We start from the raw sequence: 56053 nt of genomic DNA on the forward strand, positions 1-56053 counted from the left end.
ACATCAACTTCTACCCGACCGAGCAGGCCGGCCGCTCGAACGCCCGCTGGCGTCCGGTGGGCCTGGGCGCCATGGGTCTGCAGGACGTCTTCTTCCAGTTGAAGCTGCCGTTCGACTCCCCCGCCGCGCGTGCCCTCTCGACGCGCATCGCCGAGCGGATCATGCTCGCCGCGTACGAGGCGTCCGCCGATCTCGCCGAGCGCAACGGCCCCGTGCCCGCCTGGGAGAAGACCCGCACCGCGCGCGGCGTCCTGCACCCGGACCACTACGGCGTCGAGCTGACCTGGCCGGAGCGCTGGGCCACGCTGCGGGAACGTATCGCCACGACCGGTATGCGCAACTCGCTGCTCCTCGCCATCGCGCCGACCGCCACGATCGCGTCCATCGCGGGCGTGTACGAGTGCATCGAGCCGCAGGTCTCCAACCTCTTCAAGCGCGAGACGCTGAGCGGTGAATTCCTCCAGGTCAACGGCTACCTGGTGCAGGAGCTGAAGCGGCTCGGCGTCTGGGACGCGCAGACCCGTGAGGCGCTGCGCGAGGCCAACGGCTCGGTGCAGGGCTTCAGTTGGATCCCCGCCGATGTGCGCGACCTCTACCGCACCGCGTGGGAGATCCCGCAGCGCGGCCTGATCGACATGGCCGCCGCGCGCACGCCGTTCCTCGACCAGGCGCAGTCCCTGAACCTGTTCCTGGAGACGCCGACCATCGGCAAGCTCTCCTCGATGTACGCCTACGCCTGGCAGCAGGGTCTGAAGACCACGTACTACCTGCGTTCGCGCCCGGCGACCCGGATCGCCCGCGCGGCGGCGGGCCAGACCGCCGCCGAGCCCGCGCCCGCCGCCGCCCCCGTACCCGCCCAGGCCACGGCCGACGAAGACGCCGTCGCCTGCTCCCTGGAAAACCCCGAGTCCTGCGAGGCCTGCCAGTAATGAGCTCCACGACCACCGCCGTAAAGAACCTCCTCGACCCGGGCTTCGAGCTGACCCTGCGTCCCATGCGCTACCCCGACTTCTACGAGCGCTACCGGGACGCGATCAAGAACACCTGGACCGTCGAGGAGGTCGACCTCCACTCGGACGTCTCCGACCTCGCCAAGCTCTCGCCCGGCGAGCAGCACATGATCGGCCGCCTGGTCGCGTTCTTCGCAACCGGCGACTCGATCGTCTCCAACAACCTCGTGCTCACGCTCTACAAGCACATCAACTCCCCCGAGGCCCGGCTCTACTTGAGCCGCCAGCTCTTCGAGGAGGCCGTGCACGTCCAGTTCTATCTGACGCTGCTCGACACCTATCTGCCCGACCCTGAGGACCGCGCGGCGGCCTTCGACGCGGTCGAGGAGATCCCCTCCATCCGCGAGAAGGCGGAGTTCTGCTTCCGGTGGATGGACTCCGTCGAGAAGATGGACCAGCTGGAGAGCAAGGCCGACCGGCGCCGCTTCCTGCTGAACCTGATCTGCTTCGCCGCGTGCATCGAGGGGCTCTTCTTCTACGGTGCCTTCGCCTACGTCTACTGGTTCCGCTCGCGGGGTCTGCTGCACGGCCTCGCGACCGGCACAAACTGGGTGTTCCGTGACGAGACGATGCACATGAGCTTCGCCTTCGACGTCGTCGACACCGTCCGCAAGGAGGAGCCCGAGCTCTTCGACGACGCACTCCAGACGCAGGTCACCGACATGCTCAAGGAAGCCGTCGAGGCCGAGCTGCAGTTCGCGCGCGACCTGTGCGGTGAGGGCCTGCCCGGCATGAACACCGACTCGATGCGTGAGTACCTTCAGTGCGTCGCCGACCAGCGGCTCCAGCGGCTCGGGTTCGCGCCGGTCTACGGCTCGTCGAACCCGTTCTCATTTATGGAGCTCCAGGGTGTTCAGGAGCTGACCAACTTCTTCGAGCGACGTCCGTCGGCCTACCAGGTCGCGGTCGAAGGCTCGGTCTCCTTCGACGACGAGTTCTAGCCCCACCCGGCTGCGGGAGACGGCGGACGCCGCCTCCCGCAGCTCGCGGTCGATCCGGCGCTCGTGGACGTACCCGACGAGCGAGGGTGCGGCCAGGAGAAGGAGGACGGTCAGGACGGTCGCGTAATCGAGGATTGCGTTCATGTCCTTACTGTCCTGCGGTCCCGACGGAAGCGTCAGTGGCAGGACTGCCACACACCATCGACTTACTGCCAGTCCTGCGGCACACTCACGAACATGCTGAACAACGTGGCCGTCGTGCTGCTCGACGGCGTGAATCCCTTCGAACTCGGCGTCGTCTGCGAGGTGTTCGGCCTCGACCGGAGTGAAGCGGGCCTTCCCGTGTACGACTTCGCGGTGGTCGCCGGTGAGAGCGGGACCCTGAGCAATCACGCGGGTTTCACGATCACCACCGAGTACGGTCTCGACCGGCTCGAAGAGGCCGACCTCATCGCCGTTCCCGCGGGCCAGTCGTTCGCGCAGCGCGACTTCCCCGAGGATCTGCTCGCCGCCCTGCGCCGCGCGGTGGACCGCGGGGCCCGCATCCTCTCCGTCTGCTCCGGGGTCTTCGTGCTCGGCGCCGCGGGGCTGCTCGACGGCCGCCGCTGCGCCGTCCACTGGCGGCACTCCGCGGAGCTCGCCGTGCGGTATCCGCGCACCCGGGTCGAGCCCGACGTCCTGTACGTGGACGAGGGCCCGGTCATCACATCGGCCGGCACCGCCGCCGGGATCGACGCCTGCCTGCACATCGTGCGCCAGGAGCACGGCATCGAGGTCGGCAACGCCATCGCGCGCCGCATGGTCGTACCGCCCCATCGCGACGGCGGTCAGGCCCAGTTCGTGGAGCGCCCGCTGCCGCGCACGTCGTGCGACACCGTGGGCGGGGTGCTCGCCTGGATGGAGCGCCATCTGGACAGGGACATCACCGTCGAGCTGCTCGCCGAGCGCGCGCACATGTCACCGCGCACCTTCGCCCGCCGCTTCCAGCAGGAGACCGGCACCACGCCCTACCGCTGGCTCCTGCGCCAACGGGTGCTCCTGGCACAGGAGTTGCTTGAGGGCTCGGACGAGACGGTGGACGCCATCGCCGGGCGTGCCGGGTTCGGCAACGCCGCGGCGATGCGCCACCAGTTCCTGCGGGCGCTCGGCACCACACCCAACGCCTACCGCCGCACCTTCCGCGGACCGGCGGCCATCAGCGCCTCTCGGCCTTCAGAACCAGCCTCTTCGGCTGCAGGGTGATACCGATCTTCGTGTCGGCGTCGGTCTCCGCGATCGGCGCCAGGTGCCACTTCGGAGCCACCGTGGCCAGAATGATGGCGAGTTCGGCCAGGCTGAAGTGGTCACCCGGGCACTTGCGGTTGCCCGTTCCGAACGGCATCATCGCGAACTCCGGTACATCCGAAGCACGTTCCGGATTCCAGCGGTCCGGGTCGAACCGGAGATGCTGCTCGAAGGAACGCGGATCGCGTTGCATCGCATACACGCTGTAGACGATGTCGGCGTCGGCCGGAATGCGGTAGCCACCCAGGTTGGTCTCTCCCACCGACCGGCGCGTGAATATCCAGGCAGCCGGCTGTATACGCATGGCCTCGGTGACGACATTCCGGGTGTGCGGAAGGTCCTTGAGGTCGGCGAATGTGATCTCCCGATCCGGTGCGACGGCATTTACCTCTTCAACCAATCGCCTTTCCTGCTCGGGGTGTTCGGCCAGCAGATGGAACGTCCATGCCAAGGTCGACGCGATATTCTCGGCGCCCGCCACGACGAGGGAGATGACATGGTCATGGACCTCCTGATCGCTGAGCGGCTGACCTGATTCATCGTGCGCCCGCAGCATTTCGGCCAACAGGTCGTCCCGGTCGGCTCCCGCCGCCCTTCCTTCGGCGATGATCTCGTCGACCAGGGCGTGCAGATCGGCGAGCGCGCTCTGGAAGCGGCGGTTCCCCTGGGTCGGCACGCGGTACAGCGGACCGACCGAGAGCACCATCCTGCGGTAGAGCCCCTCGAAGACGGTGTGCAGCGAGTCGGCGATGCGGTCCGCCTTCTCGCCGATCGCGTCGACCTCGAGGAGCGAGCGGGACACGATGCGCACGGCCGTGCGGAACATGTCCGCGTTGATGTCGACGGTTTCGCCCGAGCGCCAGCGTGCGGCCGTGGCGCGGGCCTCCTCCTCCATCACCTTGGCGTAGTCGGCGATCCGTTCGCGCCTGAACGCGGGCTGCATCATGCGCCGTTGACGCTTGTGCGTCTTGCCGTTACTGGTCGCCACACCCTTGCCGAGGAGCACTTCCAGGGTGTCCCAGAGGGGCCCTCCGACGATGTAGTCGGGGCTCCGCAGGAGCTGCCCGACCAGCTCCGGGTCGCAGACCGCGTACGCCGTCTTGGGGCCGAGCCTGATGCGTACGAGATCACCGTGGTCCCGCAGCGCGGCGAAGAAGCCGAGCGGGTCGCGCACCAGGTTCCAGGCGTGCCCGATGAGCGGGGCGCCACCGCTGACGAGCGGTGGAGTCGCCGCCGGAGTCGCGGGTATCGCGGATTCGACGCTCATTCCTCACCTACCAATTCGTTTTCGGCCAAGCCGCTCATTGCCGCGTCGCTCACATACGGCGGAATGGACCTGTCGTCCCAGCTGTCCACCCGATAGCGGCCGGATTCGTGGTGGAACCAGTACACGGAAGAGAACCAGTTCCGCATGTTTGCGACGCACGATTCCACCGCGTCCGAGAGTTCCCTGCCGTATGCGCTTCCGTCGGCCAGCTGACCTGCGAGACGCAATACTTCCTGCTCCGCCACGAGGAATTCCGATACACATCGGGTCACCCGTCGGTGGACTTCCGCCACTGCCTCTTCGAGGGAAAGGCCCTCGTGGTGGATCAGGCTGATCCCGAGATTGTGCAGTTCATCTCCCGCGAGTTCCTTGGGAAGTGAGCACAGGTCGTTGTACCAGGCGGAGAAATCCTGCGTGGCGAGCGCAGCCCTCCGATATGCGGGATGCTTCCGCACGTCCTGCGGCAGCTCGCGGCGCGCCGTGGGTTCGAGCAGGTCGATCCACGTCCAGTGCGCGAACGTCAGCCTGCGCAGCTCGATGTAGGCCTCGACGGTCGGTACCGTGCCGGTCCTGCGGTTCCTGAACTCCAGGTCGTACGCCTCGATCACGCTGTGGAAGTGCCGGGCGAACCGGGCGTTCCAGCTGGGTCCGAGCTGCGAGTACAGCCGAAGGACGCAGTCGGCGAACCCCGCGACCAGAGGGTCGCGGTGGTGCACCTGTTGCCGGGGCGCCCGGAGCGTCTCGTGGAGGCCCCGGCACAGGCGGCGCCACTGCGCGGCCCTGCCGTGCACCGAGTCGCGGTCGTGCCGGTCGTCCCACGCGAAGAACCAACTACTGAGATCGGCTATCGCGCTGAGCAACTCATCGGGCGCGCCAATGTAGTAGCCGGCGACCAGGTCGGTGTAGCACAGGCTGTCGGCGTACCGCTCCACCTTGTCCGGGGGCATGAGGCGCATTTCGCGCAGCCATGTCCTGGATTTTTCCTGAAGCTCCGGCCAATACGGATGTAGTCGTCGCGGAAAATCTTCCTCGATCACCGGGAGCGCCAACGCCGGCGGCACGGATACCGCCGGTGTCTGTGACTGTGTCGGTGAAGTGCCAAATGAATATGCAGGCACGAACTGGCCCCTCTCAGCCGCTTGAGGACGTACGCCCCTCCCGCCGTGCCGGGCGCGCGCCGTTGCGTTTCCCCGCGCTTTCCATTCAGCACCACAACTGACCGTTCAGGGAACAGATTTGCGCCATTCACTACCCCCCAGTGCCGAAAAAATCCATGTACGTGACCAATTTTGGATCATCGCAAGCCTGTTTTGCTCGCACAGTTGACCGGTCCATACGAACACGGCATACGAACACGGCATGCGAACGGCCCCTGGACGGGAGGGAGATCCCGACCAGGGGCCGCAGGTGGCTCGCTTGCGCTTGGCTTGCGCCTCGGCTCGCTCAGTCGTTCGGCACGACGGGGTAGCGCGGAGTGCCCTCTTCCATCTGCCGCAGCGCGTCCTTGCGGTCGCGCTTGGAGAGGCGGTCGATGTAGAGGTAGCCGTACAGGTGGTCCGTCTCGTGCTGGAGGCAGCGCGAGAAGTAGCCGGTGCCCCGCACCTTGACGGGGTTGCCCTTCTCGTCCTGCCCGGTCACCTCGGCGTAGTCCGGGCGGGCCAGGTCGGCGTAGGCGGTGGGCACGGAGAGGCAGCCCTCGCCCGCCTCGTCCAGGCGGCGCCGCTCGGCGGGGAGCTCGCGCACCACGGGGTTGCAGACCACGCCGACGTGCCGCACGCCCTCGTCGTCCATGCAGTCGTAGACGAAGACCTTGAGGTCGACGCCGATCTGGTTGGCGGCGAGGCCCACGCCCTGCGCGGTCCGCTGGCTGGCGAACATGTCGTCGACGAGCTGCTGAAGGTCGTCGTCGAAGGCGGTGACGTCCTTGCACTCCTTGTGCAGCACAGGGTTTCCGACGACCGTGATGGGCCGGGATGTGCCGCGCTCGCGGTAGGCCGTCTCCCGCTCCTCGCAGTCCTCCGTGTCGATGACGAAGCCCTCGTCGTCTACGGGGAGGACCCCGCCCGAGGCCTGCTGCTCAGTGTCCTGCGCCATTGTCCGACGTACGCCTTCCTGGGAACCCACAAGAGATAGTGCCGGTACAGCCTACGGCCAGGAGTCAGCAGACCTCTTCCAGATCCCGCCAGTCACGGGAGTCCGGGCTGTCCGCGACCCAGCCGTCCAGGAGCCCGCGCACCAGTGCGGCGGGTGCCGCGATGCCGCACTCGCGCTCGGGCACCCACAGGGCGCCGGGGCTGCGATGGCCGAGCGGTCCTGGATGGCCGGGCTCGCTGTGGTCGTGCGGGTCCAGGTGTTCGCCGTCGCCCTCGTCGCTCGGCATGCGGCTCTCGGAGCACATGCGACAGAGCAGCCGTACGGACGACGACCAGTCCTCTGCGGCGAAGCCCGCGTCCGCCGCGAGCCTCTCCAGGGCGTTCCTGTCGTCCTCGGTGGCGGCCTCCAGGAGGACCACCCAGGTGGGGACCGGTGAGGGCGCCCACAGCTCGATCTCGTCGAAGACGGGATAGGAGTCCCCGGCCCCCGTCGTCCGCTCGCCGTGCGGGACGCCGTCGTGCAGCACGACCTCGCCCCAGCGGCGCCCGGAGGAGGGCAGCGGGATGGAGAGGATCTCGATCCTGGCGGGGTCGAGCCTGCGCCCCCACACGACCTCGGCCTCTCCTTCGGGCGAGAGCCGCACGGCGGCGCTGCCCAGGTCCATGCCGGTGGGCTCCCCGGAGGCGGCCACACCACCCGGAACGCGCAGGCCGTACGCCTGCCAGGCGCGCCGGGCGAGGGGCCAGTCCTGCAAGGCGGTGGCGGCGATCCCCACGTTCCACCAGTCGGGGGCCCCGGCCGACTTGTCGAGCAGCGCGACGGCCCGCAGCCCCGCGGCGCGCGCCTGCTCCCAGTCGTGCCGGAACTTATGGAGCAGGGCGAGGTTGAACCAGGACTCCGAGAGCCACGGTTCGAGATCCGCCGCGCGGGTAAGAAGCGCGCCCGCGTCCTCGTACCGCCCGTCGCCGATCAGCGTGAAGGCGCGGTCGGTGGCCTGCCGCCATGAGGCGGAGGGCCGGTGCCGTCCCTTGCCGAAGATCCTCACGATTCCCGCCTGCCGATTACTGAGTTCCTGTAGTCCCGCCGTGCCCCTGAGGGCCCTCTTCGCATCCAACCACGTACGGTCGGACGGCCGCTCATTACCCATGGGTTACCCAACCGGGGGCAAGCTATGACCGCCCCGTGCAAGGACGCGGGCCAGGGCTTCCACCACTTCGGGCTGGTAGTCGCGCCCTGTGCCCAGACGCAGCCGCTCCAGGGCGTTGAGCGGGCCCCCAGGACCTTCTCCCCTCGCCATCTCGTCGTACGCGTTGGCAGCTCGCACGATACGGGCGGCGAGGGGCTGCTCGCGATAGGGGTCCGCCTGCCGCTCCACGACCACGGCGACGTCGCCGTTCACCCCCGTCTGACGCACGACGGCGCCCCCGAGCAGGGCTATGCGCCGCTGTTCCGCGTCCGGCAGGGCCGCGGTGGCGCCCGCGGGCACGGGGTCGATGAGGGAGAGCTGCCCGATGTCGTGCATCAGGGCCGCGTACTCGAGGACGGCGAGGCCAGGAGCGGAGAGACCCAGCTCACGCCCGACGTCCCTGCTGAGCGCGGCGACGCGGCGGGCATGCCCCTGCGGGGTGTATCCGGCGATCTCGGTGGACCGGGCGAGCGAGGTGATGGTCTGCCGGTAGGTGGTCCGCACGGCGGCGTACCGCCCGAACGACAGCTGGGTCAGGAGCAGCGGCAGGCTGAACACCGGAAGCGCCCAGAGCCCCGCCACGGCGACCGCGAGCGCCATGACGGCCCCCGTCGCGCACACGGCGGACCCGATGCCGAGCATGGCCCGCAGCTCGTCGCGCAGGAGCGGCCCGAAGGGCCAGCGGGTACGGGCGTGCGCCATGGCCGCGGCGAGCACGGCGTCACAGAGGGCGGTCAGGACGAGCAGCGCGACGATGACGACGGCGAAGGCGGGCCCCTGCCCGGCCCACTCCCCCAACTTCCCCGCGTTGTAGAGCGGTTGGAAGCACGCGGCGGCGAACCCGACCGTGAGCACGCGCCGGGCCACGTGGTCGAGGGCGGGCCCCTTGCCGAGCGCCACGTTCGGCACGGCCCCGACGAGCGCGGCGGCCACGACGACGGCGATCACCTGGAACACACCGTGGTGCGTGGGCCGCCCCCCGACCTCCCCGAGCAGCGCGTACGCCAGCGCGCCCGCGGAACCGAGCGGCGCGGGCTCCCGATCGCTTCCACCGGCACCCCACCGGGCAAGCTCCCCCACCACCACAAGCCCCCCGAAGGCCAGCGCGACGCCACCTTCGGAGACTCCACGCCAGAGGGTCCAGCAGAGGGCGAGCAGGGTGAGGACTCCGGCGGATCCGTAAACCAGCGCCGTCACCGTTGTGGGCCGGCTGAACGGCTGGGTACGACCGTCGGCGCCGGGTTCCGACAGAGCGGCGCTCATCGTGCTCCCGCCCCGGGGGAAGTGGGAACGCCGGACTCCCCCTGTCGAGGGGACGGCACACTCCCCGCGACGTCAGCGGTCACCTCGGGGTGCCACCCGTACCGGCCGAGCGCCCGCTGCAACGCGGCGACCATGGCGGGGTCGAACTGCGACCCCGCGCACCGCGCCAACTCGGCCACGGCGGCATCAACAGGCCTCCCCCTCCGGTAGGACCTCGTGGACGTCATGGCGTCGAACGCGTCCGCGACGGCCACCACCCGCGCGAACTCCGGAATCTGCCGCCCCACGAGCCCGTACGGGTATCCGCTGCCGTCGATCCGCTCGTGGTGGTGGAGGATCGCCGCCCGCGCCTCCCCGAGGAAGCCGATCCCCCGCACCATCTCGTGCCCGTACTCGGGATGCAGCTCGATGACCCGCCGCTCCTCCGGGGTCAGCGGCCCGTCCTTGCGCAGCAGCCGGGTCGGTACGCCGAGTTTGCCCACGTCGTGGAGGATTCCGGCGAACCGCAGGCTCTCCACCCTCTCGTCCGCCATCCCCAGCTCCCGCGCGATCATCACGGAGGCCCGTCCCACGCGCTCGCTGTGCCCGCGGGTGTACCGGTCCTTGATGTCGACGGCCTGCACGAGCGCCCGGATCGTGGCCTGGTGGGCGGCCCGCTCGCGGTGGTACTGCGCGAAGACCCAGCAGGAGACCCCCATCGGCAGCAGCACGAGGAGCGCGGCGAGCGGCCCGTACGGACTGCGCCAGAGGACCGCCATCATCAGACCGGCGAGACCGTGCACCGCGACCGGCGCGAACGACCGCAGGAAGAGCCCCCGCCAGGCGGCCCGTACCGGCACCCGTTCCGCGGTGGCCAGGATGCCGCCGTCCAGGGCGGTCAGTACGGCGGAGAAGGCGAGGACGGCCGCTCCGGCGGGCACGAGGGCGTACGGGAAATGGGGCGCGGCCACCGCCTCGTGTCCGCCGAGCGCTCCGTACACCCACGCCGAAGCCCAGGCGGCCAGGACGAGTTGGGCCACGCGCCAGACCCTGCGCACCCACCGGGGGCTCCGCTCGACGCGGGCGAGCAGCGCCCCCGGCACCGCGACGAGCGCGGCGGCGGCGGGCGGCAGCAGGAAGACGGCGGCGAGCAGCACGGGGAAGAAGGTGCCGAGGCCGTTCGGGCCGCGGCGGCCGATGACCCGGCACCGCGATGCCTGCTCGCACCCCGCGTAGAGCGCGGCGAGGAGCCCGAGCGCGGCCCACGGCGTGTGCGAGGTCAGCGCGGGCGCCGCGCAGGCGCCTGCGGCCAGGGCGGCGCACAGGATGTAGGCGCGCGCCGACGGAGCGATGGACCGCATGGCACCGCCTCCTCCCCGTGACCGTCCAACTCCCCGTGACCGTCCAAGGTCCGGAGACTAGAACGGCCGCACCCCGCTCCGAGCCCCGCTCGCGGAAATTGGCACGTACGAGTGATGTGCGAGTGAGGGAGGACAGAAAAAAGCAGGTCGTGACGGACTCCCGTCACGACCTGCTCACTCTCAAACTGCCTCAACTGGCGAAAATTCAGGCTTCCTTGGCCCGCAGGCCCTTGGCCTGCACACTGCCCTCGGAGGCCACCGTCTCCACCGTCACGTCGTGCTCGGGCACGGCCTCGCCCGAGCGGATCAGGTCGATGCGTCCCATGACCTTGGAGCGCAGGTCGACCGGCACGTCGTCCTGGCCGCAGCAGCGCTTCACCAGTTTCTTGACCGCCTGCTCGAGGCCGTACTTCTCCAGGCACGGAGAGCACTCCTCGAAGTGCGTCTCGAACTTGGTGCAGTCGCTGTCCGGCATCTCTCGGTCCAGGAACTCATAGAGATGGTCCAGGACCTCACTGCAATCCGTCTCGTGCGGCTCTCCGCAGCTCATGAGCCTGAGCCTTTCGCTTCGTTCGACGACTCTGACGCAGCGCCGGCGGGGACGAGGCCGCGGTCACGGGCGTAGTCCTCGAGCATGCCGCGCAGTTGGCGACGGCCGCGGTGCAACCGGGACATCACCGTACCGATGGGTGTCCCCATAATGTCCGCGATCTCCTTGTACGCAAAGCCCTCTACATCGGCGAGGTAGACGGCGATACGGAATTCCTCGGGGATCGCCTGCAGCGCGGACTTCACGTCCGAGTCCGGCAGGTGATCGAGCGCCTGCGACTCGGCCGAGCGCAGACCTGTGGACATGTGCGACTCGGCGCGTGCGAGCTGCCAGTCCTCGATCTCCTCGGCGGCGCTGCGCTGGGGCTCGCGCTGCTTCTTGCGGTACGAGTTGATGAACGTGTTGGTGAGGATGCGGTACAGCCACGCCTTGAGGTTGGTGCCCTCACGGAACTGGTGGAACGACGCGTACGCCTTGGCGTAGGTCTCCTGCACCAGGTCCTCCGCGTCCGCCGGATTGCGCGTCATGCGCAGCGCCGCCGAGTACATCTGGTCGAGGAAGCCCAGGGCGTCCCGCTCGAAGCGGGCCGTGCGCTCCGCCGATGTCTCAGCGCTTCCGTCGGGTCGCTCCGCCTGGCCGTGCTCGGCCCCTGCGTCGGTCCCAGTGACCGGACCCACCTCCTCCGAAGACGTGGTGAGACCGAAAGCAGTCCCACTCGAATCGGAGGATAGACGACGATCCGGTCCCGCCGCCGCTCGAATAGGAGCGGTCTTGGGCGCGCTCAGCACCGTCCACTCCAGGTCAGGGGCGCTGGAGCGGGCCGGGCAGATGGTCGAACCCATGCGGTGGACTTCCTCTCGTACCTACAGCGTTTAGCGTCTGTTCGGCACAACAGAGGTCACGCACCCAACATTCCCGTCCACCGCGTGACGCCATCCGTGATGAGGGTCATGGCTTCGGCCTCTTTGATCTCCGCCCGTTTCGGGATCGCGAAGCCGTGGTCGCCGTAGGGGATCTCCAGGAGCTCGTACGTCCCCTCGGGGAACTCCGCGGGCTTCCCGAAGGGGTCGTTGCCGCCCTGTACGACGAGCGTGGGCACCCCGGCGCCGAGCAGCTCGTCCGCGCGGGACTTCTCCGGCTTGCCCGGCGGGTGCAGGGGGAAGCTGAGGGCCAGTACGGCGGCAGCGCCGAGCTCCGTGGCGGTGCGGCAGGCGACGCGGGCACCCGCGCTGCGGCCGCCCGCGATCACCGGGAGGCCGGGCTTCGCCACAGCGGGCCACAGGCCACGCCATCCCACGTCCAGCGTTTTCGGGGCGGGCGCGAGCTTCTTGCCCGCCACCCTCCAGGGCTGCTCCACGAGGGCGACGGTGACGCCGTGCGCGGGCAGGGCTGCGGCGACGGCCTGGAGGTCGCGGGCCTCGATACCGCCGCCGGCGCCGTGGCTGACGGCGAGCACGAACCGCGCTTCGGCCTTCGACGCGGGATGCCAGGTGATGCGCGCCTCACCGGCGTCGGTCTCGACGATCTCGCTCTTGATGCCGCTCTTGATCTCGCTCTTGGTCACGTCAGAAGAGTGTGCCTTCCTCCGGCCCCTCCAGCTCCGTAAGCAGCTCCGGCCCGTTGTTGCGTACGTTGCTGACCGCCGTCGACACCGGGTAGGCCCGCATCAGGCCGTGCGGCGGCGGCTCCAGGAGTGTCCGCAGGTCCTCGGGGTCCGTGCGTGAGGGGTCGAGCCAGGCGTCCCAGCGGTCCGGCGTCAGCATGAGGGGCATGCGCGGGTGGATGTCGGCCAGCGAGCGCGGGCCTTCCGCCGGTGCCTTCGCCAGGGGCGAGTTCTCCGCCTCCGTGGTGATCACCGTGCACGTCACCCACCAGGCGAGGGGGTGCTCGTCGGGGAGCGTCTTGTCGCGCCAGAACTCGTACAGGCCCGCCATCGCGAAGACCGAGCCGTCGGCGGGCGTCACGAAGTACGGCTGCTTGCGGGGGCGCTTCTTCTTGCCCTCGACCTCCAGATCCCGCTCGCCGGAGCCGGTGACCCACTCGTAGTAGCCGTCGGCCGGGATGACGCAGCGGCGCGAGGTGAAGGCCCGGCGGTACGAGGGCTTCTCGTGCACGGTCTCCGCGCGGGCGTTGATCATCCGGGCGCCGCCCTCGGGCGTCTTGGACCAGGACGGTACGAGTCCCCATTTGAGTGTGCGCAGCTGGCGAACCGGACGGGGGTCTTCAGCGTCTTTCACCGGACGGTCCAGGACCGCGTAGACCTCCTTCGTGGGAGCCACGTTGAAATCGGGGGCGAGCGCCTCTTCCGGCTCCCACTTCTCGATCTCAAAGATTCCTGCGAGATCCTCGGGCCTACGACTCGATGCATACCGTCCGCACATACGTGCCAGACTGCCAGACCCCGTACGACCAGAGGAGCCGGTCCCGACAATGGCACGAGCAGTGGAAAACATGGCGAACGCCAGCCTCACCGACCTCTGGGACCGGGTCTTCGGCACACAGGCCGCCCCGGACGAGTGGCTGGTGATCATCACCGGCCTCGTGGCGCTTGCCGTGGTCGTCCCGCACGGCGTCTGGCGGGTCGCCCGCAACGCGATCACCATCGCGCACGAGGGCGGCCACGGCCTGGTCGCCCTGCTCACGGGGCGCCGCCTCGACGGCATCCGGCTGCACTCCGACACCAGTGGCCTCACCGTCTCGCGCGGCAAGCCCACCGGGCTCGGCATGATCCTCACCGCCGCCTCGGGCTACACCGCGCCGCCCCTGCTCGGCCTCGGCGGCGCCGCGCTCCTGGCCGCCGGTCACATCACCGCGTTCCTGTGGCTCGCGACGGCGTTGCTCATCGTGATGCTCGTCATGATCCGGAACGCGTACGGCGCCCTCACCGTGATCATCACCGGCGGCACCTTCCTGCTCGTCTCCTGGCTGACCAGCTCTCAGGTGCAGGCGGCGTTCGCGTACGCGGTGGTGTGGTTCCTGCTCCTGGGAGGCGTGCGGCCCGCCTTCGAGCTGCAGTCCAAGCGCAGGCGCGGCGGCGCGGGCGACTCGGACGCGGACCAGCTGTCCCGGCTCACGCACGTACCCGCGGGGATGTGGCTCTTCCTCTTCCACGCCGTCTCGCTGTGCTCACTGATAGGCGGCGGTCGCTGGCTGCTCGACCTCTGAGCAGCGCCGACTGCGCCATTACCGTGAGCCACTAAAGTGTGGGCATGACCGTAAACCCAGCGCACAGCACCCTCTGGCCAGCCCCGCACGCGAGCGGAGCCGTCGCCGCGACGGTCCATGTGCCCGGGTCCAAATCGGTCACCAACCGCGGCCTCGTCCTCGCCGCACTCGCCGCCGAGCCCGGCTGGCTGCGCCGCCCGCTGCGCTCCCGCGACACCTTGCTGATGGCGGGCGCCCTGCGCGCACTCGGCGTAGGCATCGAGGAAGGCGTGGGCCCGGACGGTTCCGGTGAGGCCTGGCGGATCATCCCCTCCGGTCTGCACGGCCCCGCGACGGTCGACGTCGGCAACGCCGGTACGGTCATGCGCTTCCTGCCCCCGGTCGCCACCCTTGCCGACGGCCCGATCCGCTTCGACGGCGATCCCCGTTCCTACGAGCGTCCGCTGAACGGCGTGATCGACGGCCTGCGCGCGCTCGGCGCCCGCATCGACGACGACAGCCGAGGCGCTCTCCCGCTGACCGTGCACGGCAGCGGCGCCCTCGATGGCGGCCCGGTCGAGATCGACGCCTCCTCGTCCTCCCAGTTCGTGAGCGCCCTGCTGCTCTCGGGCCCCCGCTTCAACCAGGGTGTCGAGGTACGTCACACCGGCTCCGCCCTGCCCTCCATGCCGCACATCCGGATGACCGTCGACATGCTCCGCGCGGTCGGCGTCCAGGTGGACACCCCGGAGTCGGGCGGCGAGCCGAACGTGTGGCGGGTGACCCCCGGCGCCCTGCTCGGCCGCGATCTGACCGTCGAGCCCGACCTCTCCAACGCCCAGCCGTTCCTGGCCGCGGCGCTGGTGACCGGCGGCCGGGTGACCGTCCCTGACTGGCCCGCGCACACCACGCAGCCCGGCGACAAGCTGCGGGAGATCTTCACCGAGATGGGCGGTATCTGCGAACTGACCCCGCAGGGGCTCGTGTTCACCGGCTCCGGCTCGATCCACGGCATCGACGTGGACCTGAGCGAGGTCGGCGAGCTGACCCCCGGCATCGCGGCCGTCGCGGCCCTTGCCGACTCCCCCTCGACCCTGCGCGGCGTCGCCCACCTGCGACTGCACGAGACGGACCGCCTCGCGGCCCTCACCAAGGAGATCAACGCACTCGGCGGCGACGTCACCGAGACCTCCGACGGCCTGCACATCCGTCCGCGCCGCCTGCACGGCGGGATCTTCCACACGTACGACGACCACCGCATGGCCACGGCGGGCGCCGTCATCGGCCTCGCCGTTCAGGACGTACAGATCGAGAATGTCGCGACGACGGCGAAGACGCTGCCCGACTTCCCCGACCTCTGGACCGGAATGCTCGGGAACTGACGGGCGGATCCAGAACATGCGCCGCTACGGAAAGAACCCCGACGAGGACGACATCCGCGTCCGTCCCAACCGCAAGGGCAACCGCCCGCGCACCCACATCAGGCCCAAGCACGAGGACGCGTCCGACGGCATGGTCCTGACCGTCGACCGGGGCCGCCTGACCGTCCTGGTCGACGACCGGATCGTCCTTGCCATGAAGGCCCGCGAACTGGGCCGCAAGGCCGCCGTGGTGGGCGACCAGGTCTCGCTCGTCGGTGATCTCTCCGGCAAGAAGGACACCCTCGCGCGCATCGTGCGCATCGCGCCGCGCACGTCCGTCCTGCGGCGCACGGCCGACGACGACGATCCGTACGAGCGGGTGGTCGTCGCCAACGCCGACCAGCTCGCCATCGTCACCGCCCTCGCCGATCCCGAGCCGCGCCCGCGCCTGATCGACCGCTGCATCGTGGCCGCGTTCGACGGGGGTCTCAAGCCGATCCTCGTCCTGACCAAGTCCGACCTGGCGTCGGCCGACAAGATCCTGGAGACCTACTCCACGCTCGACGTGCCCTACGTGGTCACCAGCCGCGAGGAGTTCACCGACGGCGCGGAGCTCGCCCGGGTGCACGAGCTGCTCGACGGCAAGATCACCGCGTTCGTCGGCCACTCCGGCGTGGGCAAGACGACGCTGGTGAACGCCTTGGTGCCGCAGGATCGCCGACGCAGCACCGGGCACGTCAACGCCGTCACCGGCCGTGGCAGGCACACGACCACGTCGGCGCTCGCGCTCCCCTTGGCGGGGCCCTCAGGTGGTTGGGTGGTCGACACGCCCGGCGTACGGTCCTTCGGCCTGCACCACGTGGACCCGTCCCGCGTCATCCTCGCCTTCCCCGACCTGGTGCCTGGCACGGAGGACTGTCCGCGCGCGTGCAGTCACGACGAGCCGGACTGCGCGCTCGACGCGTGGGTCCAGGAAGGGCACGCGGACCCCGCACGGCTCTACTCGCTGCGCAGGCTGCTCGCGACCCGTGAGCGGCGCGAGGGCGACTGACCTCGCAGTTGTTCGCGCCCGCGTTTGCGCCCGAGTTCGCGCCCGATGCGCCGCGGCAAGGGCATAATCGCACCAAGCCTGATCCAGGCCAGGCCAAGCGGTCACCGGACGTACGGATGCGGGAGGCAGATACATGGCGTGGCTGCTGGTCATCGTCGCGGGGTTCCTGGAGACAGGCTTCGCGGTCTGTCTCAAGCTCTCGCACGGCTTCACCCGGCTCTGGCCGACGATCACCTTCGCCGCCTTCGCGCTCGGCAGTTTCGGTCTGCTCACGCTCGCGCTGCGCAAGCTCGACGTGGGCCCGGCGTACGCCGTCTGGACGGGCATCGGCGCCGCGGGCACCGCGATCTACGGAATGATCTTCCTCGGCGACGTGGTCTCCACGCTCAAGCTCGTGTCGATCTCGCTGGTGATCGTCGGCGTCATCGGCCTGCAGCTCTCGGGCTCCGCCCAGTAGCCGGAAGTCTCGTCAGGCGTTGGTCCAGCGCCCGAGCACCCCGCGCACCAGCTCCACCGGATCCTCGCCCGCGGGCGTGGGCGCGACGACGTACGACAACGCCATCCGCACGGCGCTCTCGCAGGCCATGGCCAGCTCGTCCGTGTCCTTCGGGCGTGCTCTGCCGTTCAGCGCGTTCACCGCCTTGTCCCGGACGAGGACGAGCAGTTCGGCGGGCGAGGGGACGCCCGCGTCCGCGCGCCTCTGCGCCGGTACGGGCGACGCGGAGACCCCGGGCCTGCTCGGCGCGGGCAGGCGTTCGCCCCAGCAGCCGGTGAGCATGGCCCGGGTGAGTTCGTTCCCGCGCGCGGCGGCGATCGTCCAGGCGCTCACGGCCGCGAGCCGGTCCACCGGCCCGCCCTCCACGCCCAACGCCCGCTCCACGCCGTGCAGATAGGCGTCGGTCTCGCGCCGGAGCAGGGCGCGCGCGAGGCCGTCCTTGCTGCCGAACTCGTTGTAGAGGGTCTGCCGGGACACTCCGGCGGCGGCCGCGACATCGACCATGCGGACTGCCGGCCACGGTCGGCGGGCGAGCGCCGTACCGGCCGCGTCAAGTAGGGATTCCCGTGCTGCAGGCATCGTCGCCTCCCGGGGGCCGAAGCGGCTCTGCGGCCAGAGTTGACGTGCTCGGAGGCGGTGTCAATAGCCCCGGCGCGACCTGGCACCGGATACGTCAGGTCCCGGAACGGCCCGGACATACGGCGCTGTGGCTCAGGTACAACGAGATCGATACTGTTCACTCATGCCCGACTACCACGATGATCTGCGTCTTGCCCATGTCCTCGCGGACGCCGCCGACGCCGCGACGATGGACCGGTTCAAGGCTCTCGACCTCAAGGTCGAGACCAAGCCGGACATGACGCCGGTGAGCGAGGCGGACAAAACGGCCGAGGAACTGATCCGGTCGAACCTGAAGCGGGGGCGGCCGCGCGACGCGATCCTCGGCGAGGAGTTCGGCATCGAGGGCACGGGTCCACGCCGCTGGGTGATCGACCCGATCGACGGCACCAAGAACTACGTGCGCGGGGTGCCGGTCTGGGCCACGCTGATCTCCCTGATGGAGGCGGGCGAGGGCGGCTTCCAGCCGGTGGTGGGTGTCGTGTCGGCGCCCGCGCTCGGCCGGCGCTGGTGGGCGGCGAAGGGTGCGGGGGCGTTCACCGGACGCAGCCTGACCTCAGCGACCCGGCTCAAGGCCTCCAAGGTCTCGCGGCTCCAGGACGCGTCCTTCGCGTACTCCTCGCTCTCGGGCTGGGAGGAGCAGGGCCGCCTCGACGGATTCATGGACCTCACGCGCGCCGTCTGGCGTACCCGTGGATACGGCGACTTCTGGCCGTACATGATGGTCGCCGAGGGCTCCATCGACATCTGCGCGGAGCCCGAGCTCTCGCTCTGGGACATGGCGGCGACCGCGATCATCGTGACCGAGGCGGGCGGCACCTTCACCGGCCTCGACGGCGCTCCGGGCCCGCACAGCGGCAACGCGGCGGCGTCGAACGGCCTGCTCCACGGCGAGCTGCTCGGCTATCTCAACCAGCGCTACTGAAGCGAGGCCAGTTTGCGATAGCCCCGTAACAAAGGATCTTGAGCCCTTGAAGCGTCTTCCGAACGTGTGGTGGGGTTCAGACGCGCAGCAGTCGCCGCCGCCGGTGTCCTGGCCTTCTCCGGTCTGGCCATCGGAGCCGCCCAGGCCGCCGACCTCCCCTATGTTGAAACGCCGGGCGACGCCGCGACGGACTGCTTCACCGCGGAGAACCAGCGGGAGATGGACATGGGGGCGGGCCACCACGTCACGATCGTCCACTGCGAACGCGACCCCCGGAACCCGGGCAGCATGTTTGTCTTCTACCGGAACTGAGTCACGAGGCGGGTCACCTCCGGCCCTCTCCACCGAGCAGCACGAAGGCGACGGCCGGATGGTGGGCGGCTGAGGCGCACGCCCCGCACGCCCCTCGCGCGCACACGCCCTGAACCGGCAGCACGCGCCCCCTTGTTGACACACGGCATGGCTGCGACTCTGAGAGTCCCCCCACTTGTGAACTTGTGAATCGCTTCTCTTGCGGTCCACTCAGGAGGTGGCTCAAGCCCATGCTCGTCCGCGACGCCATGAGCACGACGGTCCTCACCATCGGCCCCGCCCACACGCTGCACCAGGCGGCCCGTCTGATGTCGACGCGCCGCGTCGGCGCTGCCGTCGTCCTCGACCCCGACACCTACGGCCTCGGAATCCTCACCGAGCGCGACGTCCTCATCTCGGTCGGCCTCGGCCAGAACCCGGACACCGAGACCGCCGGTACGCACACCACGACCGATGTCGTCTTCGCCGCACCGTCATGGACCCTGGAGGAGGCGGCCGACGCCATGTCGCACGGCGGCTTCCGCCATCTGATCGTGCTGGAGGGGACCGAACCGGCCGGCATCGTCTCGGTCCGCGACATCATCCGCTGCTGGGCCCCGAACAGGCGGCGGGTGCCGACGCTCACCGTGTGAACGAAAGGCGGGCCGGGTCCCGAAGGACCCGGCCCGCCTGCTCTACTCTCAGCTGTCCTCAGCTGTCCTCGCTGCCCTCAGCCGCGAAGGGCCTGGACCGCGGCTTCGAGGCGCTTGCCGAAGTCACCGTCCGCCTGACGGAAGTTGTTGATCGCGCGCTCGGCGATGTCGTCGCGCGAGACACCCGCGATGTTGCCCGCGAGGTTCTCGATCAGACGCGCCTTCTCGTCCTCGGACATGTTGCGGTAGAGGTTGCCCGCCTGCACGAAGTCGTTGTCCTCGGCGTGCGAGGGGGCTTCGTGGTTGCCGGTGCCGCCGGAGACGGAGGTGGTCACCCAGAGCGGGCGGTCCGTCTGGAAGGGGCCACCGAAGGAGTTCGGCTCGTAGTTCTTCGCACCCTTGTGGCGGCCGTCGTACAGGAAGCCGTCACGGGAGTTGGTGCGCGCCTCGGTGGCGTGCGGGCGGTTCACCGGCAGGTGGTCGGCGTTGATGCCGACGCGGTAGCGGTGGGCGTCGCCGTACGCGAAGAGGCGGCCCTGGAGCATCTTGTCCGGGGACGGGCCGATGCCGGGAACGAAGTGCGCGGGCGAGAAGATGCTCTGCTCGACCTCGGCGAAGACGTTCTCCGGGTTGCGGTTGAGCTCCAGCTTGCCGATCTCGATCGGCGGGTAGTCCTCGTGCGGCCACACCTTGGTGAGGTCGAACGGGTTGAAGCGGTAGTCCGCCGCCTCGGCCGCGGGCATGATCTGCACCTGCACGGTCCAGGACGGGAACTCCTCGCGCTCGATGGCCTCGCGCAGGTCACGCTGGTGGGAGTCGGCGTCCTCACCGGCGAGCACGGCCGCGTCGGCGGCGGTGAGGTTCTTGATCCCCTGGTCGGTCTTGAAGTGGTACTTGACCCAGAAGACCTCGCCGGCCTCGTTGTTCCACTGGTACGTGTGCGAGCCGTACCCGTTCATGTGGCGCAGCGTCGCCGGGATGCCGCGGTCACCGAAGAGCCAGGTCACCTGGTGGGTCGACTCGGGGCTCAGGCCCCAGAAGTCCCATACGTTGTCGGCTTCCTGCGAGCCCGTGTACGGGTCGCGCTTCTGCGTGTGGATGAAGTCGGGGAACTTGATGGCGTCCTTGATGAAGAAGACGGGGGTGTTGTTCCCGACCAGGTCGTAGTTCCCCTCCTCCGTGTAGAACTTCAGCGCGAAGCCACGGGGGTCGCGCACGGCGTCGGCGGAGCCGAGGTTGCCGGCGACGGTGGAGAACCGGAGGAAGGTCTCCGTCTGCTTGCCGACCTCGGAGAGGAACTTGGCACGTGTCCACTGCGAGACGTCGCGGGTCAGCGTGAAGGTGCCGTACGCACCGGCGCCGCGTGCGTGGACGATGCGCTCCGGGATGCGCTCGCGGTTGAAGTGCGCGAGTTTCTCCAGCAGCGCCTGATCCTGGACGAGTACCGGACCGCCGACACCGGCGGTCTCACTGTTCTGGTTGTCGGCGACCGGCGCGCCGGCCTCCGTGGTGAGCGGTCCCTGCGTCACGTGCGCCTCCTGCGTCATTACCTGCAAGTCCTGTCCTTCGGCGTCTGCCCTCGGCTTTGGCCCTTGGCTTGTGCCGCTCCCGATCCTACGATGGACTTTGTCTAAGTCAAGTAAACATCCAAAGTCACACATCGTCGGGACTTAGGTCCCTCACCTGTTAGGCTGGTTCTCATGAGCGACCTGTTGGAACGACTGCGCGGACGCGGCTGGCGCATGACCGCGCAACGACGCGTCGTGGCCGAGGTGCTCGACGGGGACCACGTACACCTGACCGCGGACGAGGTGCACGCCCGCGCCGTGGGCAGGCTGCCCGAGATCTCCCGCGCGACCGTCTACAACACCCTGGGCGAACTGGTGACCCTCGGCGAGGTCCTCGAGGTCTCGACGGACCGCAGGGCGAAGCGGTACGACCCGAACGCCCACCGCCCCCACCAGCACCTGGTGTGCGCCCAGTGCGGCACGATCCGCGACGTCCACCCCACGGGCAACCCCTTGTCCAGCCTCCCCGACTCGGAACGCTTCGGCTTCACGATCGAGGGCGCGGACGTGACGTACAGGGGCACGTGCCCCAACTGTGCGGCGGCGTAAGACTTCCCATACGTACGCGAAAGCCCCCGGTGCCGGTCAGGCGCCGGGGGCTTTCGTGGTTTGTGGGCCTTCCAGAATCTGACGACCCGTCATATGGTCGGCGGCGCCCAATATCCGCCTGCCCTCCGCAAGGAGAACCCGTGGGAGATCCGCACCCGCACCCGAAACTAGAAGCCCACGCAGTAACAAGAACCTTCGGCCGCGGCACCAGAGCCGTGGAAGCCCTGGGCCCCGTGGACCTGGAGATAGCCCCAGGCGAGTTCACCTGCATCGTCGGCCCCTCCGGCTGCGGAAAATCAACACTGCTCCGCATAGCCGCAGGCCTCCTGCGCCCCAGCCAGGGGGAGCTGAAGATCCGCACCACGGACCCGCGCCCCGCCGCGATGATCTTCCAGGACTACGGCATCTACGACTGGAAGACCGTCCAGGCCAACGTCCGCTTCGGCCTCGACATCCAAAAGGTCCCCCGCCGGGAGGCGGACGCCCGGGTCGAGGACTGGCTCACCCGCCTCGGCCTCGCCGACTTCGCCGACGCCTACCCCGCCACCCTCTCCGGCGGCATGCGCCAACGCGTGGCCATCGCCCGCGCCCTGGCCGTGGAGCCCGAGATCCTCCTGATGGACGAGCCGTTCGCGGCCCTGGACGCCCAGCTCCGCACGATCCTCCAGGACGAGCTCCTCGACCTCACCCAGACCACCCGCACCACCACCCTCTTCATCACCCACAGCCTCGAAGAGGCGATCGTGCTCGGCGACCGCGTCCTGGTGATGTCCGCACGTCCGGGCCGCATCATCGCCGAACACCGCCCGCCGTTCCCGCGGCCCCGCACCGGCGACGTACGCGCGACCCCTGAATTCACCGCCCTCAAGGGCGAGTTGTGGGACCTCCTGCGCGGCGAGGTGGTCCGCGAGGACGAGGCGGCCCTGGCATGACGACGGCCACCCCGCGCAAAGCGGCCGACCCCGAGGACGACGTACTCGTCCGCAGGCCGGGCCCCCAGGAGCTCCGCCCCACCCGCACCCACCGCAGGCGCCGCACTCTGGAGATCACCCTCGCCGTCGCCGTCCCCCTCGCTCTGATCCTCCTCTGGCAACTGGCCGCCACCCAGGCCTGGATCGACGACCGCGTCTATCCCGCGCCCCAGACGATCATCGAGGACGGCTGGGAGCGCGCGGCGGACGGCGATCTGTGGCCGGACGTCTGGGCCACGCTCAAGCGTGTGCTCGCCGGCTACGCGATCGGCACGGTCACCGGCTACGCGCTCGGCCTCCTCATGGGCTCGCTCTCCCTAGTACGCGCGGCCCTCGAACCGCTTCTGGACGCGCTGTACGTCGTACCGAAGCTGGCCCTGCTTCCCGTCTTCCTGAACATGTTCGGCCTCGGGGAGGGCCCGCAGATCGCGCTCGTGGCGGCGACCGTCTTCTTCTTCGTCTGGATCTCGACGATGGCGGCGGTGCTCGCTGTACCCTCCGGCCACCGCGACGCGGGCCAGGTCTTCGGTGCGTCGCCGTGGCAGATGTTCCGCCACATCCTGCTGCCCGCCTCGCTGCCCGCCGTGCTCGTCGGCGCGCGGATCGCGGCGGGCGTCGCCGTCCTGGTGATCGTCGCGTCGGAGCAGATCGCGGCATCGAACGGCCTCGGCCATCTGATCTTCGACTCCCGGGCGCTGTTCCAGAACGACGTGATGTTCGTCGGCATCGTCTGCGTCGCGGTACTCGGCGTCGTCTTCTCCGAACTGGTGCGGATCGCGGGCCGGTTGCTCACTCCCTGGGCCCCGCGCGACCGCGGCAGAAGCCAGTCATGAAACACCGGTCATGAACCATTCGTACGCGCACGGAGGCTCCATGCACACCACCCGCACCCGGTTCTCCGCCCTGACCCTCCTCGTGGCGGGCTCGCTGCTCGCCTCCGCGGGCTGCGCGAAGGAGGACGACACCACGGACTCGGCCGCGCCCGCGAAGCCCCGCACCGTCAAGGCCGTCGCCGGTTGCGGCAAGGGCAGTTGGACGGACCCGTCCGACCTCGCCGATGACCGCGCGCCCGCCCGCTGCGACAAGGGCGCCCCGGCCCCGCGCCCGCTGTCCAAGGAGCGCAGCATCACCATCGCCACCGGCACACTGAGCGCCGAGTACGTAGCGCCTCTCCAAATGGCTGTGGAGAAGGGCGAGTTCAAGAAGGAGGGCCTGAACGTCCACCTCAAGGTGCTCCCGACTCCCGACGCGCTCCCCCTGCTCGCCAAGGGAGACATCGACGCCCAGTGGGCCGCCCCCGAGGCCGCCGTCATGAACGGCATCACCAGCGGCTTCACCATCAAGTGGGCGGCGGGGAACTTCTCCCCCGACCCCCGGTCCAAGAGCGGACTGTGGGTGAAGCTGAAGAAGGGCGAGAGCGCGGACCACGTCCCGATGGCGGGCCGCAAACTCGGCACCATGATCGGCAAGGGCTCGGTCATCTCGTACCCCATGGGCACGACCCTGAAGAAGCACGGCGGCGGCCTGGACAAGATCCAGTTCCAGCAGCTGGGTTCGGCCGACGTCCTGACCGCCCTCCAGAACGGCGGCACCGACTCCGCCTGGCTCCTCGACCCGGTCTGGCGCAAAGTCGACGGCGACAAGCAGTACGCGTTCCTCGGCGGCCAGCCCCAGGGCGAACCGCTCGGCGGGCTCCTGTTCGGCCCCAACCTCCTGACGAAGGACCCGGACGCGGGCGTCGCGCTGCTGCGCGCGTACATCAGGACCGTGAACACGTACTTCGCCGGTGACTACAAGGCGGACAAGGCCTTCGTGTCCGATCTCGCGAAGCTCCTGAAGACCGACGAGGCGGTCCTGAGGTCGACTCCGTCGCTGCGGATGGACTGGGAGATCCGCTCCGGAACCATGGACCGGCTCCAGGCGGCGTACAAGACGGCGGGCGTCGCCGAGGGCGACAAGGTCCCGGAGAACAAGGCGGTGGACCGCAAGCTGTACGAGGAGGCCGTGGGCCACAAGCCGTCCTGATCAAGCACCCCAAACACACCAGAGGCCGGGAAGCTAATGCTTCCCGGCCTCTGGCCTTTAGTAGCGGGGACAGGATTTGAACCTGCGACCTCTGGGTTATGAGCCCAGCGAGCTACCGAGCTGCTCCACCCCGCGCCGTTGTGTTGCAAGCGTATGCCAAACGCTACGACCAGCGCAAATCCGTTCCGAGGCCCGGCTGCGGGCAGCCGTCCCGCGCCGCTGCGGGCAGGCGTTCCGCAAGGCGGAACAGGTGGGCACAGCCCACCCACCGGCCTGCACCCGCCCGACAACCGCACGTAAACACAGGCTCAGGCAGAGGCTAAGCAGTCAGCTCCTGCTGAAGCGCCTCGCGCAACCGTGCCGCCCGCTCGGAAACCTCCGCAGGCCCAAGCTCCACCGCACGGGCAGCCCACCGCTGCCCCTCGACCAGCTGCCCGCGCCGAGCGTAGAGCAGCGCGAGCCGCAAGGCAGCCCGCCCATGCCCCGCGTCAGCGGCCCGCGTCCACCAGAGCGCCGCTTCAGGCTCACTGCCCTCACGAGCAAGCAGAAGCCCCAGGTTGAACGCCCCGTTCCGGCTCCCCGCGTCCGCCGCCAGGCGGTACCAGTGCGCCGCCTCCACCACGTCACCGCGCCCCGCGGCCAGCATCCCGACCCGGACCTGCGCACGCCGGTGCCCCTGCTGGGCAGCCCGCTCGTACCACTCCTCGCACTCGGTCTTCTCCGCGGCGGGCTCGCCAAGCGCGGGCGGACCAGCGGGAGGCCGCCGCGCGTCGAGCACGGTGCCGAGGCGGTACGCCGCCTCCGCGCTGCCGCCACCCGCCGCGCACCGCAGATGCCGCTCGGCGTCCTGCTCGTCCCCCTCCCGCAGCCGCGCCGTGCCGACCTGGAGCGCGGCCTCGGTGTGCCCGGCCGCCGCCGCACGCTCGTACCAGGGCAGGGCGGAGTCCTCGTCGTCGCGGGACGCGTACAGAATCCCGAGGTTGAAGGCCGCGTCCACGCTGCCCGCCTCCGCGGCCTTGGAGAACCACGGCTCGGCGCCCGCCGCGTCGCCGCCCTGGAGCAGCAGCACGGCAAGCGCGTTGGCGGCCTCGCGGTGACCGGCGTACGCGGCACGCCTGTACCACTGGTCGGCCTGCACGGTCCGCCCCTGCTCGGCGCAGAGCAGACCGAGGTTGTACGCGCCGTTCACGTCCCCCGCGTCCATCGCCGCGCGGTACCACCGCTCGGCGGTCTGGGTCTCGCCCCGCTCGGCGTGCAGCGCGCCCAGGGCGTTGGCGGCGTTCCCGTCGCCGTCCTGGGCTGCTTTCAGCCACCAGACCGCGGCGCTCTCCTCGTCGCCCGCGTCGCGCAGCAGGAAGCCGAGGGCGCAGGCGGCACGCGCCTCTCCGTCCTTGGCGGAGTTCAGATACCAGCGCCCCGCCTCCTTCAGCTCACCGCGCTGCTCCAGGATCGCGCCGAGGTGCAGCGCGGCCCGCCGGTGGCCGCGCGCGGCGGCCTGGCGGTACCACTGCTCGGCCTCGACGGCGGGCTCGGCGGCGGCCTTGGTGTCCTTACGGCCCGTACGGTCAGTCCGGTCCTTGCGGTCAGTCCGGTCCTTACGGTCCGTGCGCTCGGCCGTGGCCCGCCGGTCAAGGGCGCGCGCGATCCGGTACGCGGCCTCGCGGTGACCGCGCTCGGCCGATGCCCGCATCCAGCGCTCGGCGCCGACGTCACCGCGGTGCTCGAGAAGATCGGCGAGGGCGTACGCCCCCAGGGCGTGGCCCTGCTCGGCGGACTGCCGCAGCCAGTACTCGGCGGCGGGCTCGTCGCCGCGCTCACGGTGGTAACGCCCGAGCGCGTGCGCGGCCGCGGCGGAACCGGCGACGGCGGCCACCCGCCACCATCCGGCCGCCTCGTCGGCGTACCCACGCTGGAGGAGGAGGACTCCGAGGTTGTTGGCCGCGGCACGGTCGCCCTCGGCGGTCGCCGCGCGCAGCATGGATTCGGCCCCGTCGAGATCACCGCGGCGCAGCAGAAGGCTTCCCAGGACGCTCATGGCGTCGACGTCTCCGGCCTCGGCGGCCAGCCGATGGCGCAATTCCTCCGCGGCCGTCCCGGGATCCTCCCGGTCGGCCGACTGCACAAACCGCCCTGTCTCCAACAGAGTTGCCTTGTCCCCCATAACGTCCATCGTCGCACCACCTGCAACCTGGGTATACCTGATATACCGCAGCCAGTGAGGTCACTACAGCGTTTTGTCGACTTGCCCACAGAGAGATAAGTCAAACACAGTTTTCCCAACTCCCCCCGGGCGGAGCAGGGTTCGCACAGACCAGCGCACGCCGCCACGACCCCACGCACACACGACGAAGGCCCGGATCCGATAAGGATCCGGGCCTTCGCCTTCTAGTAGCGGGGACAGGATTTGAACCTGCGACCTCTGGGTTATGAGCCCAGCGAGCTACCGAGCTGCTCCACCCCGCGCCGTTGTGTTGCAACCGTACCACGGCGCGGGGAGGGTGTTTCGCAGCTGGTCAGCCGCCCTTCTTGTCGCCCTTGTCGTCGGCCTTGCCGTCGCTCGCCTTGTCGCCCTTGCCGTTCTTTTCGTTGGCCTTGGCCTGGGCGTCCTCGGCTCGCTGCAGGGACTCCTGGAGCTTGTCCTGGGCCTTGCCGTAGGCCTCCCAGTCGCCGTCCTTCAGAGCCTGCTGCCCCTCCTCGAACGCCGTCTGGGCGTCGTCCAGGGCTGCCTGCACCGTCGGGTCGCTCGACTTGGGCGGATTGGCCGGCTGGTCCGTGTCGTCGGCCGGTGGCTTGGTGGTCCCGTCGGCACCGAAGACCTCGTTGAGGCCGTCGCTCAGGGAGTCCGCGAACGCGGTCTCCGTGCCGTACGACACCGCCACCTTCTTCAGGAGCGGATACGCCGACTTGCGCCCTTGTACGTACACGGGCTCTACGTAGAGGAACCCGTCGTCCAGTGGCACGGTCAGCAGGTTTCCGTAGAGGACGTCGGAGTCGGCGCCCTTCATGTCCCGGACGAAGTTACCGACCTGCGTCATGGAGTTCAGCTTGTTCTGGACCTGTTCCGGGCCGTCCACGTCGCCCGTGACTCTCAGCAGTTTCATCGTGCCGAAGTTCTTGCTTCTGGCGTCGGCGTCGACCGTCATGAAGGCCCGTAGGTTGGGGCGCCCGCTCGGGGTGAACGTCGTCGTCAGTGAGAACTGCTGCTGCGTCTCACCCGGCGTCTTCATGGACAAGTAGTACGGCGGAACCGCGCTGTTGTCCTTCTTCGTCGGGTCGTTCGGCACCTGCCACGCGTCGGACGCGTTGTAGAACTGGCCGGGGTCCGTGACGTGGTAGAGCGTCAGGAGCTCGCGCTGCACCTTGAACATGTCCTGGGGGTAGCGCAGGTGGTCCATCAGGGCCTTGGGGATCTCACCCTTGTCCTTGACGGTGTCCGGGAACGCCTTCTTCCAGGTCTTCAGGACCGGGTCCTTGTCGTCCCAGGTGTAGAGCTTGACCTCTCCGGTGTACGCGTCGACGGTCGCCTTGACCGAGTTGCGGATGTAGTTGACCCGGTTCTGCTGGGCCACCACCGCACGCTGGTCGTCGGCCTCGGACAGCGAGTCGGCCGTCGTGTCGCCGAGCGTGGTCCGCGAGGCGTACGGATAGCCGTTGCTGGTCGTGTAGGCGTCGACGACCCACTGGATCCTGCCGTTGACCACCGTCGGATACGTGTCGCCGTCGATGGTCAGCCAGGGAGCCACCGACTCGACGCGCTCCTTGGGAGTGCGGTTGTAGAGGATCCGCGATCCCTCGCCGATCGCTCCGGAGTACAGCATCTGCGGTTCGCCGAAGGACACCGCGTACGCGGCGCGGTTGATCGGGTTGGAGAGGTTGACCCCGCTCTTGCCCTTGTAGCTGTAGGTCTTCTGCCCCCCGCCGTCCTCCTCGTAGTCGAGCTCCTTCTGGGGCCCGCCCACGATCGAGTACTGGGTCGTCTTCTCGCCGTAGTACACCCGCTGCTCGTACTCGCCGAGGCTGCCGGAGGTGGGCAGGCCGGACTCCGTGAAGTCCGGGGCGCCCTTGGAGCCCTTCTTGGTCTCCGTGCCCTTGGCGGTGACCATTCCATAGCCGTGGGTGTAGGCGAAGTGGTCGTTGATCCAGTTGCGCTTGTCGAGCTTGTCGAGGCTGAGCTCACGCAGACCGACGATGGTGTCCTGGCCGTTGTAGCGGTCCACGTCCAGGGTCGTCGGGAAGCGGTAGTACTCGCGCTCCTGCTCGAGCTGCTGGAACGTCGGCGAGACGATGTTCGGGTCGTTCAGCCGGTAGTTGGCTGCCTCGTCCGCGTCGTCGCGCTTCTTCTTGGCGTCCTCGTCGGCCTTGCCCGCGCCCTTGTAGTCCTGGGGCTTCACACCGCTGATGCCGTACGCGTCGCGCGTCGCCTTGATGTTCTTCTGGATGTACGGCGCTTCCTTGGCCTGCTCGTTCGGCGAGACCTGGAACTTCTGGACGATGGCCGGGTACAGACCGCCGATGAGGATGGCGGAGAGGACCATCAGGCCGAAGCCGATGACCGGCAGCTGCCAGGTGCGCCGCCACAGCGTCCCGAAGAAGAGCAGGGCGCAGATGACCGCGATGCAGAACAGGATGGTCTTCGCCGGCAGGTACGCGTTCGCGTCCACGTAGCGAAGGCCCGTCCAGTCGCCCGTCGCCTTGAAGTCACTGGACTTCACCGCGAGGCCGTACCGGTCGAGCCAGTACGCCACGGCCTTGAGCGTCACGAAGACGCCGAGCAGCACCGACAGATGCCCCGTCGACGCCGCCGTGGCCCGCGCGCCGGGGCTGGTGATCCGCAGCCCGCCGTACAGGTAGTGGGTGAGGGCGGCGGCGATCAGGGAGAGCACGGTGGCCGCGAAGCCGAAGCCGAGCATGAAGCGGTACCAGGGAAGGTCGAACGCGAAGAACGACACGTCCAGGTGGAACTGCGGGTCCTTCTGGCCGAAGGAGACGCCGTTCACCCACAGCAGCCACGTGCGCCACTGTCCCGCTGCCGACGCGCCCGCGATCAGGCCGACGAGCGTGGCGATGCCGAGCAGCAGCCACTTCTTGTACGGCGCGATGCTCATGCGGTACCGGTCGAGGCTCTGCTGCTCCATCGACATGGCGCTCAACGGCGGGCGCAGCCGGTGCGCCAGCCAGATGTTGAGTCCGACCGCGGCCGCCATCAGGAGGCCGAAGACGAAGAACAGGCCGATCTTGGTCCACAGGGTCGTCGTGAAGACCGACGAATAGTTGACCGAGCGGTACCAGAGCCAGTCCGTCCAGAACCCCGCGAACATGACGAACACCATGGCGAGTACAGCCAGGATGCCCAATGTCATGAGCAGGGTCCGGACGCGACGGGACGGTCGGCCCACTCTGATCCGTGGCCCCGTCGGGCCTCCGCCGCGGTCCGGCATCTGGAAAGCCAAGGTGCGCACCTCGAAGTTCGATGTTGATTCTGTTGATCCGTCAGGTCCCTGTGATCGTGGACCCACACCTATGCAACTTACTCACGCTTTACTCAGTTCCCGTTTTGCGGGACTAACGAGGCAGGATTGTGACCATGTCCAACACTCCCATGGCAGCGAGCCCCCTCACCCGTGCCGTGCTCGAGATCGATGAGTACGCGTCCGGCCTCGGCTGGGACCAGCCCGCACGCCTTTTCGCGCTGGTCGACACGGCGCGACTGCGTACCCAGGAACCCGGCCTCGCCACCCAGCTCGGCCTCGACAACTCCCCCGAGGAGACCGCCCTCACCCCCATCGAGCAGGAGGAGATTCCGGCGGGCAAGCCGCTGGACGAGTTCCTCGGCACCATCGCCTGGCCGGACGCCGTGGTGGGCTGCGCCCTCACGGTGGAGCGCCTGATGCTTCCGCCGTCGGCTGAGACGTCCGTCCCCGAAGGGCTCGGCGAGGCACAGCTCGCGAAGTGGGTGGCCCAGCACCCGGACCGCCAGGAGGTCCGCATGACGGTCGCGGTGCTCCGTGACGGTGCGCGCGACTCGGCCCTGCGGCTGCGCGAGAAGGACTCGCCGACCGAGGTCCTCACCGGTTCCGACCTGGTTCCGGGGCTCGCGGAGGCGCTGGCGGCCACGTTCGCCGACTGAGCGGACTGCGCGGACTGACACCACGCTGTTCTCGTACGCGGGTGGGCGCGTTCCCGCCCGCGTACGGCCGTTCCTTTGGCCGCTACTTCTTCGCGGTGCACTGCGGCAGGTCCGCGGTGTCGCCCTTGCGGATGTCCTTGAGGGCGGCGACCGCGTCGTCGATGGTGTCCACCTTGACCAGCGTGAGCCCGTCCGGGACGTCCTTGGCGGCGGTGGCGCAGTTCTCCTTCGGCGTCAGGAAGTACTCGGCGCCCTTGTCGCGCGCGCCGACCGTCTTCATCCCGATGCCGCCGATCGGGCCGACCTTGCCCTCGTCGGTGATCGTGCCGGTGCCGGCCACGAAATGGCCGCCGGTGAGGTCGGTCGGCGTCAGCTTGTCCACGATGCCGAGCGCGAACATCAGTCCGGCGCTGGGGCCGCCGACGTCGGCGAGCTTGATGTCGATGTCGAACGGGAACGTGTGATCGGTGCCCGCCTCGATGCCGACGACCGCGCGGCCGTCGTCCTTCGCCTTCTCCGTCGTCATCTTGACGTCTTCCGTCCCGGTCGGCTCCTTGCGCGCCTTCTCTGCGGCGGCGGCCTCCTTGACGGGGACGATGGTGAAGACGACGTCCTGGCCCGGCTTGCGCTTGGTGACCAGCTTGGAGACGTCCGTCATCTCCTTCACGGGCGTGCCGTCGACCTTCTTGATGACGTCGCCCGCGTGCAGCTTGCCCTCGGCGGGGCTGTCCTTGGAGACGGTCCGTGCGATGACCTGGGACTTCACCGGGATCTTCAGATTCCGCAGGGCGGCGACCTTGGCGCTCTCCTGGGACTCGCTGAACTCTTCGGCGTTCTCCTGGCTCGACTGCTGCTCGGTCTTGCCGTCCGGGTAGAGGGTCTCGTGCGGCACCACGATGTTGTCGTGGGCCAGCCAGCCGTACACGGCTTCCGCGATGTTCATGTTGTAGTCGGCGCTGGTGACCCTGACCGTCGTCATGTTGAGGTGACCGCTGGTCCGGTACGTCTTGCGGTCGGCGATCTGCAGCACCGGCTCGCCGCCGTGGTCGCCGAGGGTGTTCACCGTGGGGCCCGGCGACATCACCGAGTACGGCACTTTGATGAGGACTCCGGCGCAGAGCAGCGCGATCAGCATCAGGGTGGAGGCGAGCATCGTCGCGGTGCGGCGTGGCATGGAACGACAGTACGGGACCTGCCTGTCAGTGCACCGCTGGGGCCAGTCCGTACGGGGCCTGCGGGCCTGTCGGGGGCCATCGGGCCCCCGGGACCTCAGGTGCCGGAGTGGGACTTGTCCATCGCCTCGCGGAAGGCCGCGTAGCCGTTCAGCTCGCTGTGGTCCCCGGTCTTGCCCGACCTGCGATTACGCGCGGCCCAGCCACCCCAAAGACCCGCACCGACAGCTGCCGCAAGCGGAATCAGCAACCAGGCAAGTGATGCCATGTCGACCTCCCGACCCCATATGCGACCGCAACTGACTGATCAGCAGATTAACCATCCGCACCGTCAACGCTCACGGCAGGGGTCGGGTTACGCAACCGGAGGGTCCTGGTCCAACTGGCCCGACGGGGAGGGGAAGAGGCCGGCTCATCTCGGCCCGAGGAGTCAGCAGGCGCCGACCCACTCCTCCTGGCCGACCCAATTCCTGATGGCCGCTCTCGCACTGCTCGACCCCGGCGGGCCTCCCAGGCTTCGACCGACCGCGTCGGACTCCGTCCGCCGACCGTGCAGGGCCGCCCGGATCGTGCACAGGCCGACCCCGGCCGCGTCGGCGCTCAGCAGGCGCCGACCCACTCCTCCTGGCCGTCGGAGAAGCGCTGGTGCTTCCAGATCGGCACCTCGTGCTTGAGGTCGTCGATCAGCTTGCGGCAGGCGGCGAAGGCCTCCCCGCGGTGCGGGCAGGAGACGGCCACGACGACCGCGAGGTCACCCACCGCCAGGTCGCCGACGCGGTGGACGGCGGCCAGGGCACGGACCGGATATTCGGCGACGACCTTCTCGGCCACCCGGCGCATCTCGGCCTCGACCGTCGGATGGGCCGAATAGCCGAGCTGGTCGACGTCCGCACCGCCGTCGTGATTGCGCACCGTCCCCACGAAGAGCGCCGTGCCGCCCGCGGCGTCGTCACCGACGGCCCGGAACACCTCGTCCAGGGAGAGCGGTGCGTCGCGGATCGCAAGCAGCCGGATGGGGTCCTGAGCGGCCTGCTCGCCGGGGTGATCGTTCGTGGTGCGTGCCATGCGGCCATGGTGCCGCACGGCACGGACATCACGGAATAGCGCTTTCACCCGGCACGCGCGCGTGCCGCGTTGGAGCTCTCTACAGGCCCACCGGGGGCGCGCAGCGGTCTCAGCGGGCTCAGATCCGGCGCCGCGCCTTCCGCGCGCGCCGCACCACCGCCGCCGCACCGAGCAGCGCGACCGTCGCACCGGCGGCACCCGCGGCCGTCGCGTCCTTGCGCCCGAGCCTGCGTCCCGCCACGGTTCGGCGCCCCGCGACCTCTTCGAGCAGCTCCGCGAGGACCTCCTCGTTGGTCCATTGGGGCCGCCATCCGGCGTCGTGCAGCCTGCTGACGCTGACCACCCAGGGATACATCGTGTACGCGAGGTCACCGGCCGGGGACGGAGTGAGACCGATCCGGTGCAGCCGGGCCGCCGCCCCGAGTGCCACCGTGGAGGGCAGCTCCATACGACGGATCTCGCTGAGCTCCTCGACCTCTTCCTGCTCGAGCCATCCGTCGCAGCCGACGGCAAGCTCCCCGTCGACCTTCTCCAGGACGGCGTACTCCAGGGCGCTGCACAGATCCTCGACATGGCAGAACTGCCAGGCCGGGCGCGAGCCCGCCACCACGAGCAGCCGGGGCGACTCGAAGTACCGCGTGAGCGCGGTGTCCGTGCCGCCCACCAGGACGGCCGGCCGCACCACGGTGACGTTCAGACCGGGGTGGGCACGGGGTGCGCGCCGGGCGAGCCGCTCGACCTCGAGAAGATCGCCGACGCCGGTCGCCTCCGCGGTGGCACGCAGTTCGGCGTCTTCGGAGAGGGGCAGTTCGTTGTCGGACAGTGCTCCGTAGACCATCGCCGACGTGCAGAGCACGACACGGTGGACACCGGCCGCGGCGGCGGCCGTGAGGACGGTCTGCGTGCCGCGTACGTTGTACGCCGTACGGGCGGCGGCGTCGGTCTCCAGGTCGAGATCGAGCGCGAGGTGGACCACGACGTCCGCGCCCCGCAGCTTCTCGGCGATGGCCGGATCCCTGACGTCCAGGATGTGCCACTGGGCCTGGGCGCACTCGCCCCGCCGCTCGTCGATGGCGACGACCTGCTTGATCTCTTCGGACGCGGCGAGGCGCTCGGTCAGCAGAGCGCCCACGCCGGACGCGGCGCCGGTGACGGCGACCACGGGCCCCCGGACAGGAGCCGGTGTGGAAAGGTTTCGCGCTGCGCGAACCTGTGGATCTGGGGAACTCACCAGGCGTCTCCAGCGGTTGTCTTCAGTAGATACGCAAATGACGCGTACGTACCAGGTGGCATCCATCCTGCCGCAGGCCATGAGTCGGCGAAGCACTGAGGCCCTATCCCGTCACGGTGTCTACGCTGGGTGGTGTTGTAAGGCAGCCGCCGCCGGAACAGTACCGGTGGCCTGACGAGCCGAGGAATCCCGTGAGTGACACCCCATTCGGATTCGGCCTTCCGCCGGAGGAGCCGGAGAACGGCGACGAGGGCAAGAAGAAGGACAGCCCCGGAGGGGGACAGGGTGCAGGTGGTGGCCCTGGGAACCCGTTCGGCTTCGGAGGCCTGCCCGGCGCGGGCGGTCCCGGCGGCCAGGGCGGTGACAATCCGTTCGCCGCGATGTTCGGTTCGATGAATCCGAACGACCTGGGCGCCGCGTTCCAGCAGCTCGGCCAGATGCTCAGTTACGAGGGCGGCCCGGTGAACTGGGACATGGCGAAGGACATCGCCCGCCAGACGGTCTCCCAGGGCACGCCCGACGGCACCAAGGACTCCAGCGTCGGTCCCGCGGAGCGCGGCGCGGTCGAGGAGGCCGTCCGCCTCGCCGACCTGTGGCTCGACGACGCGACGTCGCTGCCGTCCGGCTCCGGCGTGGCCGTGGCCTGGAGCCGCGCCGAGTGGGTCGAGGCGACCCTTCCGGTGTGGAAGGAGCTGGTCGACCCGGTCGCCGAGCGCGTCGGCCTCGCCATGGGCGACGTGCTGCCCGAGGAGATGCAGGCCATGGCGGGCCCGCTGATCGGGATGATGCGCTCCATGGGCGGCGCCATGTTCGGCCAGCAGATCGGCCAGGCCGTGGGCGTGCTCGCGGGCGAGGTCGTCGGCTCCACCGACATCGGCCTGCCGCTCGGCCCGGCAGGCAAGGCCGCCCTCCTTCCGGTGAACGTCGAGGCCTTCGGCAAGGACCTGGGCATCGCCCAGGAGGAGGTCAGGCTCTACCTGGCGCTGCGCGAAGCCGCCCACCAGCGGCTCTTCGCCCACGTGCCGTGGCTGCGCTCGCATCTGTTCGGCGCGGTCGAGGGCTACGCCCGCGGCATCAAGGTCGACACGGCCAAGCTGGAGGACGTCGTCGGCCAGCTCGACCCGCAGAATCCCGAGCAGCTTCAGGAAGCACTCCAGCAGGGCATGTTCCAGCCGGAGGACACCCCCGAGCAGAAGGCCGCCCTGGCGCGCCTGGAGACGGCTCTCGCGCTCGTCGAGGGCTGGGTGGACGCAGTCGTCCACGCGGCGGCCAAGCCCCGCCTGACGTCCGCGGACGCCCTCCGCGAGACGCTGCGCCGCCGCCGTGCGACGGGCGGACCCGCAGAGCAGACCTTCGCCACGCTCATCGGCCTGGAGCTGCGCCCGCGCAGGCTGCGGGACGCCTCGCGCCTGTGGGCCTCGCTCACGGACGCGCGCGGCGTGGACGGACGCGACGGCCTGTGGGCACACCCGGACATGCTGCCGACGGCCTCGGACCTGGACGACCCGGACGGGTTCGTGCACCACGAGCAGCTGGACTTCTCCGAGCTGGACAAGATGCTCGGCGAGGCGGCGGGCGGCTCCACCAAGCCGGACCTCAAGAAGGACACAGAGGGCGCTGAGGGCTCTGAGGACGAGGACAAGGGCGACAGCGAGAAGTGAGCCTTCACGACGACGCGGTCCTCGTACTGAAGAGCTACGAGGACCAGGAAGAGCTGCGCCAGTACTACCTCGACCATCTCGCCGCCCACCCCGAGGACGGCATGTGGAAGGCCTGCACGGACGGACATGTGACGGCCAGCGCCTTGGTGATCGACCCGGCACGCGGGCGCGTGCTGCTCACCCTGCACAAGAAGCTGCGGATGTGGCTTCAGATGGGCGGTCACTGCGAGCCGGGCGACCCGACGCTGGCCGCGGCGGCGCTGCGTGAGGCGACGGAGGAGTCCGGGATCCGAGACCTCACGCTCCTGCCGGGCGGCCCGGTGCGCCTCGACCGGCATCCGATCCCCGGGCCGTGCACGCAGCACCTCGACGTGCAGTACGCCGCCCTCGCCCCTTCAGGCGCGACCGAGGCGATCAGCGACGAGTCCCTGGACCTGCGCTGGTTCGCCTACGACGAGGTGGCGGAGGTGGCGGACGAGTCGGTGGTCCGCCTGACGGAAGCAACGAGGGCGCGGCTGTAGTACGGGCCCCGAAAGGGGCGCGGGGAACTGCGCGACCAGCCACAAGCCGGCCCGCAGTTCCCCACGCTCCTTTTGGTTCGGTCCCGCCCGGAGAGGGCTCAGCTCCAGACGTTGCCCTGGTTCTGCCCGCGAGCCCCCTGCTGGCCCATGCCGTACTGAGCCCGGGCACCCTGCCCGATGACCGCGTTCTGGGGCGGCAGCATCTCGCTCGGCTGGACGAGGGCGTAGCCCTGGCCCATGAAGCTGAGCTCCCAGCCCTCACCGGTGTTGCCGCGGCGCCGCCACACGCCCGATGAGTGCGTCTGGGCCTGCATCTGCACCCGCAGGCCGTTGGACCAGGCGACGATCGCGTCGGCGTCGGCGTTCACGTACTGGTCCGGCGTGACCTGCAGCATCAGCGGCTGGCCCGAGGTCATCAGGGCGACCTTGCCACGGCCCGTGATGTTGAGCTGGTACTTGCCGGAGCCGGAGATGCCGTACTGGCTGTCCACGGCGATGACCTGGTGGGTCAGCGACGAGTCGAGCGCCAGGACATAGCTGCTGTCCACGGTCAGGCCGTCCCGGTCCACATCCACTACGTGGATGTACTGGGCCAGGTTGGCGAGATAGACCGTGCCCTGTCCGTGGCAGCGCATCAGGTCGAGACCCTCGCCGGTGTGCGCGCGGGCCCGCTGGTTGCCCTGGCTCTGGTACTCGGCGTCGAACTCCATCAGCCCCTGGTAGGCGACCATGGCCCCCTTGCGGGCCAAGATGTCGTCGTGGCCCGCGAGGGCGACCCGAAGGAGCTGCGGGTTCTGGACGGTGTAGCGCTCCTGAGTCTGCTGCTCGGAGTGCGCGAAAAGTGGGCTCTGCATGGTGTGTTGCTCCCCCTCAGCCCCGAGCTCGGAGACGGTCGGTGCTGTCCTCGCTGGGCTGTACGACGACGATGCCCTCCCCGGAGAAGCCCATCTGGTAGGCCTCGCCGCTGCCGCGCCCGATGAGCGAACCGGCCTTGAAGCTGCGCTTGCCCTTCACCTTGAGGTTCGGGGACCAGGCGATCAGGGCGTCCGGGTCGACGTACGTCTCGTCCTCGCCGCGGCCGCAGTCGACGACGACCGGGGTGCCGCGGGAGGTCAGTGCCACCCAGCCCTGGCCGGAGAGCTTGATGTTCCACAGGCCCTGACCGGCGAACTTGGCCATGCCCTTGACCCGCTCGACGCCCCACTGGAGGGATGTGTCGAAGGCAAGCAGGTTCGTGCCGTTCACCGAGAGCGAGTCGCCCGCCAGGTTGATGACGACGACGTCGGCTCCGTAGTCGGCGAGATAGAGCAGGCCGTCTCCGGAGCACTTCATCAGAGGTGCGCCCTCGCCGGTCATCCACTCCTTCGCGATCTGACGGACGGCGGGCGGATTGGGCTCGTACTGCACGAACCCTTCGTAGGCGACCATCGAGCCCACGCGCGCGAGGAGGTCGTTTCCGGTCTGCATCGCCACCTTGAGCATGTGGTGGCCGTGGTTCTCCATACGGGCAGCGACGGGTGCCGCGGCGAAGCCCGCGAGTTGCTGATTCATGACGGGCTCCCTCAGACCTCGAACGGCTGGACGATGATGAAGTTGCCGGGTGCGCCCCGGAACTGCAGGTTCACGCTCTCCCCCGTGGAGCCCGCGTACGCGTTGCTGCGCAGCCGGACCTGGCTGGAGACGATCGCCTGAGCCGCCGCCGACCAGGCGACCACGGCGTGGCAGTCGGCGAACGTCGTCGGCGTGACGGGCAGCACGACGGGCACACCGTGCGTCTTGACGATGACCGTGCCGGTGCCCTGGAACTGCATCACGAACAGCGCGCCACCGGGGATCCCGTGGCCCTCGATCCTGCGCACCTCGTGCTGGAGCGTCTCGTCGAACGCGAGGACGTTCTCCGCGGAGACACAGATCGCGTCCCCCTGGAGCTCGATGGGGTGCAGATACGTGGCTTCCTCGGCGAGGAAGACCTGGCCCCGGCCGGAGCAGCGCATCAGCTGCATCTCCTGGCCGGTGGAGTTGCCCACGACGCGGCCCGCGAAGCCCGCGCCCTTGTAGCTGAACTCGACCTTGCCCTGGTAGAGCACCATGCTGCCTTGGCGGGCGAGCACGGCCTGCTCGCTGATGCCGAGGTCGACGCGGATCAGCTTCTCGTTCTGCTGCGTCCAGCGCTGCCCGGTGGGGGCCTCGCGGTACGCCGCGAGAGCCGCGGTCACGCCGCCGGCCTGCGTGGAGCCCTGAGGAACGCCGGCTCCGTACGGGGACGGGGCGGCGGGCTGACCGGGGAACTGGCCGGGGGGCTGCTGGCCGTAGCCGGGAGGCATCGGAGCGCTGGGCTGCTGGCCGTAACCGGGCGGCGGGGGCGCCGACTGGCCGGGGACCTGGCCGTACTGCGGCTTCGGCTGTCCGTAGGGCTCGGGCGGCGGCGGGGGCGGGGGCGGCATCATGCCGCCCTGCGGCTGGTTCATCGGCGCCACGATCGTCTGCGCGGCGTGCACCGACGGGTCTACGGGAGCCGGTGCGGGCGGCGGAGTGGCACCCTGCGGCGGCGCGAAGTTCTGGGCCGGGGCAGGTGCGGGCGCGGGAGCGGGGGCCGGGGTCTGCGCGGGTGCCGCCGGGGCACCGAACGCGGGCGGCGCGGCTGCCTGGCCGGGCGGCGCGAAGGACGGCGCGCCGGTGGCCTGCGGTGCCTGCGGCGCGGGCTCCTCCTCGGCGACCTCGCCGCCGAAGTTCTTCAGGAGCGCGTCGAGACCGCCGTCGAAGCCCTGGCCGATCGCGGCGAACCGCCAGACGTCCTTCATATAGAAGTCGCCCAGCATCACGGCACGTTCCGTGGAGAACTCCGTGCCGTTGAAGGAGTAGCGGGCCACTTCCTCGCCGCCCGCGACGATCCGGATGTAGCCGGGGGCGACCTGCGACATCTGCCCCGCGCCGTCGATCGTCGCGGTGAACGACAGCTTCTGGATCTGCGACGGGATCCGGTCGAGCGTGACCCGGAAGGACTCCGTGTCACCGGCCTGCGCGCCGAGGAGCTGGATGGACTCCTCGGGCGACTTCGGCTGGTTGAAGAAGATGAAGTAACTGTCGTCCGAGAGCCGCTCGTCCGCGTCCAGGCCGAAGCAACTGATGTCGAAGCTCAGTCCGGGGGCGGAGATCTGCACGCCTACGTACAGATCGGTGCCCGCGGTGAGGTCACTGATCTTGGCCTTGTGGCCGCGTTGGAATTCCCTGGCCATACGTAACGACCGTCCCCCATCCCGAATGTAAATGCGTCGCGTCAGGCTAACCGCAAAGTCCAACAGCGAACCAAGCCGGTACAGACCCGGTACACAACATCCGAGCGGAGCGGAAGTTCACTCGTCTCGGGCGGCGGGCTGGTGGGGCAGCCGGTCGGCCGCGACCACACCTTCGAGGTACCCACGAGCCCGCTCCGTCCGGGGGTAGGCCTCGAGGAGTTGCCAGAAGTCGGATCCGTGCCCGGGTACGAGCAGATGCGCGAGTTCGTGGACGAGAACGTAGTCGACGACGTACTCGGGCATGCCCTGCAGCCGGTGCGAAAGGCGGATGCTGCCCTCCGCCGGGGTGCACGAACCCCATCGGGTGTTCTGATTCGTGACCCACCGAACGGACGCGGGCCTGGCCCGACCGCCGAAGTACTGCTCGGAGAGCCGCTCGGCGCGCTCGACGAGCTCCGCGTCGCCCAGGACCCGCTTGCTCTCCTGGGCCGCGAGCTTGTCGAGCATGACGTTGACCCAGCGCTGTTCCTCGGCCTCGGACATGCGGGCGGGGATGAGCACGACGGTGCGATCGCCCTCTCGGTACGCGGAGACCGTTCGGCGGCGGCGGGCGCTCCTTCTGACCTCGACCGCGCTCGCCCCATAGCCGGGTGACGGCGGGCTGGTCATGCTGCGCTGTGGGTTTGCGGCGCGGTGCAGTGGGTCGGCGGGCACGCCCCGACGTTACCCGCTGGGCAGGGGGGAAGTCCCGCCTCCGGATCGGTTCGGCGGGGTATCGCTCCCCGTCCGATCGATTAGTACGACGAACACCCCCTGCCTGTGGACAACGCTCGGCGGGTATCCGCCGGGGCGGGCATTCTGGCTGACGACCGGCGATGCGGACGGGGACCGACAGCGCCTGACGACCACGGGGGACGACCATGCATCCGATCTTGAAACCGGCGTTGCGGCGCGGCTGGCGCGATCTGAACACCATCCAGTTCGGCGTGGCGCCCGCACACGCCCAGGTGCTCGGTCCTGTCGACACGGCGACGGGCAGCTTTCTCCAGCTCCTGGACGGGACACGCGGGCTGCCGCTCCTTCGCGACGAGGGCAGACGGATGGGCCTGCCCGACGATCACGTGGACAAGCTGGTGCGGCGGCTGTCCAGGGCCGGGCTGCTCGACGACGCGACGGGAGGCGGCGCCGCGGCCGACGCCCTGCGCAAGCGGGGCCGGGCCATGGACCGGCTGCGCCCGGATCTGGCCTCTCTGTCGGTCGTGACTCCCGAGCCGGGCGACGGAATGAGGAAACTGGCCGCGCGCCGCGCCATGCGGGTCCAGGTCCGGGGCGCGGGCCGGGTGGGCGCGGTGGTGGCCTCGGTCCTTTCCGGGGCGGGCGTGGGGCAGGTCGATGTGATGGAGGGAGGAGTCGTCGAACCCTGGGATGTGGCGCCGGGCGGTCTGCCCGCCGACGCGGTCGGCGATCGCAGGGACGTGGCGGCGCGGCGGGTCGTGCGGCAATCGGCTCCGGACCGGCCGCCCCGTCGGGGGCGGAAAGGAGCGGGGGCGCCAGGGGAAGGGGAGCCGGAACTCTCCCTGGTGATCATCGCTCCGCGTGACGGTCTGGACGTTCATGCTCCCGACCCGGTCGCCGCCGAGCCGTTCGTCTCGTCGGGAACACCGCATCTTTATGCGGGCGTGATCGAGGGAACCGGAGTGGTGGGTCCGCTCGTCCTGCCGGGGACGACGGCCTGCGCGGGCTGTCTGGCGCTGGGGCGTGCGGATCGGGATCCCACCTGGCCGCGCATGCTGGCGCAGTGGCGTTCGGGACGCGCGCGCCATGTCACCGCATGCGATCTCGCCCTTTCGACCACCGTCGCCGGCCTTGCCGCGGCGCATGCTCTCGCCTTTCTGGACGGGGCTGCACCGGCGAGTGCGGGAGCGCGCTGGGAGGCGTCGGTGCCCGGGTTCGACTGGCATGCACGGCCGGTTTCACCGCATCTCGCGTGCCCGTGCGGGGCGGGTGTGGTGGATAAGGGGGAACACCCCGCCGGGGCTCGAGAGCCGCACGACACAATGGCCGGGTAACCGCCTGCCAAGGCGTGGCTGTCTGGGATTTGGAGGGGCGCATGTCTGATCTTCCCCGGAAGGCGGTAACCCGTACCGCCAAGCTGGCCGCGCTGCCACTCGGCTTTGCCGGGCGGGCGACCTGGGGTCTCGGCAAGCGGATCGGAGGTAAATCGGCGGAGATCGTCGGCCGTGAGCTGCAGCAGCGCACGGCGGAGCAGCTGTTCAAAGTGCTCGGCGAGCTCAAGGGCGGGGCCATGAAGTTCGGCCAGGCCCTTTCGGTCTTCGAGTCGGCGCTGCCGGAGGAGGTCGCGGGACCCTATCGCGCCGCGCTGACGAAGCTGCAGGAAGCGGCGCCGCCGATGCCCACGCGCACCGTGCACGCCGTGCTCGCGGAGCGGCTCGGCGATGACTGGCGCGAGCTGTTCCTGGAGTTCGAGGACAAGCCGGCCGCCGCCGCGTCGATCGGCCAGGTCCACCGAGCGGTGTGGGAGGACGGGCGCGAGGTCGCGGTCAAGGTGCAGTATCCGGGGGCGGGCGAGGCACTGCTCTCCGACCTGAACCAGCTCAGCCGGTTCGCCAGGCTTCTGGGGCCGCTGATTCCGGGGATGGACCTCAAGCCGCTCATCGCGGAGCTGCGCGACCGCGTCTCGGAAGAGCTCGACTACGGCCTTGAGGCCCAGGCGCAGCACGCGCACGCCGAGGAGTTCGCGGACGATCCGGATGTCGTGGTGCCCGATGTGGTGCACCAGAGCGAGCAGGTCCTGGTGACGGAGTGGATCGACGGGGTGCCCCTGTCGGACGTGATAGCGGACGGCACGCAGGAGCAGCGGGACCGGGCGGGACAGCTCCTTGCCCGCTTCCTCTTCTCGGGTCCGGCGCGCACAGGCCTGCTGCACGCCGATCCGCACCCGGGCAACTTCCGTCTGCTGCCCGACGAGGAGGGCGGTTGGCGGCTCGGGGTCCTCGACTTCGGCACGGTGGACCGGTTGCCCGGCGGGCTCCCCCCGACCATCGGCCGCTCCTTGCGGATGACGCTCGACGGCGAGGCCGACGCGGTCTACGCGATGCTGCGCGAGGAGGACTTCGTCCAGGAGTCCGTCGAGCTGGAGCCGGACGCGGTCCTCGACTATCTGCTGCCGATCATCGAACCGATGCTGGTGGAGGAGTTCACCTTCACCCGCGGCTGGATGCGCGGCCAGGCGGCGCGGGTGGCCGATCCCCGCTCCCCCGCCTATCAGTTGGGCAAGCGCCTCAACCTCCCGCCGTCGTATCTGCTGATACACCGTGTGACGTTGAGCACGATCGGGGTGCTCTGTCAGCTCGGGGCGACGGTGCGGATGCGGGACGAGCTCGAGGAGTGGCTGCCGGGCTTCGTGGAAGAGGAGCCGCAGGAGCAGGAGGCGGACGATCCGGCGGCCGGGGCCTGAGGCCGTCGGCCCGCTCTCACCATCGGCTCGTCCTCACCGTCGGCTCGTCCTCACCACCAGGGTGAGTCGAGTCGTCCCTCGATGGCTCTGATGTTCTCGCGGGCGCAGGAGTCACAGAAGTAGCGGCGGGCGCCGTTCTCCACGGAACAGGTCCAGGTGGGCGGCGCGCCTTCGGCGACCGTTCCGCAGCGGGAACACACGAGATTCTCGGCGCCCGCGGGCTGAGGATTGTGCTGGTCCACCCAGCGACCATATCGCCGCTTGTGGAGCTTCGCCCGGCACAACGCACCGCGGGGACCGGTCCGTTCGGACCGGCCCCCGCGGGCATCGTGGTGAAGCTCAGGCAACGCTCCGGATCGTCACTGCATGACGGCCAGGGCGAGCGCGCGCTTGGCGCGCAGCGACGCGCGCTCGGCGCGGCGCTGCATCCGGCGGGCCGCCATCACACGGGCGGCCGGGCGCTGGGCCTCGGCTTCCAGCATGCGTTCGTGCATATGCGCACGAGCCAAGGCTTCTGGGATGAGTTGCATCTCGCGGGTCCTGTTCTGGCGCGAGTCGTTCGCACCGGTGGTGGTGAAGTCCTGGGGGGCGGAGCCTGCGGGCTCGGCGGTGGCTGTCTTCATCGGGGCCTGCTTCTTGGGGTCGTGCGTCAGGGGGCGATCGATCGTTCCGATGGCGTTCATGCGGCAACAACCGGGTTCTTGCGCGGACGGCCACGGGGCCGCTTGCGGGCAACGACGACACCCTGGACGAAGAGCTCGCCGCCCCAGACGCCCCACGGCTCACGCCGCTCCTTGGCGCCGGCCAGGCAGGCCTCCATCAGCGGGCAGGTACGGCAGAGGGACTTGGCGTACTCGACGTCCGCCGGCGACTCGGCGAAGAAGACCTCCGGGTCGTAGGCACGGCAGGGGACGGGCACGCCGAGGTTCTCGATGGCGTCGTCGAGCGCGGTGAGCGCGGTGAGGGGAGTCAAGGTCGGGTCCTCCGTGGGAACGGGCGGGGGGAGAGTCTCTGAAGGCGGTACGGACGGGGCGTGCGCTTCGAGTTGCACGGTGGTGTTTTCCTCGTCTGGTCGTGCCGGCCTGGGTCGGCCGGTTGGCGGCTGGTACCGGGTCTTGCTCGGCCCCTTCGCTCCGTCATCCCGTTTTGGGGAAAACAGAAGGGCCGCGGATCCCGGGTGGGGTTCCGCGGCCCTGAAGGCGCCGGTCTGATCGAGGATCAGACTGGATCACTCCAGGGTTCGAGCCCACGGAAGGCCCACATCGTGTGGTGGTGCTGCGTCTGCTGCTGGGTCGTGCGCTTCTTGGATCCGGCACCGGCTGCGGCAAAGGCATAAGCCTTGGCCTGTCCTGTCGCTACTGCTTCCGGTGCCTTGGTCGCTCGCTCGCTGCCCTCATTGACCTCACGCATCGGAAGCACGTCGAGAGCGATGTGAGCGGTGCGCGGGACGGACAGAGGCAGGACGGAGGACTCCGGACGGACGGCGGCGGCAGCGATGCCACCGGACAGACCGGTGCCCAGGTTCGAGAAGCCGAGCAGGCAGGAAGCGACGACCGAGCGATCGGTCATTTTCACGGTGCTGATGAAGCTCTCGTTGATGCTGATCACTGGAATCGCCTCCTCTCGGCGTCTATGGGATCGGCGGACCGATCCTGCGGGCTATTAAGTACAGCACGGGGCGAGGGCTTCGGAGAAGCCGCCGTTCCCGTGCTTAAGAACCTATGGGTCTTCCTTGCGCATGCGCAAACTATTTTTTCGACGAGTTTGAATCAGTTGCCATCGGCGCCCCTTACACCCTCTCCACCTGCACAAATGGCGAGGACATCAGATCCATAGCGGTTGAGCTTGCGCACGCCGACGCCGGGGATCCGAGCCAACTCGCCCTCCTCGTCGGGTGCGGCCTCCGCGATGGCGATCAAAGTCTTGTCCGTGAACACGCAGTACGCGGGCTGTCCCAGCTCCTTCGCCTGGTCCGATCGCCACTCCCGCAACCTCTCGTAGAGCCCCTCGTCCATGTCGGACGGGCAGTCCTCGCACCGCATCAGTTTCATCTCGCCCGCGTCGGTCAGGGTCCGCCCGCACACGCGGCAACGGGCCGGGGACCTGCCCGTCCTGCGACGGCTCCTGGCGCCGCCGCTCTCCTCGCCGCCGCTGCCGTGGCCGCGCTCGACGCCACCGGGCCCGCCGCCCGCAGCGCGTGCTCCGGCACCCGCCCCCGAGCCCGGGCGCAGCCCGTCCAGGAAGCGGCTGGGACGGCGTCCCGCGCGACCGCCCGGTGAGCGGGAAAGGGCCCAGGAGAGGGAGAGGTGGAGGCGGGCCCGGGTGACTCCCACGTACAGGAGGCGGCGCTCCTCCTCGACCTGCTCGTCGGTCTTGGCGTACGTGATCGGCATCATGCCCTCGGCGAGGCCGACCAGGAAGACGGCGTCCCACTCCAGGCCCTTGGCGGCGTGCAGCGAGGCGAGGGTGACGCCCTGGACGGTCGGCGCGTGCTGGGCGTTCGCGCGCTCGTCGAGCTCCCCCACGAGGTCGGAGAGCGTCGCCCCGGGCTTGGCCCGCTCGAAGTCCTCGGCGAGGCGCACCAGGGCCGCCAGGGACTCCCAGCGGTCGCGGGCCGCGCCGGAGCCCGCCGGGGGCTGTGTCGTCCAGCCCTTCGTGGAGAGGACGGCACGCACCTGCGAGGGCAGGTCGACGACGTCGTCAAGGAGGGAGTCGTTGCCCCCGAAGCGGGCCGCGCCGCGCAGGGCCGCGCCCGCCTCCCGGACCTCGGTGCGCTCGAAGAACCGCTCGGCGCCGCGCAGCTGATAGGGCACGTTGGCGTCGGCGAGCGCCTGTTCGTAGATCTCGGACTGGGAGTTCGTGCGGAAGAGGACCGCGATCTCGCTCGCCGGTACGCCGTCGGCGATGAGGGCCCTGATGCGGCGGGCGGCGCCTTCGGCCTCGGCGGGCTCGTCCGCGTACTCCGTGTAGACCGGCTCGGCCCCGGCGTCGCGTTGCGAGATCAGTTCGAGGCGGTGGTCCGCGGCGCGGCCCCGGGCTTGGGAGAGCAGGCCGTTGGCGAGGTGGACGACCTGGGGCGTCGAGCGGTAGTCCCGCACCAGTTTGACGACCGTCGCTCCCGGGTGGCGGGTGCGGAAGTTCAGCAGGTGGTCGGGGGTCGCGCCGGTGAAGGAGTAGATCGTCTGGCTGGCGTCGCCGACGACGCAGAGGCTGTCGCGGTCACCGAGCCACAGCTCCAGGAGGCGCTGCTGGAGCGGGCTGACGTCCTGATACTCGTCGACCACGAAGTGCTGATACTGGGCGCGGACCTGGTCGGCGATGTCGTGACGGTCCTGGAGGATGCCGACGGCGAGGAGCAGGACGTCTTCGAAGTCGATGACGGCGCGGTCGCGCTTGAGGTCTTCGTACGCCCCATAGATCTGGGCGATCTCCGCCGCGTCCCGGGGGATGAGGCGGCCCGACTTGGCGGCGACGGCCGCATAGTCCGCGGGGACGGTCTGGGTGACCTTGGACCACTCGATCTCGCTGGTCACGTCGCGCAGTTCATTGCGGTCGAGGCGGATGCGGGAGGCGGCCGCCGCGTCCGCGACGAGTTTGATCTTGCGGTCGACGATCCGGGGCAGCTGGCCACCGACTGCTTTCGGCCAGAAGAACTGGAGCTGGCGCAGGGCGGCGGAGTGGAACGTGCGCGCCTGGACTCCGGAGGCACCCAGCTGGCGCAGGCGTCCGCGCATCTCGCCCGCCGCGCGGTTGGTGAACGTGACGGCGAGCACGCTGGCGGGCTGGAGGATCCCGGCGCGCACGCCGTAGGCGATCCGGTGGGTGATCGCCCGTGTCTTGCCCGTCCCGGCGCCCGCCAGGACACACACCGGTCCGTGCAGGGCCGTCGCCACCTCGCGCTGCTCGGGGTCGAGCCCGGCGAGCACCGCGTCGGCAGAGTCCGGGACCTGCGGGAAGAGGGTGGAGTGCGTTGCTGCTGTCACCCCGCCATGCTGCCAGGTCGCCGGAGACGCGTGAGCCCGTTGTCCACAGGGAGGCCCGCGCGGTCGTACTAATGCGGGAATGGTGGCCGGGTCACGTACGTTCAGGTCATTGCGATGACGCACCCCGAGCAACAAAGGAGCGCGAGACACATGCCGGGCACTGTGACGATGTACAGCACCACGTGGTGCGGCTACTGCCGCCGGCTCAAGGGCCAGATGGACCGCGAGGGCATCACGTACAACGAGATCAACATTGAGCACGACCCGGATTCCGCGACCTTCGTCGAGAAGGCGAACGGCGGAAACCAGACGGTTCCCACCGTTCTCTTCCCGGACGGCTCGACGCTGACGAACCCGTCGCTCGCCCAGGTGAAGCAGAAGCTGGCCGCCTGAGCGGCCGGGGCCCCGGCGGGGTCCTAGCCGACGGTGCCCGGCTTCGGCAGGGGCTTGCCGTACCAGAGCTCGATCAGTCGGGCCGCAATCGAGATTCCGTACGGAGGCAGGACCTCCCCGGACTCGAATGCGGCCCGCAGGTCGTCCCGGGAGAACCAGCGGGCCTCGGAGATCTCCTCGCCGTCCACGTTGATCTCCGACGACGTGGCGTCGGCCATGAAGCCCAGCATCAGGCTGGAGGGGAAGGGCCAGGGCTGGCTCGCGACGTACTCGACGCCGCCGACCACGACACCGGCCTCCTCCCAGACCTCGCGCCGCACCGACGTCTCGATGGACTCGCCCGGCTCCACGAAGCCCGCAAGGGTCGAGAAGCGGCCCTCGGGCCAGTGCACCTGGCGGCCCAGGAGCGCGCGGTCCTGGTCGTCCGTCACCAGCATGATCACGGCCGGGTCCGTGCGCGGGTAGTGCTCGGCGCCGCACGCCTGGCAGCGGCGGATGTGTCCTGCCGCCGCGATGACGGTGCGCTCGCCGCAGCGCGAGCAGAAGCGGTGCAGGCGCTGCCAGTTCTCCAGGGCGACGGCGTGCACCATCAGACCCGCGTCACGGGGCGACAGGAGGAGCCCCGCCTCACGCAGGCCCGCGGGGCGCGCCTGCTGGTCCATGCGGCCCGGCAGGGAGTCCTTCTGCAGCGCGAAGTAGCTGACGCCGTCGTCGTCCGTGCCCAGGAAGTAGCGGTGGGCCTCGGTGAGGGGCGCCTCGAAGGACGGGGTCATCACCAGTTCGGTGGTGCCGTCCGGTGTCTCGTCGATGAGTACCTGGCCGCCGGAGACCACGAAGACCCGTGTCGTGGGGTGGCTCCAGGCGGCGGCGAGCCAGGCCTCGTCGAGGCGGTGGTGGGCTGCGCGATCGATGCCGCTCGGTGCGGTGAGCGAGACGGGACGGTCAGCGGCGCGTTCGGTCCAGGTGGTCACAGGTGCTTCCAACTCCCCCGATGGAATGGGTGGTTCAGCAAGGTCGACAAGGCGAGGCTCAGTGTGCGTCCCGCCAGTTCTCGGCGAGATCGCCCCACAGGTAGGCCGTCGTCTCGACTCCCTTGAGGAGCAGATCGATCTCGACCTTCTCGTTCGGCGCGTGCCAGCCGTCGGACGGCACGGAGATGCCCAGGAAGAGCACGGGGGCGGCGAGTACGTCCTGGAGATCGGCGGCCGGTCCCGAACCGCCCTCTCGGGTGAAGCGGATCGGCTGTTCGAAGGCCTTGCCCATCGCCCGTACGACTGACTGCAGGGCGGGGTGGTCGAGCGGCGTCAGGCACGGGCGCGTGGCGGAGCCGAAGGTGATCGTGTGGCTGATTCCGTTCGGCAGCTGGTCGGCGACCCAGGTGCGCACGGCCTCTTCGACGCGGTCCGGGTCCTGGCCCGCGACGAGCCGGAAGGAGAGCTTCAGGAAGGCGGACGACGGGACGATCGTCTTGCCGCCCGGTCCTTGGTAGCCGCCGCCGATGCCGTTGACCTCGGCGGTGGGGCGGGCCCAGATGCGCTCCAGGGTGGTGTGGCCCGCTTCTCCGTGGGTCGCGTGCGACTTGGCCGTGCGCAGCCAGCTCTCCTCGTCGAAGGGCAGCTCGGCGAAGAGCTCGCGCTCGCGGTCGGTGAGTTCGGTGATGCCTTCGTAGAAGCCGGGGACGGCCACGCGCGCGTGCTCGTCGTGCAGCGCGGCGACGAGGCGCGCGGCGGCGGTCGCCGGGTTCGGTACGGCGCCGCCGAAGGAGCCCGAGTGGATGTCCTGGTCGGGTCCGCGCAGCTCGATCTCGCAGTCGGCGAGGCCACGCATGCCGGTGCAGACCGTCGGGGTGTTCTCCGACCACATGCCGGTGTCCGAGACGATCACCGCGTCGGCCGCGACGCGCTCCTTGTGCTGCTCGATCAGCGCGCGGAAGTTCGGGGAGCCCGACTCCTCCTCGCCCTCGATCAGGAGCTTGAGGTTCACCGCGGGGGCGGTGCGGCCGGTGGCGGCGAGGTGGGCGCGGACGCCGAGTGTGTGGAAGAACACCTGGCCCTTGTCGTCGGCAGCCCCGCGCGCGTAGAGGCGGTTTCCCTGGACGACGGGCTCGAAGGGGTCGGTGTGCCAGCCGTCCTCGCGGGCCGCGGGCTGCACGTCGTGGTGGCCGTAGACCAGGACCGTGGGGGCCTCGGGGTCCCCGGAGGGCCAGTCGGCGAAGACTGCGGGAGCGCCGGCCGTCGGCCAGACCTCGACGGTCGGGAAGCCGGTCTCCTTGAGCTGGGCCGCGAGCCAGTCCGCGCTGCGCCGCACGTCCTGTCCGTGATCGGGCCGTGCCGACACGGACGGGATGCGCAGCCACTCGGCGAGATCGTCGAGGAAGGCGGCACGGTGGGTCTGGATGAACGTACGGACGGCGCTGCCGCCACTGACGTCGCTGTCAACGGACTGGCTCATGGTCACGAGCCTATCCGCCCCCGGGAGCCGACTCGTCCGCTGGTTCATCACCCGGACGCCCGCCCGGTTCGTCCAGGAGAATCCGCTCGAGATCGGCCCGGCCCGGCAGGTGCGCGGGGCGCGAGACCTCACCGCTGCGCACGTACAGGAACGACGCCTTCACGGACTCCGGGGGCACGTCGTGCAGCTCGGCCCAGGCCAGGCGGTAGACGGCGAGCTGGAGCGGGTCGGCGGTGCGGGTGCGGCTGGTCTTCCAGTCGACGATCTCGTACGTCACGTCGTCGCCGTCGACCTCCTTGTAGACCGCGTCGATCCGGCCTCGGACGACACGGCCCGCGAGCGTCAGCTGGAAGGGCACCTCGACGCGGTGGGGGGTGCGGTGGGCGTACTCGGTGCGCTCGAAGGCTTCCTTGAGGGCCTCCAGATCGCGTTCGTCGGCGATCTCGGCCTCTCCGGGGCCACCGCCCGGCAGGTCGTCGGGGGCGAGCAGCGGGAGGCGCAGCTCCTCGAAGCGGGTCTCGATCCAGGCGTGGAAACGGGTGCCCCGGCGGGCCGCGGGCTGCGGCGGGCGTGGCATGGGGCGCGCGAGCTCCTGCGCGAAGCCCTCCGGGTCGGCGGCAAGGCGCAGCACTTCGGACGCGGTGAGCGATGCCGGTACGGGAATGTCCCTGATCGCTTCTCGGGCGCGCAGGAGTTCGCCGGTGAGGGCGTCCAGGTCACGGTCCCAGGAGGCGAGCGTGCGGGACTCCTCCGGGGTGAGGCGGGACTCCTCGGGGGCGGCGTCGGCAGCAGGGGCGGCGTCGGCGGGGTGCGGGCGGGCGGTCGCGGAGGGCGGGGCGGCGACCTGGTGCGGGATCGCCGGGCGGGCCGATGTCCAGGAGTCCCAGTCGTCGGGGTCCTCGGGGTCGGCCTCGGGCTGATCGGCCTCTCCGTAGAGCGGCTCTTCGTCCTCCGGAGGGGGCGGCCAGTCCGGGTCTTCGGACGGGGGCACGTCGTCGTACGCCGAAGGGTGGGGCTCCACGTGCGAGCGGGCGTCGCCGTCCGGAGCCCCCTCCCCCGTCTCCCCCGTCAGGCCGTCCAGATGCGTGAGGACCGTCTGCGCGGCGGCCCGGCGGCGGGCAAGCGACGTGTCGTCCAGCGGGAGCGGCCACGCGTGCTCGGCGGCGGCCTCCGCCAGGGCGGGGTTCTCCTCGCCCTCCTCCGGTTCGTCCGCCCAGGCCTCGATCTCTCCGTGGCCCACCGCGCAGTGGTCGTACAGCGCCTTGAGGAAGTCCGAGGGGCCGCGCGGCTTCTTCTGTGAAGGGCCCCACCAGTGTCCTGAGCCCAGGAGCAACGAGCGGGGGCGGGTGAACGTCACATAGCCGAGGCGGAGCTCCTCGGTGCGCTGGTGGTCCTTCATGTCCTCGTGGAACGCCTTCATGGACCGGGAGTCCCACGCCTCGATGTCGGGCAGGGTCGCCGCGTCCCCACGCAGCGCGTGCGGGACGACCTTGCCCTGGGCCGTCCACTTCTCGCGGCCCTGGGTGCTGGGGAACGTCGCGGTGACCAGGCCGGGGACGGCCACTACGTCCCACTCCAGGCCCTTGGACTTGTGCGCGGTGAGCACCTTGACGGTGTTCTCGCCGCCGGGCAGGGCGTTGTCCAGACCCTTCTCGTACTGCGCGGCCGTCCGCAGGAAGGCGAGGAAGGCAAGGAGGCTCGCCCCGCTGTCGTTCGCGGCGAAGGACGCGGCGACATCCAGGAAGTTCGACAGCGTCTCGCGGCGACGGGCCGCGAGGGCGTGCGGTGACGCGGAGAGTTCGACCTCGAGGCCCGTGACGGCGAGCACCCGGTGCAGCACGTCCATCAGCGGGTCGGCGAGGGAGCGGCGCAGATCGCGGAGTTCGACGGCGAGGCGGGCGAACCGCACCCTCGCCTCCGGCGAGAAGGGCAGACCGTCGTCCTGCGCGTCCTCCTCCAGAGGCGTCTCCAGGAACGTGTCGAGTGCGTCCGCGAGCGATATCACCTCGGCCGGGTCGACCCCCTCGACCGCTTCGGCGAGCCGCCGGTCCGGGTCGTCGGAGGCCGCGTGCCCATGGCGTACGAGAAGGCGTGCACGGCGGCCCAGGAGGGCGAGGTCGCGGGGGCCGATGCGCCAGCGCGGGCCGGTCAGCAGCCGCACCAGGGAGGCGTTCGCGCCCGGGTCCTGGAGCACTTCGCAGACGGCGACGAGGTCGGCGACCTCCGGCAGGTGCAGAAGCCCGGAGAGGCCGACGACCTCCACGGGGACGTCGCGGGCGACGAGCGCTCCCTGGATCTGTGCGAAGTCCGTCGCCGTGCGGCACAGGACCGCGATCTCGCCGGGGGCCTTTCCGGTGCGCACGAGGTGCGCGAGGGAGTCGGCGATCCAGTCGATCTCTTCGGCGTGCGTGCAAAGGAGGGCGCAGCGCACCATGCCGTCGCGCTCGGCGCCGGGCGCGGGCCGCAGGGCCTCCACGCCCGCGTGCATCGCGCGCAGCGGCTCCGCGAGGCCGTTGGCGAGGTCCAGGAGACGGCCGCCGCTGCGGCGGTTCTCGCTGAGCGCGTGGCGGGCGGCGGGGCGTCCGTCGGCGTGCGCGAAGTGCTCGGGGAAGTCGTCCAGGTTCGCCACGGAGGCACCGCGCCAGCCGTAGATCGCCTGGCAGGGGTCGCCCACCGCCGTCACGGGGTGGCCCGTGCCGCCTCCGAAGAGGCCTGCCAGGAGGATGCGCTGGGCCACCGACGTGTCCTGATACTCGTCGAGCAGGACGACCCTGAACTCCTCGCGCAGGATCTCGCCGACCTCCGCGCGGGTGCGGGCGAGCGTCGCCGAGAGGGCGATCTGGTCGCCGAAGTCGAGGAGGTCGCGGGAGCGCTTGGCCTCCCTGTAGCGGCCGACGAGCTCGGCGAGTTCGAGCCGGGCCGCCGCCGTCTCCGGCACCTTGCGCAGGTCCGCGTTGGAGAGCTTGGCGCTCTCCAGGGCGTGCAGCAGTTCGGTGTCGTACGCGCGGAGCCTGTCGGGGCGCACGAGGTGCTCAGCGAGCTCGCTGTCGAGCGCGAGGAGATCGCTGACGAGGTCGGGGAAGGAGCGGGTCAGCGCGGGATACGGTCCCGGCGCCTCGCGCAGCACGCGCGCGGCGAGCTGGAAGCGGGTGGCGTCGGCGAGCAGCCGGGCGGTGGGTTCGAGCCCTATGCGCAGGCCGTGGTCGGTCAGGAGGCGGCCCGCGAAGGCGTGGTAGGTGGAGATGACGGGCTCGCCCGGAGGGTGGTCCGGGTCGAGCGCCTCGGGGTCGGTGACCCCGGCCCTGATGAGCGCCTGCCGCACGCGCTCGGCGAGTTCGCCCGCCGCCTTGTTCGTGAACGTCAGGCCGAGGACCTGCTCCGGGGCGACCTGGCCGGTGCCGACCAGCCAGACCACGCGGGCCGCCATCACCGTCGTCTTGCCCGACCCGGCTCCGGCCACGATCACCTGCGGGGCGGGCGGCGCGGTGATGCAGGCCGTCTGCTCCGGGGTGAACGGGATGCCGAGGAGCTCTTTGAGCTGCTCGGGGTCGGTGATACGAGGTGGCACGTCAGAGAGGCTAGCGGCGGCCACTGACAACCGGGGCGTACCCGGCCGTCAGGGGCCGCGGCCAGGAGGCCCTCAGGGGGCGCCGCCGCGAGGCTGCGAGGGACCGCCGCCGGGAGGCTGCCGACGGACGCCGCCGGGACCGGACGGTCAGGAGCCCATCAGCTTCTTCAGGTCGTCCTGCTCGACGACGTCATCGGCCGCCGGAGCCTTGACGACGACGGGCTTGCCGTAGTCGCTGAAGTTCAGCTTGACGGGGTCGTCGCCGCCCTTCTTGTCGATCTGCAGGAAGTACGGCTTTCCGTCCAGAGCGACGTGGTACGTGACGGTCTGCCCGCCGTCCTTCTTGGTGAGGACAGCCGTCTTCTTGCCGTCGATCTCGGCGTCGTCCCCGCGCTCGAGGCCCTTGAGCCCCGTGGACTCGAACATCTGGTCCCTGTCGCAGGTCTTGGCCGTCTGGCCCTGCGGCGACTTCATCCAGCGGCCCTTGAGCTTGGCGCCCAGGGCTGAGCTGCCCGTGCTCTTCCAGAACTTGTCGTCGCCCTTGAAGTACGAGGACTTGCCGGACACGAGGATCTCGCCGATGCCGGTGGACGGGGAGCCCGTCTTGCCCTGGCAGTCGTCGGACTTGGCGACGGCGAAGTCGACCTGCATCGGCTTGCCCTGCTGCTCGCCCTTGCCGGTGACCTTGAAGGAGCCCGCGCCCTTGGAGGCGTTGATGGCCTTCTTGGCGATCTGGTCGGCACTCTTCCCCTTGAAGGGGTCGTTGTCGCCGTCGCTGCTGCAGCCCGTGACGCCGACGACTGCGGCGGCGCAGACGACTGCCGCGGCCAGGAGCTTCCGGTTGGCTGCCATGTGTGTTTCTCCTCGAAAGACGTTGAGCTTTGCCGCGACCATAGATGGCCTGTGCGGCTGCTATGAGCGTGGGCACAGAGAGGTGACGTTGGCCACTGGCCTCTATACGGGTATCACTCCACCACCTGCCGGCCCTCGGGCCGCGCACTGCACGAGGCGCGGAAGGCGCAGTGCGTGCAGTGCTGGCCGGTGGTGGGTGAGAAGCGCTCGTCGAGGACCTTGCCTGCCGCGGTGGCGAGGAGGTCGCCCACCCACTCCCCGGAGAGCGGCTCCTGGGCCTGCACCTTGGGCAGGGACTCGCCGCCGTCCTTCTTCGCGGCGCCCTGGCGCAGCTGCACCAGTTCCGCGCCGCCCGCCTCAGGACGTACGCCTTCGAAGGCGTCGTCGACCGCGCCCTCCCGGAGAGCCAGTTGATAGACGGCCAGCTGGGGGTGGCGGGCCACCTCGGCGGCGGTGGGGGTCTGTTTGCCCGTCTTGAAGTCGACTACGTAGGCACGGCCCTGCGCGTCCGTCTCGACGCGGTCCATGGAGCCGCGCACGCGTACTTCGTAGGGCCCCGCTTCGAGGGTGACGTCGAAGTCGTGCTCGCTGCTGACGGGGGTGCGGGTCGCGCGGTCCGTCACATGCCACTGGAGGAAGCGTTCGAGCGCCACGCGCGCGTGCTCCTTCTCCTGCGCCGACTTCCAGGGGGCGTCGAAGGCCAGCGCGTCCCAGACCGAGTCGAGGCGCTCCATGAGGACGGCGAGGTCGGCGGGTGTCGTGCCGGACGCGACCTCGTCGGCCAGGACGTGGACCACGTTGCCGAAGCCCTGGGCGGCGGTCGAGGGGGCGTCCGCCTTCACCTCGCGGCCCAGGAACCATTGCAGGGAGCAGGTGTTGGCGAGCTGGTCCAGGACGCTTCCGGAGAGGACGACGGGCTTGTCGCGGTCCCTCAGGGGCACCTCGCTCGCCGTCGGCTCGTACATGCCCCACCAGCGGTACGGGTGCGCGGACGGCACAAGGGGGCGCCCGTCGGCGTCGCTCAGCGCGGCGAGCCGGGCCAGACGGTGGGCTGCGGCCTCGCGCAGGGGCTCCGAGACGCGGGGGTCGACGGTGGTGGAGCGCAGCTCGGCGACGAGCGCGGAGACGGACAGGGGGCGGCGCGGGCGGCCCGTGACGTCCTTGGGCTCCACGCCGAGTTCGGTGAGGAAACGGGACGGCTGGTCGCCGTCGTCCGCGGGCGCCTTGACCGCGGTGACGACGAGGCGTTCACGCGCGCGCGTGGCGGCCACGTAGAACAACCGGCGCTCTTCGGAGAGGAGCGCTCCGGGGGTGAGGGGCTCGGCGAGGCCGTCACTCCCGATGCGGTCGGCCTCCAGGAGGGAACCGCGGCGGCGCAGGTCCGGCCAGACGCCTTCCTGGACTCCCGCGACCACCACGACCCGCCACTCGAGGCCCTTGGAACGGTGCGCCGTCATCAGGCGTACGGCGTCGGGGCGTACCGCCCTGCGGGTGAGGGTGTCCGCGGCGATGTCCTGCGCCTCGGTCTCCTCGAGGAAGTTGAGGGCGCCGCGCCCTCCGGTGCGTTCCTCCGCGCGGGAGGCGTACGCGAACAGGGCGCAGACCGCGTCGAGATCGCGGTCCGCGTTGCGCCCGGCGGCGCCGCCTCGGCGCGCGGTCCGCTCGAGGCGGCGCGGCCACGGTGTGCCGTCCCACAGCTCCCAGAGCGCCTCCTCAGCGGTGCCGCCG

At 70.0% G+C, this 56053-nt stretch carries 52 protein-coding genes and 2 tRNA genes (2 of these 54 cut by a window edge); 20 read left to right on the forward strand and 34 right to left on the reverse strand.

Annotated elements, in window-relative coordinates; translation table 11 throughout:
* The 3 genes from ACWFRJ_RS19240 to ACWFRJ_RS19250 all read left to right on the forward strand — a co-directional run.
* On the forward strand, positions 1–929 hold the 3' end of the coding sequence (locus ACWFRJ_RS19240) for a ribonucleoside-diphosphate reductase subunit alpha (RefSeq protein ID WP_453531753.1). The gene continues 1504 nt to the left of window position 1, outside the view; only the last 929 of its 2433 coding nucleotides appear in the window; the start codon falls outside the window, past its left edge; its stop codon occupies positions 927–929.
* The gene (locus ACWFRJ_RS19245; RefSeq protein ID WP_453531755.1) at positions 929–1951 is read left to right on the forward strand and encodes a ribonucleotide-diphosphate reductase subunit beta; all 1023 of its coding nucleotides are present in this window, start codon (positions 929–931) and stop codon (positions 1949–1951) included. Before ACWFRJ_RS19240 ends, ACWFRJ_RS19245 begins: the two co-directional genes overlap by 1 nt.
* A 237-nt stretch (positions 1952–2188) precedes the next feature.
* A complete protein-coding gene (locus ACWFRJ_RS19250; protein WP_453531758.1) occupies positions 2189–3193 on the forward strand; it encodes a helix-turn-helix domain-containing protein in 1005 nt (334 codons plus the stop codon).
* On the opposite strand, the gene ACWFRJ_RS19255 is transcribed toward ACWFRJ_RS19250, so the two are convergent.
* From ACWFRJ_RS19255 to ACWFRJ_RS19300, 10 genes are all read right to left on the reverse strand, one after another.
* On the reverse strand, positions 3147–4502 hold the full coding sequence (locus ACWFRJ_RS19255) for a bifunctional albaflavenone monooxygenase/terpene synthase (RefSeq protein WP_453531761.1): 1356 nt from the start codon (positions 4500–4502) through the stop codon (positions 3147–3149). The two genes, ACWFRJ_RS19250 and ACWFRJ_RS19255, sit on opposite strands and share 47 nt — an antisense overlap.
* Positions 4499–5620 carry an epi-isozizaene synthase gene (gene cyc1, locus ACWFRJ_RS19260; RefSeq protein WP_453531764.1) on the reverse strand — a complete coding sequence of 374 codons (1122 nt, stop codon included), beginning with the start codon at positions 5618–5620 and terminating at the stop codon, positions 4499–4501. The genes ACWFRJ_RS19255 and cyc1 overlap by 4 nt, the downstream gene beginning before the upstream one ends.
* 325 nt (positions 5621–5945) lie before the next feature.
* Positions 5946–6596 (reverse strand): peptide deformylase, encoded by a 651-nt coding sequence (gene def / locus ACWFRJ_RS19265; RefSeq protein ID WP_453531767.1) that lies wholly within the window; start codon positions 6594–6596, stop codon positions 5946–5948.
* Between the two features lie 64 nt (positions 6597–6660).
* Positions 6661–7641, reverse strand: a complete 981-nt coding sequence (locus tag ACWFRJ_RS19270) for a tetratricopeptide repeat protein (protein WP_453531770.1) — start codon at positions 7639–7641, stop codon at positions 6661–6663.
* A gap of 105 nt (positions 7642–7746) precedes the next feature.
* Positions 7747–9045 carry an HD-GYP domain-containing protein gene (locus tag ACWFRJ_RS19275; protein ID WP_453531773.1) on the reverse strand — a complete coding sequence of 433 codons (1299 nt, stop codon included), beginning with the start codon at positions 9043–9045 and terminating at the stop codon, positions 7747–7749.
* Complete coding sequence (locus tag ACWFRJ_RS19280; protein WP_453531776.1) at positions 9042–10385, reverse strand: HD-GYP domain-containing protein; 1344 nt, start codon at positions 10383–10385, stop codon at positions 9042–9044. The genes ACWFRJ_RS19275 and ACWFRJ_RS19280 overlap by 4 nt, the downstream gene beginning before the upstream one ends.
* Positions 10386–10590: 205 nt before the next feature.
* On the reverse strand, positions 10591–10935 hold the full coding sequence (rsrA, locus tag ACWFRJ_RS19285; protein WP_453531779.1) for a mycothiol system anti-sigma-R factor: 345 nt from the start codon (positions 10933–10935) through the stop codon (positions 10591–10593).
* On the reverse strand, positions 10932–11612 hold the full coding sequence (locus tag ACWFRJ_RS19290; RefSeq protein WP_453531782.1) for a sigma-70 family RNA polymerase sigma factor: 681 nt from the start codon (positions 11610–11612) through the stop codon (positions 10932–10934). The genes rsrA and ACWFRJ_RS19290 overlap by 4 nt, the downstream gene beginning before the upstream one ends.
* Before the next feature lie 221 nt (positions 11613–11833).
* Entirely contained in the window at positions 11834–12472 is a 639-nt protein-coding gene (locus ACWFRJ_RS19295; RefSeq protein ID WP_453532392.1) for an alpha/beta hydrolase family protein, read from the reverse strand.
* Positions 12473–12500: 28 nt separating this feature from the next.
* Positions 12501–13316: an SOS response-associated peptidase gene (locus tag ACWFRJ_RS19300; RefSeq protein WP_453531786.1), complete on the reverse strand. Its 816-nt coding sequence runs from the start codon at positions 13314–13316 to the stop codon at positions 12501–12503.
* A 70-nt stretch (positions 13317–13386) separates the two neighbouring features.
* Here ACWFRJ_RS19300 and ACWFRJ_RS19305 point away from each other — a divergent pair, with 70 nt between their 5' ends.
* The 4 genes from ACWFRJ_RS19305 (at position 13387) to ACWFRJ_RS19320 (ending at position 16948) form a co-directional block, all read left to right on the forward strand.
* Entirely contained in the window at positions 13387–14100 is a 714-nt protein-coding gene (locus ACWFRJ_RS19305) for a M50 family metallopeptidase (RefSeq protein WP_453531789.1), read from the forward strand.
* Between the two features lie 44 nt (positions 14101–14144).
* Positions 14145–15461 carry a 3-phosphoshikimate 1-carboxyvinyltransferase gene (gene aroA / locus ACWFRJ_RS19310; protein ID WP_453531792.1) on the forward strand — a complete coding sequence of 439 codons (1317 nt, stop codon included), beginning with the start codon at positions 14145–14147 and terminating at the stop codon, positions 15459–15461.
* Positions 15462–15477: 16 nt separating this feature from the next.
* A complete protein-coding gene (gene rsgA / locus ACWFRJ_RS19315; RefSeq protein ID WP_453531794.1) occupies positions 15478–16491 on the forward strand; it encodes a ribosome small subunit-dependent GTPase A in 1014 nt (337 codons plus the stop codon).
* 133 nt (positions 16492–16624) lie between these two features.
* Positions 16625–16948: a DMT family transporter gene (locus ACWFRJ_RS19320; protein ID WP_383273912.1), complete on the forward strand. Its 324-nt coding sequence runs from the start codon at positions 16625–16627 to the stop codon at positions 16946–16948.
* 12 nt (positions 16949–16960) lie between these two features.
* Here the strand turns inward: ACWFRJ_RS19320 and ACWFRJ_RS19325 are convergent, their stop codons facing one another.
* Positions 16961–17566, reverse strand: a complete 606-nt coding sequence (locus ACWFRJ_RS19325; protein ID WP_453531798.1) for a TetR/AcrR family transcriptional regulator — start codon at positions 17564–17566, stop codon at positions 16961–16963.
* 163 nt (positions 17567–17729) lie between these two features.
* Here ACWFRJ_RS19325 and hisN point away from each other — a divergent pair, with 163 nt between their 5' ends.
* The 3 genes from hisN to ACWFRJ_RS19340 all read left to right on the forward strand — a co-directional run bounded on the left by hisN (position 17730) and on the right by ACWFRJ_RS19340 (position 19474).
* A complete protein-coding gene (gene hisN, locus ACWFRJ_RS19330; protein ID WP_453531801.1) occupies positions 17730–18530 on the forward strand; it encodes a histidinol-phosphatase in 801 nt (266 codons plus the stop codon).
* Positions 18531–18599: 69 nt separating this feature from the next.
* The gene (locus ACWFRJ_RS19335; protein ID WP_453531804.1) at positions 18600–18842 is read left to right on the forward strand and encodes a hypothetical protein; all 243 of its coding nucleotides are present in this window, start codon (positions 18600–18602) and stop codon (positions 18840–18842) included.
* A gap of 230 nt (positions 18843–19072) precedes the next feature.
* A complete protein-coding gene (locus ACWFRJ_RS19340; protein ID WP_453531807.1) occupies positions 19073–19474 on the forward strand; it encodes a CBS domain-containing protein in 402 nt (133 codons plus the stop codon).
* Between the two features lie 77 nt (positions 19475–19551).
* Here ACWFRJ_RS19340 and ACWFRJ_RS19345 read toward each other — a convergent pair whose 3' ends face one another.
* Positions 19552–21021, reverse strand: coding sequence for a catalase (locus ACWFRJ_RS19345; protein WP_453532395.1), 1470 nt, complete (start codon positions 21019–21021; stop codon positions 19552–19554).
* A gap of 153 nt (positions 21022–21174) precedes the next feature.
* Between ACWFRJ_RS19345 and ACWFRJ_RS19350 the strand changes: the two genes are divergently transcribed.
* The 4 genes from ACWFRJ_RS19350 to ACWFRJ_RS19365 all read left to right on the forward strand — a co-directional run bounded on the left by ACWFRJ_RS19350 (position 21175) and on the right by ACWFRJ_RS19365 (position 24587).
* On the forward strand, positions 21175–21591 hold the full coding sequence (locus ACWFRJ_RS19350) for a Fur family transcriptional regulator (RefSeq protein WP_389903415.1): 417 nt from the start codon (positions 21175–21177) through the stop codon (positions 21589–21591).
* Positions 21592–21731: 140 nt separating this feature from the next.
* Positions 21732–22523 (forward strand): ABC transporter ATP-binding protein, encoded by a 792-nt coding sequence (locus ACWFRJ_RS19355; RefSeq protein WP_453531810.1) that lies wholly within the window; start codon positions 21732–21734, stop codon positions 22521–22523.
* Entirely contained in the window at positions 22520–23395 is an 876-nt protein-coding gene (locus tag ACWFRJ_RS19360) for an ABC transporter permease (RefSeq protein WP_453531813.1), read from the forward strand. The genes ACWFRJ_RS19355 and ACWFRJ_RS19360 overlap by 4 nt, the downstream gene beginning before the upstream one ends.
* A 40-nt stretch (positions 23396–23435) precedes the next feature.
* Positions 23436–24587, forward strand: coding sequence for an ABC transporter substrate-binding protein (locus ACWFRJ_RS19365; protein ID WP_453531816.1), 1152 nt, complete (start codon positions 23436–23438; stop codon positions 24585–24587).
* A gap of 61 nt (positions 24588–24648) precedes the next feature.
* Here ACWFRJ_RS19365 and ACWFRJ_RS19370 read toward each other — a convergent pair.
* The 4 genes from ACWFRJ_RS19370 to ACWFRJ_RS19385 form a co-directional block, all read right to left on the reverse strand.
* Positions 24649–24722 (reverse strand) — tRNA-Met (locus ACWFRJ_RS19370).
* Between the two features lie 184 nt (positions 24723–24906).
* The gene (locus tag ACWFRJ_RS19375; RefSeq protein ID WP_453531819.1) at positions 24907–26757 is read right to left on the reverse strand and encodes a sel1 repeat family protein; all 1851 of its coding nucleotides are present in this window, start codon (positions 26755–26757) and stop codon (positions 24907–24909) included.
* 219 nt (positions 26758–26976) lie between these two features.
* A tRNA-Met gene (locus ACWFRJ_RS19380) sits at positions 26977–27050 on the reverse strand.
* Between the two features lie 50 nt (positions 27051–27100).
* A complete protein-coding gene (locus tag ACWFRJ_RS19385) occupies positions 27101–30025 on the reverse strand; it encodes a UPF0182 family membrane protein (RefSeq protein ID WP_453532398.1) in 2925 nt (974 codons plus the stop codon).
* A 146-nt stretch (positions 30026–30171) separates the two neighbouring features.
* On the opposite strand from ACWFRJ_RS19385, the gene ACWFRJ_RS19390 reads away from it, so the two are divergent.
* Complete coding sequence (locus tag ACWFRJ_RS19390) at positions 30172–30714, forward strand: PPA1309 family protein (RefSeq protein ID WP_453531822.1); 543 nt, start codon at positions 30172–30174, stop codon at positions 30712–30714.
* Between the two features lie 82 nt (positions 30715–30796).
* On the opposite strand, the gene ACWFRJ_RS19395 is transcribed toward ACWFRJ_RS19390, so the two are convergent.
* From ACWFRJ_RS19395 to ACWFRJ_RS19410, 4 genes are all read right to left on the reverse strand, one after another.
* Complete coding sequence (locus ACWFRJ_RS19395; RefSeq protein ID WP_453531824.1) at positions 30797–31888, reverse strand: YlbL family protein; 1092 nt, start codon at positions 31886–31888, stop codon at positions 30797–30799.
* A gap of 95 nt (positions 31889–31983) precedes the next feature.
* Positions 31984–32154 carry a hypothetical protein gene (locus tag ACWFRJ_RS19400; RefSeq protein WP_453531827.1) on the reverse strand — a complete coding sequence of 57 codons (171 nt, stop codon included), beginning with the start codon at positions 32152–32154 and terminating at the stop codon, positions 31984–31986.
* 332 nt (positions 32155–32486) lie between these two features.
* Positions 32487–32951: a molybdenum cofactor biosynthesis protein MoaE gene (locus ACWFRJ_RS19405; protein ID WP_453531829.1), complete on the reverse strand. Its 465-nt coding sequence runs from the start codon at positions 32949–32951 to the stop codon at positions 32487–32489.
* A gap of 118 nt (positions 32952–33069) precedes the next feature.
* Positions 33070–34182, reverse strand: coding sequence for an SDR family oxidoreductase (locus tag ACWFRJ_RS19410; protein ID WP_389903430.1), 1113 nt, complete (start codon positions 34180–34182; stop codon positions 33070–33072).
* A 191-nt stretch (positions 34183–34373) separates the two neighbouring features.
* Between ACWFRJ_RS19410 and ACWFRJ_RS19415 the strand changes: the two genes are divergently transcribed.
* Both ACWFRJ_RS19415 and ACWFRJ_RS19420 read left to right on the forward strand, forming a co-directional pair.
* Positions 34374–35843: a zinc-dependent metalloprotease gene (locus ACWFRJ_RS19415; protein WP_453531833.1), complete on the forward strand. Its 1470-nt coding sequence runs from the start codon at positions 34374–34376 to the stop codon at positions 35841–35843.
* Positions 35840–36364 carry an NUDIX hydrolase gene (locus ACWFRJ_RS19420; protein WP_453531836.1) on the forward strand — a complete coding sequence of 175 codons (525 nt, stop codon included), beginning with the start codon at positions 35840–35842 and terminating at the stop codon, positions 36362–36364. Before ACWFRJ_RS19415 ends, ACWFRJ_RS19420 begins: the two co-directional genes overlap by 4 nt.
* 98 nt (positions 36365–36462) lie before the next feature.
* Here ACWFRJ_RS19420 and ACWFRJ_RS19425 read toward each other — a convergent pair whose 3' ends face one another.
* The 4 genes from ACWFRJ_RS19425 to ACWFRJ_RS19440 all read right to left on the reverse strand — a co-directional run bounded on the left by ACWFRJ_RS19425 (position 36463) and on the right by ACWFRJ_RS19440 (position 40314).
* Positions 36463–37218 carry an AIM24 family protein gene (locus ACWFRJ_RS19425; RefSeq protein ID WP_453531839.1) on the reverse strand — a complete coding sequence of 252 codons (756 nt, stop codon included), beginning with the start codon at positions 37216–37218 and terminating at the stop codon, positions 36463–36465.
* Positions 37219–37234: 16 nt separating this feature from the next.
* Positions 37235–37915 (reverse strand): AIM24 family protein, encoded by a 681-nt coding sequence (locus ACWFRJ_RS19430; RefSeq protein ID WP_453531842.1) that lies wholly within the window; start codon positions 37913–37915, stop codon positions 37235–37237.
* An 11-nt stretch (positions 37916–37926) separates the two neighbouring features.
* Positions 37927–39600: a TerD family protein gene (locus ACWFRJ_RS19435; RefSeq protein WP_453531845.1), complete on the reverse strand. Its 1674-nt coding sequence runs from the start codon at positions 39598–39600 to the stop codon at positions 37927–37929.
* Positions 39601–39717: 117 nt separating this feature from the next.
* Positions 39718–40314 (reverse strand): M48 metallopeptidase family protein, encoded by a 597-nt coding sequence (locus ACWFRJ_RS19440; RefSeq protein ID WP_453531848.1) that lies wholly within the window; start codon positions 40312–40314, stop codon positions 39718–39720.
* A 206-nt stretch (positions 40315–40520) separates the two neighbouring features.
* On the opposite strand from ACWFRJ_RS19440, the gene ACWFRJ_RS19445 reads away from it, so the two are divergent.
* Together ACWFRJ_RS19445 and ACWFRJ_RS19450 are read left to right on the forward strand one after the other, a co-directional pair.
* Entirely contained in the window at positions 40521–41669 is a 1149-nt protein-coding gene (locus ACWFRJ_RS19445) for a ThiF family adenylyltransferase (RefSeq protein ID WP_453531850.1), read from the forward strand.
* Between the two features lie 41 nt (positions 41670–41710).
* Positions 41711–43078, forward strand: coding sequence for an ABC1 kinase family protein (locus tag ACWFRJ_RS19450; RefSeq protein ID WP_453531853.1), 1368 nt, complete (start codon positions 41711–41713; stop codon positions 43076–43078).
* A 50-nt stretch (positions 43079–43128) separates the two neighbouring features.
* Here ACWFRJ_RS19450 and ACWFRJ_RS19455 read toward each other — a convergent pair whose 3' ends face one another.
* The 5 genes from ACWFRJ_RS19455 to ACWFRJ_RS19475 form a co-directional block, all read right to left on the reverse strand.
* Positions 43129–43320 carry a hypothetical protein gene (locus ACWFRJ_RS19455; RefSeq protein WP_453531856.1) on the reverse strand — a complete coding sequence of 64 codons (192 nt, stop codon included), beginning with the start codon at positions 43318–43320 and terminating at the stop codon, positions 43129–43131.
* Between the two features lie 117 nt (positions 43321–43437).
* Positions 43438–43761 carry a hypothetical protein gene (locus ACWFRJ_RS19460; RefSeq protein WP_453531859.1) on the reverse strand — a complete coding sequence of 108 codons (324 nt, stop codon included), beginning with the start codon at positions 43759–43761 and terminating at the stop codon, positions 43438–43440.
* On the reverse strand, positions 43758–44129 hold the full coding sequence (locus ACWFRJ_RS19465) for a WhiB family transcriptional regulator (RefSeq protein WP_190082052.1): 372 nt from the start codon (positions 44127–44129) through the stop codon (positions 43758–43760). Before ACWFRJ_RS19465 ends, ACWFRJ_RS19460 begins: the two co-directional genes overlap by 4 nt.
* 167 nt (positions 44130–44296) lie before the next feature.
* The gene (locus ACWFRJ_RS19470) at positions 44297–44686 is read right to left on the reverse strand and encodes a hypothetical protein (RefSeq protein WP_453531862.1); all 390 of its coding nucleotides are present in this window, start codon (positions 44684–44686) and stop codon (positions 44297–44299) included.
* Between the two features lie 161 nt (positions 44687–44847).
* Positions 44848–47166 (reverse strand): ATP-dependent DNA helicase UvrD2, encoded by a 2319-nt coding sequence (locus ACWFRJ_RS19475; RefSeq protein WP_453532401.1) that lies wholly within the window; start codon positions 47164–47166, stop codon positions 44848–44850.
* 45 nt (positions 47167–47211) lie between these two features.
* On the opposite strand from ACWFRJ_RS19475, the gene ACWFRJ_RS19480 reads away from it, so the two are divergent.
* A complete protein-coding gene (locus ACWFRJ_RS19480) occupies positions 47212–47454 on the forward strand; it encodes a mycoredoxin (RefSeq protein WP_249587883.1) in 243 nt (80 codons plus the stop codon).
* A 23-nt stretch (positions 47455–47477) separates the two neighbouring features.
* Here the strand turns inward: ACWFRJ_RS19480 and nudC are convergent, their stop codons facing one another.
* The 5 genes from nudC to ACWFRJ_RS19505 form a co-directional block, all read right to left on the reverse strand.
* Positions 47478–48425, reverse strand: a complete 948-nt coding sequence (gene nudC, locus ACWFRJ_RS19485; protein WP_453531865.1) for an NAD(+) diphosphatase — start codon at positions 48423–48425, stop codon at positions 47478–47480.
* A gap of 58 nt (positions 48426–48483) precedes the next feature.
* Positions 48484–49905, reverse strand: coding sequence for a dipeptidase (locus tag ACWFRJ_RS19490; RefSeq protein WP_453531868.1), 1422 nt, complete (start codon positions 49903–49905; stop codon positions 48484–48486).
* A gap of 10 nt (positions 49906–49915) precedes the next feature.
* On the reverse strand, positions 49916–53473 hold the full coding sequence (locus ACWFRJ_RS19495) for a UvrD-helicase domain-containing protein (protein ID WP_453531871.1): 3558 nt from the start codon (positions 53471–53473) through the stop codon (positions 49916–49918).
* A 147-nt stretch (positions 53474–53620) separates the two neighbouring features.
* Complete coding sequence (locus ACWFRJ_RS19500; protein WP_453531873.1) at positions 53621–54325, reverse strand: hypothetical protein; 705 nt, start codon at positions 54323–54325, stop codon at positions 53621–53623.
* A 113-nt stretch (positions 54326–54438) separates the two neighbouring features.
* On the reverse strand, positions 54439–56053 hold the end of the coding sequence (locus tag ACWFRJ_RS19505) for an ATP-dependent helicase (RefSeq protein ID WP_453531876.1). The gene runs 1622 nt beyond the window's last position; only the last 1615 of its 3237 coding nucleotides appear in the window; its start codon lies off the right edge, out of view — the gene reads right to left on this strand; its stop codon occupies positions 54439–54441.

Source organism: Streptomyces sp. NPDC055239 (assembly GCF_053606205.1).

What these genes read in the sequence shown, in the direction of transcription:
- ACWFRJ_RS19245 (WP_453531755.1), top strand. Translation starts at nt 929, where the DNA reads ATGAGCTCCACGACCACCGCCGTAAAGAACCTCCTCGACCCGGGCTTC.
- ACWFRJ_RS19250 (WP_453531758.1), top strand. Translation starts at nt 2,189, where the DNA reads ATGCTGAACAACGTGGCCGTCGTGCTGCTCGACGGCGTGAATCCCTTC.
- ACWFRJ_RS19255 (WP_453531761.1), bottom strand. Translation starts at nt 4,502, where the DNA reads ATGAGCGTCGAATCCGCGATACCCGCGACTCCGGCGGCGACTCCACCG.
- def (WP_453531767.1), bottom strand. Translation starts at nt 6,596, where the DNA reads ATGGCGCAGGACACTGAGCAGCAGGCCTCGGGCGGGGTCCTCCCCGTA.
- ACWFRJ_RS19275 (WP_453531773.1), bottom strand. Translation starts at nt 9,045, where the DNA reads ATGAGCGCCGCTCTGTCGGAACCCGGCGCCGACGGTCGTACCCAGCCG.
- ACWFRJ_RS19280 (WP_453531776.1), bottom strand. Translation starts at nt 10,385, where the DNA reads ATGCGGTCCATCGCTCCGTCGGCGCGCGCCTACATCCTGTGCGCCGCC.
- rsrA (WP_453531779.1), bottom strand. Translation starts at nt 10,935, where the DNA reads ATGAGCTGCGGAGAGCCGCACGAGACGGATTGCAGTGAGGTCCTGGAC.
- ACWFRJ_RS19300 (WP_453531786.1), bottom strand. Translation starts at nt 13,316, where the DNA reads ATGTGCGGACGGTATGCATCGAGTCGTAGGCCCGAGGATCTCGCAGGA.
- ACWFRJ_RS19305 (WP_453531789.1), top strand. Translation starts at nt 13,387, where the DNA reads ATGGCGAACGCCAGCCTCACCGACCTCTGGGACCGGGTCTTCGGCACA.
- aroA (WP_453531792.1), top strand. Translation starts at nt 14,145, where the DNA reads ATGACCGTAAACCCAGCGCACAGCACCCTCTGGCCAGCCCCGCACGCG.
- rsgA (WP_453531794.1), top strand. Translation starts at nt 15,478, where the DNA reads ATGCGCCGCTACGGAAAGAACCCCGACGAGGACGACATCCGCGTCCGT.
- ACWFRJ_RS19320 (WP_383273912.1), top strand. Translation starts at nt 16,625, where the DNA reads ATGGCGTGGCTGCTGGTCATCGTCGCGGGGTTCCTGGAGACAGGCTTC.
- ACWFRJ_RS19325 (WP_453531798.1), bottom strand. Translation starts at nt 17,566, where the DNA reads ATGCCTGCAGCACGGGAATCCCTACTTGACGCGGCCGGTACGGCGCTC.
- hisN (WP_453531801.1), top strand. Translation starts at nt 17,730, where the DNA reads ATGCCCGACTACCACGATGATCTGCGTCTTGCCCATGTCCTCGCGGAC.
- ACWFRJ_RS19340 (WP_453531807.1), top strand. Translation starts at nt 19,073, where the DNA reads ATGCTCGTCCGCGACGCCATGAGCACGACGGTCCTCACCATCGGCCCC.
- ACWFRJ_RS19345 (WP_453532395.1), bottom strand. Translation starts at nt 21,021, where the DNA reads ATGACGCAGGAGGCGCACGTGACGCAGGGACCGCTCACCACGGAGGCC.
- ACWFRJ_RS19350 (WP_389903415.1), top strand. Translation starts at nt 21,175, where the DNA reads ATGAGCGACCTGTTGGAACGACTGCGCGGACGCGGCTGGCGCATGACC.
- ACWFRJ_RS19360 (WP_453531813.1), top strand. Translation starts at nt 22,520, where the DNA reads ATGACGACGGCCACCCCGCGCAAAGCGGCCGACCCCGAGGACGACGTA.
- ACWFRJ_RS19365 (WP_453531816.1), top strand. Translation starts at nt 23,436, where the DNA reads ATGCACACCACCCGCACCCGGTTCTCCGCCCTGACCCTCCTCGTGGCG.
- ACWFRJ_RS19375 (WP_453531819.1), bottom strand. Translation starts at nt 26,757, where the DNA reads ATGGACGTTATGGGGGACAAGGCAACTCTGTTGGAGACAGGGCGGTTT.
- ACWFRJ_RS19385 (WP_453532398.1), bottom strand. Translation starts at nt 30,025, where the DNA reads ATGCCGGACCGCGGCGGAGGCCCGACGGGGCCACGGATCAGAGTGGGC.
- ACWFRJ_RS19390 (WP_453531822.1), top strand. Translation starts at nt 30,172, where the DNA reads ATGTCCAACACTCCCATGGCAGCGAGCCCCCTCACCCGTGCCGTGCTC.
- ACWFRJ_RS19395 (WP_453531824.1), bottom strand. Translation starts at nt 31,888, where the DNA reads ATGCCACGCCGCACCGCGACGATGCTCGCCTCCACCCTGATGCTGATC.
- ACWFRJ_RS19400 (WP_453531827.1), bottom strand. Translation starts at nt 32,154, where the DNA reads ATGGCATCACTTGCCTGGTTGCTGATTCCGCTTGCGGCAGCTGTCGGT.
- ACWFRJ_RS19405 (WP_453531829.1), bottom strand. Translation starts at nt 32,951, where the DNA reads ATGGCACGCACCACGAACGATCACCCCGGCGAGCAGGCCGCTCAGGAC.
- ACWFRJ_RS19425 (WP_453531839.1), bottom strand. Translation starts at nt 37,218, where the DNA reads ATGCAGAGCCCACTTTTCGCGCACTCCGAGCAGCAGACTCAGGAGCGC.
- ACWFRJ_RS19430 (WP_453531842.1), bottom strand. Translation starts at nt 37,915, where the DNA reads ATGAATCAGCAACTCGCGGGCTTCGCCGCGGCACCCGTCGCTGCCCGT.
- ACWFRJ_RS19435 (WP_453531845.1), bottom strand. Translation starts at nt 39,600, where the DNA reads ATGGCCAGGGAATTCCAACGCGGCCACAAGGCCAAGATCAGTGACCTC.
- ACWFRJ_RS19445 (WP_453531850.1), top strand. Translation starts at nt 40,521, where the DNA reads ATGCATCCGATCTTGAAACCGGCGTTGCGGCGCGGCTGGCGCGATCTG.
- ACWFRJ_RS19450 (WP_453531853.1), top strand. Translation starts at nt 41,711, where the DNA reads ATGTCTGATCTTCCCCGGAAGGCGGTAACCCGTACCGCCAAGCTGGCC.
- ACWFRJ_RS19460 (WP_453531859.1), bottom strand. Translation starts at nt 43,761, where the DNA reads ATGAACGCCATCGGAACGATCGATCGCCCCCTGACGCACGACCCCAAG.
- ACWFRJ_RS19480 (WP_249587883.1), top strand. Translation starts at nt 47,212, where the DNA reads ATGCCGGGCACTGTGACGATGTACAGCACCACGTGGTGCGGCTACTGC.
- ACWFRJ_RS19490 (WP_453531868.1), bottom strand. Translation starts at nt 49,905, where the DNA reads ATGAGCCAGTCCGTTGACAGCGACGTCAGTGGCGGCAGCGCCGTCCGT.
- ACWFRJ_RS19500 (WP_453531873.1), bottom strand. Translation starts at nt 54,325, where the DNA reads ATGGCAGCCAACCGGAAGCTCCTGGCCGCGGCAGTCGTCTGCGCCGCC.